We start from the raw sequence: 55,609 nt of genomic DNA, 5'->3' as shown, positions 1-55,609 counted from the left end.
GATGGCCATCCATTATAACAGCGAGGGATCAAGGGCAGCCAGTGAGGAAACCTTAAAAGCTGTCCAAGCAGCGGGAGCGGAAGGGTTTTTGTTTCAGTCGGACCTGACCCAAGTAGGGAACATTACCAAGTTTTTTGATGCCGCCATCGACACCTACGGTGGAGTGGATGTGGCCATAAATACGGTTGGGATGGTCCTGAAAAAACCTTTTGTGGATACTACGGAAGCCGAATACGACCAAATGTCGGACATCAACTCCAAAGTGGCCTACTTCTTTATTCAGGAGGCGGGCAAAAAGCTGAACGACAATGGTAAGATCTGTACTATCGTCACCTCCCTATTGGCGGCATATACGGGACTGTATTCTACTTACGAGGGAATGAAGGCCCCTGTGGAGCATTTCACCAGGGCAGCTTCCAAAGAGTTTGGGAACAGGGGGATTTCCGTAACCGCGGTTGCTCCCGGACCGATGGATACCCCATTTTTCTATGGACAGGAATCGGATGATGCAGTGGCTTACCACAAATCTGCTTCGGCCTTGGGCGGGTTGACCGACATCAAGGACATTGCTCCTCTAGTTGAATTTTTAGTGACAGATGGATGGTGGATCACAGGCCAGACCATTTTTGCCAATGGAGGTTATACCACACGTTAACAATTCAATAACAGGTCCAATCGTTCAAACACATTCGGTTGGACCTTAATTTATTTCTTATGCTTACAAAAATCATTAGTGGGGTTTTGGTAGCGGTCATCCTCTTCATGGGAGTGAAACAAGGCTTGGCCATGATCACAGGAAAACCCGAAATGTTGGAAATGTTCGATAAGTTGGGGCTCCAAAAGGCTACGGTAATGGTCTTGGGTATCATAACCCTATTGGGCACGGTACTCATTGCCCTGCCAAAAACCTTCCTATGGGGCAATTTTATAATGGCAACGACCATTTTGATGATTCTCTGTCTTCAGTTGTCACATAACAATTTAAAAGGGGCCGCTATGGAGGTTCCCTTCCTTTTGCTCAACCTGATCGTGATATATCTAAGGCATCCTTTGGACAATTGATGGGATGGAAATTATGGGCAATATGTGTCCTTGACAAAAATTTAGTGTCCAACCACTACATACATTTTTGAAACAGAAAAACAGAATTTATGGATCTGAGCAGTATCACCAACAAAACAGTAAAAGGGGCCATTGAGGCGCTCCAAGAAAAAAATGCCGAGAAGTGGCTGGGTTATTTTACGGCCGACGCCAAATTGACCGATGATGGTGCCCCGCGCGATTTTCTGAACTTTTCCAAAAATGCAGTGGGCAGCGAATGGTTCACCGAATTGTACCGTGTGGAAAATGAAGGAAAAGATATTTATGGACATTTGACCACCAAGCAATGGGGAGATTTTGATGTATTTTTTAAATTTAGTCTCAACGACGAGGGAAAAGTTTACCGTTTGGACATAGGTCAGGCGCGTTGAACACTCTCCGAATGGTTGCAGTACAAGGGCTATGGCGTCTTTTTTAGGTGATGTAGGCCATTTTATCCTACGGTACAAGTAGGAGTCAGAACCGTTCCATTGTATCACAAAAACCCAAAAAGCGATATGCATACAGGAAGCCATTACCGAATCAAGGAATTTTTACTGTGGACCCGAAGGAATATTATCTGGTTGTTGGTGTTGTCCATTGTTCCAACGGTCCTATACGAAGTTTTTGATCTGAAATGGTTGGCGATCCCGTGGCTGCCCGTGGCCCTTGTGGGCACAGCCGCCGCATTCATAGCGGGGTTCAAGAATACCCAGACGTACAACCGTTTATGGGAGGCCCGTATGATCTGGGGTGCCATTGTGAACGATAGCCGTACTTGGGGCATCATGGCCAAAGATTTTGTCATTGACCCAGCTGGGAAGGAGGGGGAACTGTATGCTGTCCACAAAAGGCTCATATACAGGCATATTGCATGGTTGACGGCCCTTAGGTTCCAATTGCGCCAACCCAGACCTTGGGAGAACTTGACGAAGGCCTACGCCAAGGAATACCGAAAGAATTATAGTGTGCCCGAATGGGAAACCAAGTTGGACGAACAATTGCGGCCCTATCTGTCCGGTGAGGAAATGGAGTATATCCTCAAAAAGAAGAACAGGGCCACACAGCTTCTTTCTCTCCAATCAGCAGAACTGAGGGAGCTAAGACGGAAAGGACTGGTGGACGCCTATCCTTATGTAGCCATGGAATCGGTACTCAAAGATTTCTTCACCCATCAGGGCAAGGCAGAGCGCATCAAGAATTTTCCATATCCGCGCCAGTTTGCCAGTATCAATATGTTCTTTATCGTACTGTTCTCCATTTTGGTCCCTTTTGGCATGTTGGATGAGTTTGCAAAAGTTGGTATCTACGGGGTTTGGCTCACCATTCCCTTCAGTGTGGTCGTGGGGTGGGTGTTCACCTCCTTGGAACAGGTCGGGGAAAGTACCGAAAACCCTTTTGAAGGTGGTGCCAATGATATTCCCATGGCCGCATTGTCACGTACCATAGAGATCGATCTAAGGGAAATGCTCGAAGAAACGGAACTTCCCCCAGCAGTAGAGCCAGTGAACAACATTTTGATGTAAGCATATCCCCATAAAAACAACAAATACAAGGGGTCAAACAGATTTCTGCATAAAAAATTTGGGCTTTGGCTGCTATCGGAAACAACTTGGGAGTAACTTTGTGGATAGCCAAACGAACAACCAAACAAATGTACCTTCAACTAGAACCACTCTTTGAGCAATCCACAGATTGTCTTTGCATTGCCGATTATGATGGATATTTTGTAAAAACCAACCCTGCCTTTGTGGAACTTTTGGGGTATTCCGAAGAGGAATTGGGCTCCAAACCGATTTCCGAGTTCATTTATGAAGAAGACAGGAAACTCACCGCAGGGCACAGGGCAAAATTGAAACAGAATGTGCCCTTGGTCAATTTTGAGAACAGATATGTGTGCAAGAATGGGGAACTGGTATGGTTGCACTGGACATCCATCCCTGTGGAAGAAGAAAAACTGATCTATGCCATAGCCAAGGACGTCACCCGCAAAAAGGAACTGGAGAGTGAGCGAATTTCGCGCCTGAGCCAGCTTTCGGAAGTAAATGAGAAGCTCAAGCGGTTGAACTACACTACCTCCCATGACCTCAGGTCTCCCTTGAACAATCTCATATCCATGGTAGATTTGATCGACCCATCCAAAATAGAAGATACGGAGACATTGGAGATCCTCAGTTATATAAGACTGTCCGCGGAAGGATTAAAGACCTCCTTGAACTCCTTGGTGGAAAACAACATCTTGGCCGAGAAGAAAGAAATGGTTGGGTTTTATGCGACTCTACTGAAAGTGCAAAAAACCATTGGAACATTGATCCAGAATGCAGGGGCTAAGTTTGAGGTGGATTTTTCCGCATTGGAAGGGGTGGAGTTCATCCCTTCATATATGGAAAGTGTTTTTCTCAACCTGATCACCAATTCCATCAAGTATGCACGTCCGGGTGTCCCTCCTGTCATTTCCATCAGATCTGTTTGGGAAGATAGCGGGCAAACATTGATCTATTCGGATAATGGCATGGGTTTCGACATGGATAAGGTTGGACATTTGGTCTTCAGCTTGGACCAGAAATTCCACGGAAACAAAGATAGTAAGGGAGTAGGCCTATACTTGGTACATAGCCACATCACTTATCTAGGGGGAAGCATCTCTGTGGAAAGCATAGTCAATGAAGGAACCACTTTTACGATCAAGTTTGAACCTAAAATGCTCTTGGTTGCCCAGGGCTAGATACCGGGCTTCAGGACGGCATATCATTCCACAAGATCGAACTCTAGAAGAAGACAGGCCGAGGCCTGAACAAGGACAACCTATAATTTTTTTCATATTTTTTTTCCGAGCAATTACTTTTATTCTAATTTTAGCTCGATTTGAAAAAATCTTATTGCTATGGATAACCTCAAACGTGTAATAGTCGATTATAAGAAGTTGACCCCAGAAGTACTCAAGCTTTTGGTGGAAAAATATCCGGATGGGTACGGGGACAACGACGTCATCAATTTTAGGAATCTTAAGGGAGAGTTGATAGAGGCCGTTGAAGTATCGACTGAAGATACCAAATACCTGGTCAAGATAAGCTCTAAACTGGAACGCAGTATGGCCAATTTTGACGATGAGGATGAGGATGATGGACTGGATACCGACGATTTGGGCAAACTTCCAGGGGACGAGGATGACTTTTCGGATTCCGATTCGGACGACGACAGCGACGACAATGATAACGACGATGTCGAGGATTCCGAGGATATGGATGATGATGAAGAGGAATAAACTTCGCCTATTTCTTCAAATTGTTTAGCATTTCAAAGGTAGTTTGGTCCAAGTTGAACTTGGGTTCCCAGCCCCATTGCTCCTTGGCAGCGGAATCATCGATGCTGCTTGGCCAAGAATCAGCGATTTGTTGCCTGAAATCGGGTGCATAACTGATCGTGAAATCGGGGATGTGATTTTGGATGCTTTCCGCAATCTCCTCAGGGGTAAAACTCATGCCAGCCAAATTGTAGGATGACCGTACCTTGATCTTTTCCGATGGACTTTCCATCAAATCGATGGTAGCCCTAATGGCATCGTCCATGTACATCATGGGGAGTTTGGTGCCTTTGGCCAAGAAGCTTTCGTATTGCCCTTTTTTGAGCGCTTCGTGATAGATTTCCACCGCATAGTCCGTGGTGCCTCCCCCAGGCATGGTCTTCCAACTGATGAGCCCTGGGTAACGGACACTCCGCACATCCACCCCATATTTTTTGAAATAGTACTCGCACCAGCGTTCCCCGGACTGTTTGCTGATCCCATATACCGTGCTGGGTTCCATAATGGTGCTTTGGGCGGTGTCTTCCTTGGGCGTGTTCGGTCCAAAGACAGCAATGCTCGAAGGCCAGAAAATCTTGGAGATCTTACCTTCCTTGGCCAAATTGAGCACATTGAACAGCGAGCTCATGTTCAGGTTCCAGGCACGCATCGGGAATTTTTCGGCAGTGGCGCTCAGCATGGCCGCCATCAAATAGACCTCATCGATCTCATAGTGCATCACCACATCCTCGATGGCAGCATAGTTGGTGGCATCCAAAAGTTCAAATGGGCCAGAGCCCATCAAGGCATCACCACCCTCCCGGATATCACTGGCGATTACCTTTTCATTGCCATATTTTTCCCGGAGCTCCATAGTGAGTTCCGTGCCTATTTGGCCACATGCGCCGATGATGAGAATGGGTCTGTGCATTAAAAATGAAGTTAATTCCGATTCGCCGCAAAGATACCCTTTATTAAAATTTGTACATTCGCCTATGCAAAAATTGTTAGGCATATTACTTCTTTTTTCAGTTTTGTTGGGCTGCAAAAAAACTGAGCCTGCTTCGGCGGAAACTACCGGGGAGGAACTTGCGTTCAATTACCAAAAACTGCCCCAGAAGACCGTCATCAACGAAAAGGCGACCGCTATTGTGGAAACATGGGAGGAATTCAAAGCCCTGAACACCAGCATGGACGTGCTGTACAAGGCCACCAACAATGAAGATCTATCCCTTGCCATAGATGACCTCATCGAAAAGGAGAAGGCCATGGAAGCGGGACAGTACCCAGAACTCTTTGACACCTTTCAAGTAAAGAGCAGGCAGATGGTGTTGCGCACCTATCTCTACAAGACAAAAGCGGCTATCCTTGAAAAACAGCCCACTACCGAACCCGCCGTTCAAATGTTGGATGCTTACAATGCCATGCGCAAACAGTTGAACGTAATCATAAGCAGTCAATTTGACGTAAAACTGATATTGGATGAAGAATAAGGTCTTATACTGTTGCTTTATGGTCGTGACATTGATGCTCAATGCCCAGATGACCGAAAAACAAAAAATAGATGAGGTTTTGGATAGTTGGCACCTGGCCGCTGCCAATGCCGATTTTGAGGCCTATTTCGGAAAAATGACCAAGGAAGGTGTCTTCATCGGCACGGATGCCATGGAAAATTGGCAAAATGCAGATTTCAGGGCATTCTCCAAACCTTATTTTGATAGGGGAAAGGCCTGGAACTTCACCGCGGTGCAACGAAATATCTACTTGGACGAGACCAAGAGCTTTGCTGGGTTCGATGAATTGTTGGACACCCAGATGAAGATCTGTCGTGGTTCCGGGGTACTCCAAAAAGAAAATGGGCAATGGAAGATTGCCCATTATGTACTTTCCATAGCCGTTCCCAATGAAGATGTGGACCAACTGGTCCAGATCAAGGAAAAACGGGATGACGAATTGCTCTTGGAGCTCAAAAAGAACCAGTAGCCCCTAGTTTTCTTCCGTGGCAGCCTTTTCCTTTCGGGATAACAGGGCTTGCTTGCTCAGACTGGCCAAATTAAAGTTCGGCGCAATCTTCAAAGCCTCGTCAAACGAAACTATGGCCGCATCGATACTATCTTTATCCACATTGAAGTCCGCCAACCCCTTCAGATGGTAAAAAGCGGCTTTCAACGGTACCTCATAAGGCTGTTGACGCTCGTAAAAGGCATATTGCATCTCATCGGTGGCATTGGCTATACCATATTCGATATTGGTAAGAGCCCCACTGATGTCCCCGGTCTGTATTTTAAGGTCCGCCAACTCATAGGCAACATAGGGGGAAGGATTCCGGCTAAACAATGCCTCAAAATGTTCCAAGGCCCTTTTGGGTTGGTTCAGTGCCTTTAGTGAAACAGCTTTGATCTGGATGGCAAGTTCGGAATCGTCTGCATTTTTCTCGATCCCGATGGTGTTCAGGGCCTGAATGTGCTGGCCATCGTTCATATACACAAATGCGAGGGTGTCCCTTCTTTCTTTGGATGGGGAAAGCACGTTCATGTGGGTCAGTGCCCCAATGACACCATTCACATCGCCCTGAAGGCGCATTTCCTGATAGAAAGCTTTGTAATGTTCCAAAAGTTCATTCTTGGTCTGCGAGGTGCCGGCAAAGCCTACGAGCAAGAGGAGCAGCAATACGGTCTTTTTCATTCATTATCACTTTAGTGCGCCAAAACTAAAAAAATAATCGGTACTATCCTGTTAAGAATGCCATAAGTAATAGGGGACTATGACACAATCGAAGTTTTGAAAATGGGATGGCCTTGGTCAAAATACATACTGCCCACCGCTTTTCCCTTTTTTTCTGAAGTTTCACCCTGATAGGCAGGTGGGGGAATACCTCTTTTTTTTGCTTCGGAACTATAATATTCCCTTTTGGTGGGATGCAGTGGATATACTCCGTTAAAAGTTTTGCCCCATAGTTCTTCATCTATGATCTTGCTTATGATGCGGATGCAATCATCTTGATGGATCAGGTTCACAGGATCGTTCCCATTGGAAAGGTTTTCCCTACCCGATAGCATGGTCACAGGGTGCCTTTTGGGGCCGATGAGCCCTCCAAACCGTAGGAGAGTGGTCTGTACGGAACCAGCATTTTTCAAAAGTTCCTCACTGGCCAAGAGTTGCCTGCCCGATTCTGTTGTGGGACTTGGAAAGGTTTCTTCCGTCACCTCCCCCTCGATATCGCCATAAACCGCGGTGCTACTGATGAACAGTATCTTGCTGACAGTACTTTTTTCGATTTTATTCATCAACAGTTTCATCTTTTCAAAAAAGCTTTCCGTATGGTTGCCCCGCAATCTGGGCGGTATGTTGATGATGAGAATATCGATAAGGGACAGAAACCCTTCGATGTCTCCATGGATCTCATCTGGAGACAATGAGATAAGGTAGGGTACAATTCCTTCTTTCCGCAATAGTTCCAACTTATCAGGACTGGTCGTGGTGCCATACACCTGATGGGAGTTTTTCACCAATTGTCTTGCCAAGGGCAATCCAAGCCAACCGCACCCCAAAACCCCTATTTTTTTACTCAAATCGTAAGGTTTTGATGGTCAATACGGCATCGTTCAGCACAAAGGGCATCGGGATACTGTTGCTGGGCCGTTTGGGAATACTGAACTCCCCATGGTTCAAAAGGTCGTTGGATGCTTCGTAAAAGGTGAGCTCCAAAATGGAATCTTTGGGGAAGCTCAACTCCAACTCGGTAAAATCGTTGTTGGAGACATAATGGGTGATCAATCGGTTGCCCCGGTTTTCCAGAAAATGGGAGGAAAGCGAAATTTGGTTCGCCTTGGCCGATTTCAGTTGGATGGGATTGGTATAGATGTCCAAGCGGTTCACGTTCCTTTTTGGGGTCACGCAGAGTTCCACCAGTCTGTCCTCGCCAATGATGGTATCCCGAATGGTCTCGATATAGGGAAGGGCAATGTCCTTTCTGGGTGCATCGGCAATATAGCTGAGTTTGGTCCTGTACTTGCTAAAAAGCGTTTCCGACTCCGGTTTTCTTTTGGTATCCCCCAGAAACTGACTGTTCCATCCGATGAGTTTTTGGTCATAAGTGGCCCAAATCGCGGAATCCTTTTCGGCATTGTACACATAGAGCAGGCTGCTGGGTTTTGGTCGTTTATCGTTGAAATCGGATTGGATATGACTTGTCACCCCAAAAGCGAAGAAGAGGAACAGGAACAGATAGGCCAAGCGCCCCATGCTCTTCAATTGTCCGAAAAAGGGCAGGATCAAGACGAACAGCAGCGTGGTGAGAACGGTAGAGGCCACCATCATTTTCAATCCTAGGCCCACAGGAAACATTTTGATGAACGGGGCATAGATGATCACGGCTGGCAGTGCCAAGAACACCAACAGGAAAGGGCTGGGTTCCTCTTGGTTGAGGGTCATCATAAAAGCGGCCAACATTCCGAACAAGGGAACAATGAAGAAACTCGCGCCTTGCAGATAAGCGGCCACCAATCCACAAACAATCAACCAAAGGATGAGGGGGGCGACCAAAAGATTGGGTGTGCCCGCTTTTCGGAATTTATGGTAGGTATAAAAGCATATAGCCAGTGATAGCGCCACATAGACCAAGATATAGGTGTAGCCATTATAGGTGAACCCATGGAGCATGTCCTTAAAACCGGGATACCACCAAGTGATCACACTCCAACAGAAATAACCGACAACTCCGTTCACAGCCAAAGTGATAAGTAGGGGCAAAAACCCTTTTAAGATTCCTCCGATATTTAATTTTTTCTTTTTGAACCCAAGGACGAGCAATACCACAAACGCCACGACTGCAAGAACGAACATGGGCCAGATCCATTCAAAGGGGTAGGAGACAAACTTAAAAAAGGGTAGGTTGAAATAGACCTTGTCGTCCAAACTCTTGAGGTTGCCCAGGTCGGCGTTGCTGAAATAGTGGAGAAGCGGCATCAAATAGCTGCCTTGGTGTGCCAAGGTATTCCTGTCCAACCGATCAGCCCTGTCCAAGGCTGTGTGGTAATCAAAATGATCGTCGATAAAGGCAAAATTGAAACCCTCAATGTCACCATCCTCCCGAAATACCGTAAGATCGGTATCGTTGGGCAACATTTTGTAAATACTATATACCAGTGAATTGGCTACAGGGTATTGGGGATTGGCCTTGGTGAATTCTTTGATCAACGTGCTATTGCCACGATTGGTCTCGATGAGCATATAGCTTGGGCCGCCACTGCCCCGTGCCTCAAAATTCAGGACAAGACCCACGTCTTTTGCCCAAGGATGCTTGTTCACGAAGAGATCCGCACCATTGAGGCCCAGCTCCTCGGCATCGGAAATCAGGATGATGATATCGTTTTTCGGGGTATTTCCCTCAGCCAAAAATGCCCTGATCCCTTCCAAAATGGTGGCGACACCACTTCCGGCATCACTTGCGCCCAAGGACGAATGCGGGCTACTGTCATAATGGGACAACAACAAAAGTGCCTTGCCATTGCCAGAGCCCTTAATCCTTGCCAAAATATTGGTCGCCTTGCTCAGATTGGCCCAGTCCCCTGCAGTATAGCCCTCTTGGATAGTAGTCTCCAAGCCCATCTTGTTCAATTCCGAAATGATATAGGCCCTCGTGCGCGCATGACCGGGAAATCCCACTGCATGGGGTTCTATGGATAGGCTCTTTACATGGGACAGTGCCCTGTCGTTGGAAAAGGAGTTGGGTGCCGAATCTGCATCCGGGTTATAATTGGGCATCAATGAGTGGAAGCTCCAATAGGCAGCTAGAAAAAGAAGAAGAAGGGCAAGGGTCCGGGAGAATTTCATGGCTTGATAATGTTGTTGCATAAAAATATGAAATTATGAAAGGTTCACATCTTTGGACGCGAAAAATTAGGTTATTCGCTAAAAAAAGCTATATTTAATGTTCAACTTCAAATTCTAACCACATGGCAATCAAAAGTTTTCAAGGAGTACGATCGAAGGAGGAATCCAAGAAGAAGTACAATGCCCCAATTTTGGTGGAGGACTATATGACCAAAAAATTGATCACCTTTTCTCCCGACCAGTCCATTTTGGAAGTGATGGAGACTTTTGCCAAATTCCATATCTCCGGTGGGCCCGTGGTGGACAACAGTGGTTTTTTGGTAGGGATCATCTCGGAAGCGGACTGTATGAAGCAGATTTCCGAGAGCAGGTATTTCAACCAGCCCATCCTCGACAAGAGTGTGGAGCGCTTCATGACCAAAAATGTGGAGACCATTCCGCACGATATGAGCATTTTTGATGCGGCCGGTGTTTTTGACAGGCACAACAGGCGCAGGCTGCCCGTCATGAAAAATGACATCCTTGTGGGCCAGATCAGTCGAAAGGATATTGTGGTCGCGGCCCTCAAACTGACCGCCCATAGTTGGAAATAAACTGTTCCAAGAATCAGGATTTTAACAAGTATGGATTTGGTTCTCGATACTTTTTCACAAGTGAAAAAACGCGAACTGACATTTTCCGTTCACTCTCTTTTAACGATCATGTAATAATCGTTGTCCAAGGGCAAATACCCCATGTCATACACAAAATAGTAGGTGCTGCCCTTTTTGGTGGTATATAGATTGGTGATGAGCTCAAAGTCGAAGCCCTTGTCCAGCAAGCGCATTTTGGTGGTCTTGGCCTTTCCCTCCTTCAAGGGAAAACTGCCCAATATGCGGTAGTTCTTGCGTAGCTTGTTGTTGATGTTTCGCAGCAGGTTCTTGCTGTCCCGGTTCAGGCGGTTGTTGTAGGCATTGCGGCAGTGGTCCGAGCAGTACTTTTGGTCTATGCGTCCAAGAAGCTTTGTGCCACATTCCAAGCATTCTCTTTGGGTCATTGGATAAGATTAGGTGACCACAATATCATACTTTTTCAGCAAACCGATCAATCCTTCTTTACTGAACTTGCACTTTTTCAATGTGTTGATGGATGGATCTATGTCAAAACCAATGGCTGTTGAAAGGTCGGCCCCTTCCAGATTGGTGGAGTGGAACAGGGTATTTTCCATGGTGCAGCCAGCAAAAGTAGATCGGGAAAGGTCTGCCCCGGCAAAGTCCGTCTGGGTCAAAGTGCAATCGATAAAACAGGTTTCCTTCAACGAAAGTTCAGTGAAAGAGGCCAGCATCAGGTTGCAGCCTTCAAACCGGACCGACATCAATAAATCGTTGCAGTCCTCAAAGCGGAGTCCCACCAACTTGCAACCCTTAAAAAAGGTTTCCTTGAAAATGGTGTGCTTTATATTGGCATTGGTAAGATCACATTCCTCAAAAGTGCATTCCATGAAATTTTGGTTGTCCAAAAAGGCATCGGAGAACCGGCATCCCCTAAAAGTACAGTTTTCATATTCACCCTTGCCTAGCGGAACGGTGGAGAAATCCTGTTTTTCAAACAGTTGATCAAAAATAAAAGGCTTTTCCATGGTTGGATGGTCTATTTCACCCTTTTGTAGGCAAAAAGGACCTCTTCAGCACTGTCTTCTTCTTCGATGAGCACGGTCACGTTCATTTGATCGGGGCCTACCTTTTCCATGGTCAACCCTTCAAAACAGACTTTGTCCTTTTCAATCTTGACCAGCCTGAAGTCCACGGTTTGGTCCTTTTCTTCCCAACCACGCAGCGTACCGTCAAAATGCTTCAGCTGTAGGATCAGGGTGTGGTCCAATTTTTGGATGTGGCCCACTTCATAAAAGGAAATTTCGTTGTCCTTCGCCAATTTGAACACGAACATCATGGAGCCCCCGAGTGGGGGACTCCAGATTTCTTCTGCTATTCCACCAAAAGCCTCACCCTGCCAATGACCCGTTATCCAGGCTACGTCATGTAAAGATGCAGCGGGAGATGCCTGCCCTTTGGGCAATTGCATGGTCTGCTGTGCCGAAGCTAGGGCAACGCAGCAAAAAAAGAGGGTCAATGTCAGTTTCATCTGTTAGGTTTTTGGGGTTTGGTGAATGAATATCAATTGGTGAGGGCAAACTTTACGCTCACTAGGGTCTCTACCCGTATCTTTTCAAAATCGATGTCCAACGGCTGGGCACCACCCATATCGGCGGAAACGGCTTTCATTTCCATCATTGGGGCCTGGTTGTATCTGGGGTAATAGGGTTGAGAGTTGTCCACAATGTGAAGTGCGGCACCCAACTTCTGCCCAAGCGGTTTGGTCAGGGCATCGGCCTTTAATTTGGCCTTTTTGATGGCCCTGGTCTTCAGTTCCAGTTCCAGTTCGTCCATTTTGGAATATTCCGTTTTTTCCACATAGGCATTGGCAATGTCCAATTGCTCCAAAGCGACCATGACCTCACCGGCCTGCTTGCCCGAATAGACGACAAGCGAATATTCCTTGCTTTTCAAGACTTCTTTTTCGCGGAGAAAATATTTTTTGAAATTGCTGCTCATGTCCTTGATCACCAATTGCTCGTCCAAGTCTATCCCAAGGGCCTTTAGTCGTTGCGCCATTTTGTTCTCCTGCTCTTCAACGGAGACCTTTCCTTTGGAATCCTTTTCCTGGATGGTGATGTTGAGGTGGATCTTGTCCGGGGTCACCAAAGTGTCCACTTGGGCCGAAGTTTCCAGATAAGGGGTGTCCAAAAAGTTTTTGGATTGGGCAAAAATTGAAGTCGAAAGCAACAAGGCTGCCAAGGGTAAGATCATTTTTTTCATAGTAGAGATTTTTTGTTTAAAGGTAAATACTTCACCCCAATGAGCAAAACCTGTGCCGTTTTTAAACCGAATTGATGGGAAAATACATATGCCACTCCATTTATCTTGATTACATTGTGGGGATGAAATTTGTTCTGGCACCCGATAAATACAAAGGCTCCTTGACGGGAAGGGAATTCTGCGATACGGTGGAAAGTGGCCTCAAAAAAGTGTTTCCCGAAGCCAAAGTGGTCAAAACGCCCTTGGCCGATGGGGGCGACGGCACCATTAAGATTGTTGCCGATTATCTCGATGCATCTTCCGTGTCCGTGCGGGTGAAGGATCCCTTGTTCAGGGACATTGAGGCCCGTTATTTACTTTCCGGGGATGGGCTGACTGCCTATATCGAAATGTCCGAAGCTTCCGGGTACAAACTGCTCAGCAAGGGCGAAATGAACTGCATGCACACCACCTCTCTTGGCACAGGGGAACTAATTTTGGATGCCTTGGAGAAAGGCGCACGCAAAATTGTCCTGGGCATTGGGGGGAGCGCTACGAACGATGGGGGTATGGGCATGGCTCAGGCATTGGGGCACACTTTTTTGGACAAGAACGGCAAGGCGTTGGAGCCTGTGGGAAAAAATCTCGTCCATGTGGATCAAATACTACGTAAAAATGTGCACCCCAATTTGTCACAGGCGGTTATCCAAGTGGCCTGCGATGTGAACAATCCCTTCCATGGCGAAAATGGGGCGGCGAAGGTATATGGCGCCCAAAAGGGGGCTTCCGCTGCAGAAATTGGGTTTTTGGACCAAGGGTTGGCCCATTTTGCCCAAGTGCTCCACAGTGTTTTCGGGGTGGATGTGCAAAAGATTCCAGGAGCCGGTGCGGCCGGTGGAGTTGGAGGTGGTGCCGTCGTCTTTTTGAATGCCGATTTGGTATCGGGGGTAGATCTGGTGATGCAGATGGCCCATTTTGAGGAAGTGTTGGCAGATGCGGACTGGGTGATTACTGGGGAAGGCCAATTGGACGGACAGACTTTTTCGGGCAAGACCATCAACGGGGTGATCCGTGCCGCGCAGCAAAAAGATATTCCCGTGGCCGCTTTTTGCGGATCGGTGAACCTTTCCATTGAAGAGATGCAACAGATGGGACTGGCCTATGCGGTCTCCATCCTGAATGAAGTAGGAAACTTGGACGAGGCCAAAACAAAAAGTAGCCGGAATCTGGAATTGGCGAGCTACAACTTTGCCCATCTTTTGAAAATAAGCAAAGCTTGAACCTAAAAAAGTCTATTTTGATGCGCCTTGCTTCATCCTGAATTCCAAGGAAGTCTTTACCGTTCGCCATTCATTGTCCAAGATGGAAAAAACAACGGTATCCCTTAGATTTCCGTTTGCATCAACCTTGTGGTTTCTCAAGATGCCATCTTGTTTTGCGCCCAAACGCAAAATGGCATTTCGGGACGGGTGGTTGTGGAAGTTGGTCCGAAATTCCACGGCAATGCACTTTAAGGTCTCAAAGGCATGTTTCAGCAATAAATATTTGCATTCGGTATTGAGTCCGGTGCGCTGTACGCGTTTGGCATACCAGGTGTGGCCGATTTCCAGCCGTTTGTTCGCGGCGTCCACATTCATGTACCGAGTGGTCCCCACTACGGCATTGGTCCTTTTGTCCACGATGGTAAAGGGGAGCGATTTGCCTTCCCCCAACTCGAGCAAGGCGGTGTTGATGTAGGCATCCGTAGTGGCAGGGGTGGGGACAGAGGTGTACCACAGTTCCCAAAGGTTGCCATCGGATGCGGCAAATGCAAGGTCCACTTTGTGGGATTTTTCCAAAGGAACGAGCTTCACCAGCTCTCCTTCCAGCACAACGGGATGTAACCAAGGCTCCATAAGTTGGGTTTTTGCCCCAAATATAGGCGTTAATCGGTCGAAAATGGCAAACAAAAAGGCCGGGAGTTTATCCCCGACCCTCTTGTCAATCAAAAAAACAAAATTAGAAATCACCCGATTTCCTTGAATTCCTCCACAGTGAAGAAGTCTTGGTCCTTGTTGTCAATAAAGTAAATGCCTTCCTTGACAAAGTATTTCATGGTACGGTCTTTCACCTTTACGGCAAATCCTTTATCAGTGGCGACCACGGAGAAATCATCGGTGACCGACCTTCTGTATTTCAGCACCATGTAGTGCTCGTATTCCTTGTCGTTGTTGGAATCCACTGCGATGAGTTTGGTCACCAACGCAGGTTTGGAATCGCGATTACGACTTTCTGTTTTTTGGTCGCTTTTGTCAAAAGCCATGGGGTAGTTTCTGTGCTCCATGACCTTGATGTTATAGGCCTTTTCCACCCCGTTCTCTTCCACGGAGAAGGTTTTGTGGATCGTGGCGTTCATCAGCCCTGGGTTAGTGCTTTGGCCATAACTATTGATGCCGACCAGCAAAAGCATTGGTATGTATAGAAGTGTTGTGAGTGTTTTCATGGGTATATTTTTTATAGTTTTCGAATCTTTTTTGGGATGTTCGTTGCCTATTTGAGGTATGAGGTGAACATCCAGTTCCTCTTTTCCAGATGGGTGAGAAAATCGGTCAAGATCTGTTCCGTGACCACATCGCCACTGTCCAAAGCGGCATTCACGCCATCCAGCATGTTGTTGTGCAGGGTTTCGTAGTCCTTTAGTACCTCCCTTACCATCTCAATGGCGGTAAGTTCCTTGGTGGGCTCTTTGATCTGGGAGAGTTCCAAGGTCTTTTTCAGGGGAAACTTCGTCTTTACCCCAAAAGCGCGGATACGTTCGGCCACGATGTCTATGTTTTCCTTGGCGGTGTTGTATTCGTTTTCGAACTCCTCGTGCAGTTCAAAAAATTCCGGCCCCTCAATGTTCCAGTGAAAGTTTCGCATCTTGTTGTAGAACACTTGGTAATTGGCCAAAAGGGTGTTCAGGGTCACCACGATCTCTGCGGTTTCCAGATACGTGAACCCTAATTTTTTAAACGTCTTGTTTTTACTGCTTACAGTTTCCATTTTGTTTTAATTTTTGATTTGACAATAATTCCGTGCGCAGAAGTGTACGGTCCAAAGGACCGATTCGCTGTGCACTGGTTTTTCTTGGGAGATGGGAAGAAAACTTCCCATTAGGATTTTGGGTCAGTGTATTGACCTAGAACACAGATTTCTTGAAGTGGTTTCTTATGCAATCCATACTATCAATATACAGATATATATCAGAAAATCAAGTATTTAACAGGATTTAACACTTCTCAGGAAGGGCGTTCCTCATGAATTTTCCGCATTCTGGACAATGAACCCCTTGCAGAGGGAGAGGTACATATCAGGGGAGATATCGGTCACATATTCCTTCTCGGCATTGAAGACTTTTTGGGGTTCCCGGTTCATGGAGTCGTGCTCTTGGATATAGATGACGTCCAGTTTGTCGTACATCCGTTTTCCGAGACTGAACCTTCTTACCACAGTATATTTATTGATGCTGCGAATGGGCATACGGTTGTTGTTTGGGTCACTTGGTAGGACACCGAAAAGGGGGTGGGGGTCACATTATGGGCACCTATATACAATATGGGACAAACTAAAATTCAAGAAAAATGAATACATTTAGTCAAGTGAAGAAAAGAGACGAACTTGAATACAATAAGTGGGTTGACCACTTGAACAATACGAAGGAAAGAACCAATTATTCCATTCGCAGGATGGATTTGCTTATAATCTCCATATCTGGGGCAGGTATCTATATAATATTTGAAACCATAAGGGAGTTAAAAGCATATAAAATCAATGTTGAGCACGAAAATCTCCTATTAATTTCCGGGATTTGCTTTTTAGTGGCAATCACATCTAATTTCATATCACAGGTCACAGGGTATCATGCAAACAATAATGAAGAATGCTATACGCAGTTAGAGCTTAGAAAAATTGAAAAAAGGGATTTCGATGAGTGTGAAAAGAATCGATATAATGGCAAGGTGAATAAATATAATAAGTGGACCGATGCACTTAATTTATCATCAATTATCTTAATGTTCTTAGGGCTTGGTTTGTTAACGGCTTTTAATTACTATCTTTTTTAGGTCTTGATCCTGTTCTAGCTCCTTTTGTAGCATCATTTTTCTTGTGGCTTCCACCTTTGATATGTCCTTTTCCATCACTCTTTTTGGAACTGGAACCTGTACTTCCTTTTTTATCTTGTTTAGCCATGTTGTTGGAAAATTTTACACAATTTAATAATAATCCCTTTTGGCAACATATTTGGCACCCATATTGTATATAGGTGCCACATTCTGGGCATCCCTTCTTGCTTCCAATCATTTACATCTGTTTACAAACGAAAGCAAACAATTCAATACCGATTGGCGCATTTTTCTGCTCCTAAGTTTGCCTCGTCGGACAATGAAGTTCGATGGTATTGACTGTTTAACGCTTAAATCACATCAAAATGAATTCACTGAAAAACAAAGTACAGTTGATTGGACACTTGGGCAGCGACCCGGAAATCATCACCCTAGAGAATGGGGGCAAATTGGCCAAGTTTTCCCTGGCCACCAACGAGACCTATAAAAATGCGGAGGGCGAAAAGGTGACGGACACCCAATGGCACAACATCGTGGCCTGGGGCAAAATGGCGGAGATTGCCGAAAATTACCTCGCCAAGGGCAAGGAAATCATGGTGGAGGGCAAACTCATGTCCCGCTCCTACGAAACCAAGGAAGGCGAGAAGAGGTACATCACCGAGATCAAGTGCAACGAGCTCTTGATGTTGGGGAAATAATACGAACCACAACCAAAGAGTGAAGGGGCAATTTTGCCCCTTTTTACATGGTCCCAATTAGGGTAAAACCATTTTTGGTTGTTATAGAACTGAATCCCGACTTATCCCGTATATAAGATAAGGACACGGATCAAAACTTTCTACGCTATGAAACATATCGGATTTTTTATAACGCTTTTGGCCCTGACATTTTCAACCGCAATGTCCGCCCAAGAAAATGGAACGCAGAACACGGAACAGGACAAGGATTCCTATTACGAACAACGGGCCAGGGAAGATGCCGAATACGAACAGGCACTGGCGATGCGCAATGAAGAGGATGAAAAGGATTTTTGGAAAGATCAGGACCAATACGAGAAAGACCTCAGGAAGCGCGATAAAAAAGCCTACAAGGCCTATATGAAAGGAAAGAGGGACGCTTATGCAGAACACGCGACCCATTGCGACAACGAGTGCCATCACAGCGATCACTACCATCGTCAGGCCCAAATGTATTTTACCTATCACGAGTACCACTACCCCCGAAGGAGCACTGTTGTGCAGACCGGGGTCAGGGTGGCCACCCCAAGAGTTGGACTTAGTATCTTTTAGTTTGAATTAGTTGGTTAATAAAAAACGCCCCAATATATTGGGGCGTTTTTGTTTTAGGGTTTAATGGACTTAGTCCAAACCTCCTTTTCGTTCGGGTGAACGGGGAGTTGGCCATTCCAACTGTTCCCCTGTCCGGTTGCTGATGGGAAGTACCGCCTTTGTGCGCGAGGTTTTCTCTGGGTGCTCGCTGGCCATATACGCAAGGATGGCCGTAAGGATGGCGTTGTTCCTCACATCATCAAAAATAATCTTGTCATAGGTGTCACGGTTGGTATGCCAGGTGTAGTTCCAGTAAGACCAGTTCAGTGAACTCAAGCTAAACGCAGGGGCCCCTGCTGCTTGGAACGAGGCATAATCGGAACCGCCTCGTGCGGGTGTGCCCGGGAACGAAGTCTCTATTTCATCCGTGATTTCCTGTGGAACGGGGTTTAGCCATTTGCCCAAATAGTCATAGGCATCCAAGAATCCACCTCCTGAAATGCTCACTACCCTTCCAGTACCGTTATCTTGGTTGAAAAGCGCCTGTACACCGTCCACAATCTCGGGATGGTCTTCCACAAAGGCCCTGGAACCGTTGAGTCCCTGTTCCTCACTGCCCCAATGCCCCACCAAGATGGTGCGCTTGGGATTGGGATAGGCTTTTTTAAGGATGCGCATGGCCTCCATCATCACCAAAGTTCCTGTTCCGTTGTCGGTGGCACCCGTGCCTCCGTCCCAAGAATCAAAGTGGGCGGACAAAATCACATACTCGTCCGGTTTTTCGGAACCTTTGATCTCGGCAATCGTATTGAAAGTGGGCATGGCTCCGAGATCCTTGGACTCGGCCACAATGTGCAACTGTGGTTTTTGTCCGGATTCCACCAATCGGTAGAGCATGCCGTAATCTTCCAATTCCAGATCCAATGTGGGGATGGTCTTGGTGTAGGCACCAAAAATCTTGTTCACCCCAAAACCTTGTGACCAGTAGGAAGCGACAATGCCCGCAGCACCAGCTTCTTCTAACGTACCGGGCAAGGACCGGGTGTTATGGCCCATGTTCCGCATGTTCTCGTTCCAAGCCTTGGTCTGCTCTTCACGCTCTTCTTTCATGCGCGCAAAGGACTTTTCGGTGGCAAATTCCTCCCAGTTGTAATCGGGTCTGCCCGTGGGCTGCATCATGGACACCATGACCAGTTTTCCCTTCACATTGGGCAACCATCGTACAAATTCCATGGAATCCTTCACCATGGGCAATACCACCAACTCGGCAGTGATGCCTTTTTTGGGTGTGGCAGGGCTCCAGGCCAATTGTGTACCGCGAAGGCTCTGTACCCTGGGGGAGACCATATCGATATGCGAAATTCCGCGCTCCCAACCTTTCCATTCGCCCCATTGTTCGTTGCGGGCCGTAATTCCCCAACCGGCATATTTGGCGACAGCCCAATCGTGGGCCTTTTTCATTTGGGGCGTTCCCACCAAGCGGGGCCCGATACCATCCATAAGTTCGTGGCCAAGTGCCTCGAGCTGTGAGTTTTCATTGGCCTCTTTGATGATGGCCTGGACAACGGGATCTTGTTCCTGGGCCAAAAGGAATAGGCTGTTGGCCAGCAGCAATGCAATGAGTAGCGTTATTTTTCGTATCATAGTTGATTTAATTTGTCCTAAAAATAGCACAATAAAAACAAGTTTGGAAATACGAACGGCAAGCTAAAGGGACAAATGGGGAAAAATGGCTAGGCCACCTTTTTCAGAAGGTCGAAGCAAGGGCATTTGGAGCAACGCTTGCTTTCTTTTTTCTTGTATTTCTCACAGCATTTTGACTTTAGATTGCTATGGGAGGACAATTCTTTCAGCAATGCCTTTTTGAGTTTCTTTTTTTCCTTCTTTTTTCCCATGTTGCATATAGAGAAGGCAAAACTAATTATTTTAATTCAATCTAAATAAGAAATTAACACTTAAGTGTTAAGGGTGAATCAGAAGTGAAGGGAGACCCCCATGGTATTGGGTCCAAATGAAAGGTTCCAACTCACTTGTTTCGGATTGTCGTTGTACTTCTCGTCATATTTCGAATCCAAATATCGGTCAATGGATTCCACAATGAATATGCTCAGCACCGTACTGAATGCCACATCGGAGACCCAATGGAAATCATCCATCACCCGCACAAAACCGGGCACCAGACCGATGGCATAAATACCACCCTTTACCCAGGGGTTCTTGAACTGTTTGGCAATGGCATAGGCGTTGCTGAAGGCCAACATGGCATGTCCTGAAGGGAAGGAATCGTAATCATAGATGCGATCCAGATGCAGGGGGTCGAAGGTATCGGAACTCTCCCCGCTTTTGGGTCTGGCCCTACCAATGATGCGTTTGCTCACTTGCTGAAGAAACCCGCCCGCGGTAGCTGATGAAATCAACAAGACCCCGGTCCGCCTCAACTTCTCATTCTTGGTGAACAGTCCCGCCAAATAAACCCCGCCAGTCAGCATGTAGTTGTTCTCAGGACTGCCGTATTCGTGTCCGTAGTCCATCACCACATCGGGAATATCTTGCCTGAAACCGTTTTTCCAGTCGTTCAGTTCATCATCCACGGTAAATAGGAGCAGGGTGCCCGCGGTCAAATAACCAAAGTTGGCCCAATCGTTCCCTTTCCAGTGTACCGGACGGGAATAGGCATAACCCACACCCCCGAACATGTTGCCCACATCGTAGGTGAAATGGTTCCACATATTCTTTTCTTTTACATCTTCTTGGCCAAAAACAGGACAAATCAGTAGGGATACAAATAGGAGAACAGCTGCTTTCATGAGGTTAAATAAAAGGAACAGTCGGTAAAATTACGCATAAATATCCTGCGCCAAACGAAATGTGTTGGCATGGGCCTCCACAATGGTTTTGATATCGGGCGAATACCCACCTCCCATGCTGCATTGAACTGGGATGTTGGCGTCGTGACAGGTTTGGAGCACAAAACAGTCCCGTTCCCGGCAACCTTCCAACGTCATGGCCAAGGTACCCAGTTTGTCGGAAGCCAACACATCCACCCCACAGAGGTAAAAGATGAAATCCGGGCGCACCTTTTCCAGCAGTTCCGGTAAGGTGTTCTTTAAAATGGACAGATACTCTTGGTCAGTAGTATCCTTTTCCAGAGCGATATCCAAATCGGAAGTTTCCTTTTTAAACGGATAATTGCCCTTCCCATGCATGGAAAAGGTAAAAACAGAACGGTCAGTCTGAAAAATCTCCGCAGTCCCGTTACCTTGGTGCACATCCAGATCCACGATCAAGATGTTGTTGGCCAGATGGTTGTCCAAAAGATAACGGGCACCGATGGCCTGGTCGTTCAGCATGCAAAAAGCTTCCCCGCGATTGGAGTAGGCGTGGTGGGTCCCTCCCGCAATGTTCATGGCGATACCGTGTTCCAGAGCAAACTCACACCCTTTGATGGTACCGTCGGCTATGATCCGTTCCCGAGTGACCAATGCATCGCTCAATGGAAAACCGATTTTCCGGACCGCACTTTTGGAAAGTTCCAATCCCATCAAATCCCGAAAATAGATTTCATCGTGCGCAGCCAAAATGTGTTTGTCATCAGGAATGGAGGGTTCAAAGAAATTTTCTTCGGAGCAAGTGCCTTCATGGAGCAATTGCTGGGGCAGCAGCTCATACTTGATCATGGGGAAACGATGCCCTTCTGGTAACGGATGTCTGTAGATGGGGTGATAGGCAATTTTGAGCATTTCAAAAATCCTTATTTGTGCAGGGCCAACTGTATCCGTTTTCGGGGCACATCCACATCCAACACCTTCACGATCACTTGTTGGTGAAGGCTCACATGTTCGTTGACATCCTTTACAAAGGTATCGGACAGATTGGAAATATGGATAAGGCCACTTTCCTTGATCCCAATATCCACAAAACATCCAAAGTTGGTGATGTTGTTCACGATGCCGGGCAGCAATTGCCCTTGCCGAAGGTCTGTGATTTCCCGGATATTCTGGTCAAACGTGAACACCTTGGCTTTTTCCCTCAGGTCCAGACCCGGTTTTTCCAATTCTTTTACAATATCCTCCAAAGTGGGCATCCCGATGGTTTCCGTGCAATAGGATTTCAGGTCGATGCGCTGTAAGGCCGCTTTGTTCCCAACGATTTCCTCAAGCGGGATTTTTTGGTCCTTGGCCATTTTGGCCACCAATTGGTAACTTTCTGGGTGTACCGAGGAATCGTCCAAAGGATTGTCCCCATTTTTGATGCGCAAAAAGCCGGCACTCTGTTCAAAGGCCTTGCCACCCAAACGGGCCACTTTTTTGATCTCTTCCCGGTTCTTGAAAGCCCCATTTTCATTGCGATGGGCCACAATGTTTTCGGCGAGTTTGGGTCCGATGCCCGAAACATAACTGAGCAGGGGAACACTGGCCGTGTTGATGTTGACGCCCACCGCATTCACACAACTTTCCACCACGGTGTCCAAAGACGTTTTCAATTGGGTTTGGTCCACATCGTGCTGGTATTGTCCCACCCCGATGGATTTTGCATCGATCTTCACCAGTTCGGCCAACGGATCGGCCAATCGGCGACCAATGGAAACCGCGCCACGGACTGTGACATCGTAATTGGGAAACTCGTCGCGGGCAATCTTGGAAGCCGAATAGATGGAGGCCCCTGCTTCGCTCACCACAAAAACTTCTAGGGGCTTTTTAAAGGGAATGCGTTTGATCAATTGCTCGGTTTCGCGCGATGCAGTCCCGTTGCCTATGGCAATCGCCTCAATTTTATAGGCATCCACCAAGGAGCTTATTTTTTTGATGGCCCCGTTTCTGTCGTTCTGTGGGGCGTGGGGATAAATGGTTTCGTTGTGCTTCAGATCACCCTGCTCATCCAAACAGACCACTTTACATCCTGTTCGGAACCCAGGGTCGATGGCCAAAATGCGTTTTTCGCCCAAGGGTGCACCCAGGAGCAACTGCTTTAGGTTTTTGGAGAACACCTGAATGGCGGCCAAATCCGCTTTTTCTTTGGCAGTTTTTAAAAGCTCATTGGATAGGGAAGGGAACAACAACCTTTTATAGGCATCGGCGATGGCCATTTGGATGTGTTCGGTACAGGCATTGTTGGATTTGATCAAACGGCGTTCCATATTCTGAAGGGCACGTTCCTCGTCAATTTCGATTTTCACCCGGATGAATCCTTCCTTTTCTGCCCTCATGATGGCCAAAAAACGGTGCGAAGGGCAGCGGTCCAACGGTTCGGTCCAATCAAAATAATCCTGGAATTTTTGGGCCTTCTCATCGTCTTTTTTGGTCTTGATCACTTGGGTGGTGATGATGGCATGTCGCTCCAATTGGTTGCGCAGTTGATTTCGGATATCGGTGCGCTCGTTGATCCATTCAGCGATAATGTGGCGGGCGCCTTCCAAGGCTTCATCCTCATTTTGGACTTCCTTGTTGAGGTATTTGGAGGCAATGAACTCGATTTCATCCGCGTTTTGCGCCATGATGATCTTCGCCAAGGGTTCCAGACCATTTTTACGAGCGGTCTCCGCTTTGGTCTTTTTGCTCTTCTTGAAAGGCAAATACAGGTCTTCCAAGCTGGTCAGGTCCATGCAGCTCAAAAATTTGGCCTTGAGGTCCGAGGTGAGGGCTCCCTGTTCTTCCACGGCCTTGATGATGGCCGCCTTTCTTTTTTCAAGGGCCTCGAACTGGGTTTTGTACTGCACAATGGCGCCGATCTGGACTTCATCCAAATTCCCAGTGCGTTCCTTTCGGTATCGGGAAATAAAGGGAATGGTACAATCCTCGTTCAAAAGGGCCACGGTATTCTCCACACTTTTTTCCGATAAATGAGTGTGTTGAACGATATAGGGAATGAGTTGCATTTTCTTTTTTTGTAAAGTAGGTTTTTTTAAAAGGTAAGAGTATATTGATCAAGTCATTTTACTCTCAATACCATCAATTTCAATTCAAACTTTAGAATTTGAAAAGGGTGTATTGATTGAGTTTTTTGTTATAAACTCCCCAGATATAGGAATCATTCAACTTAAAAACAGTTTCCGCGTCCTTTTTGGGAAACGTATCAGCGGATTCTGTAATAATATCAAATACATTTTTGGGGATATCACCTGATTTATGGTTAAAATCCTGATCAAACAAACATTCAATACGTGTTGCCTTTGTGGAATTGTAGCTTCCATAGGCATAAAAAGTTGGGTTGAAAGTAACAGTAAATCCAACAATGGCCCCCATCGGCATTCCAAAACCAGGCATCATCATAGGAGCGCCCCCTCTTACCATTTCTTTCTTGGAGCCCATGGTAATGACATAGTCATTGTTTGACTTTACAACAGCGACGCCAATATCTTCTTTACTGAGTCTTCTCAGAAATTTGCTGCTCTTTTCCATCTCCCTATAATCTTTGTATGTGCCACCTTCTTGAATTATTGGGGTGTTTTTGAAAATGATCTCTTCATCTTTTTTTACTTGGAGGTTCTTCAGTTCTTTACCAGTTTCGAGGGATTTTATTGAAAAGACCATTTCTTCATCGGATGAGGAGATAAGATAAATCTTATCGTCCAAAATGAAGGAATTGGAATTGACCATTGGGGCCGAAATGGAGGGTTTTTCAATAGTGGAAAGTGTGTAGTTCAATTCTTCAGTGGAAACATCAATGATATAAGTGAGCGTTTGAGTGTCAATGGTCAATTTAAACCCATGCTTTTCAGGATACATCTTCAAAATTTCGCTAGTGGTCTCAATGGAATTAGGGGAATGGGAATCAATCTTGTCAATTTTAAATGAATTGAAATTTCCAAATCTTGTTTCTGAACCTCCCGTAGCCATAATTGTATAAAGATGTTGGACAGCTCCCTGATTATCATAAAATGACTCTTTCGACAAGTCCAAAGACTGCTTCGTATACTCACTACCTTCTTCAAAGACATAAAAATTCAGAATACTGGATTCCTTGTTTATGGTCACCAGATGAAATTTGGAGGCATCACTATAACCTCCTACGTAAACCTCATTTTTGAGTTTGAAATCATAAAGGGTTTCTTCTGTGGACTTATTTTCAAAATTGAAGAGAATACTTCCAAAAGTTTTATCCTTCCTATCTTTTAAGAATAAGCGGATTTCTTTTCCATTCACAGAATAGCCTATAATTTGCTCGTATTTTTTTGCGAGACCCTCTGAAGCAAATTCACCAATCAAATCAAGTGCAGCGGAATATAAAAATCCATAGATATTATTGTCATCGTCCAAGAAAATCGCAAAATTTCCAGTTGCTTCATCTACAACAGGAAATGCAGTGTGTACTTTTCTGGTTCCCTCTTTGAAATTGTTGTTTATTTCAAGAAATTTTTCTTGCGATATGATGATCTGCGATAGTAAAAGGATAAAAAGTAAGATTGGTCTTTTCATGGTTTGTATGATTGGTTAGTTTATACTTGTTCCATTCCCGACCCCATCCTCATCTGGATTCATAAAAACGAGTTTGCCCTCTTGGTTTTCGGTCATCAAGATCATGCCCTCGCTTTCCACACCACGTAGTTTTCGAGGGGCCAAGTTTACGAGAACGGTCACTTTTTTACCGATGATTTCTTCGGGCTGAAAGCTTTCGGCAATTCCGGAAACAATGGTTCGGGTATCGAGACCAGTATCGATTTTCAATACCAAGAGTTTGTCGGCCTTTGGCATTTTTTCCGCTTCCAAAATGGTGCCTACCCGCATGTCCAATTTCGCAAAATCGTCGTAGGCAATGGTCTCTTTTTGAGGTGTGATTTCTTTTTTCATGGATTCTGTGCTAGCCGTAGTCGAAGCATTGGATTTTTTGGTTGCTTCCAGTTTGTCCAATTGTTTTTGGATTTCCTCATCCTCGATTTTTCGGAAGAGCAGTTCACTTGGATTGAGTTGATGTCCGGCTGGAAGTAAGATATCTTCAGAGGCAATGTTGTCCCAATTGGTCTCGACTGCGCTCGACCTGACATTTAGAATTCCCTTCAATTTTTCCGACGTAAATGGCAAGAAAGGCTCACTTAAAACCGCCAATCCCGTGGCAATCTGAAGCGCCACGTACATAATGGTGTTTACCCGCTCCTCATCCGTTTTGATGAGTTTCCAAGGCTCTTCGTCGGCCAAATATTTATTGCCCAATCGTGCCAGGTTCATCAATTCCTGACTGCCTTCACGGAAACGGTAACGCTCCAAGGAGTTGGACAGGATTTCAGGAAAACCTTTCAGGGCCTCCAAAGTCTCTTTGTCCACTTCTGAAAAAGCACCGGGGGTGGGGACCACTCCGTTGTAATATTTTTGGGTGAGCACGGCAACCCGGTTCACGAAATTGCCAAAAATGGCCACCAGTTCGTTGTTGTTGCGTGCCTGGAAATCCTTCCAAGTAAAATCGTTGTCCTTGGTCTCAGGCGCATTGGCGGTCAAGGCATAGCGGAGCACATCCTGCATGTCTGGGAATTCTTCCAAATACTCGTGCAACCAAACGGCCCAATTCTTTGAGGTGGACAGCTTGTTGCCCTCCAAATTCAAAAACTCGTTGGCGGGCACGTTTTCGGGCAAAATGAAATCACCGTGGGCCTTCAGCATGCTGGGGAACACAATGCAGTGGAACACAATGTTGTCCTTGCCGATAAAGTGCACCAATTTGGTGCTTTGGTCCATCCAGTAGGGTTTCCAGTCCTTGCCTTCCCGTTCGGCCCATTCCTTGGTGGACGAAATATACCCAATGGGTGCATCGAACCACACATAAAGTACCTTCCCTTCACCGCCTTTCACGGGTACCGGGATGCCCCAATCGAGGTCACGGGTCACGGCACGGGGTTTTAGACCATCATCAATCCACGATTTGCACTGGCCATACACATTGGGTTTCCAATCGGCCTTGTGGCCCACCAAAATCCATTCCTTTAAAAATTCCTCATACCTGTCCAAAGGCAAAAACCAGTGTTTTGTGGTTTTCAGAATGGGAACTGCACCGGTTATGGTCGACTTTGGATTGATGAGATCGGTGGCATTCAGGGAAGAGCCGCAGCGCTCACATTGGTCACCGTAGGCCTCTTCGTTACCACATTTGGGGCAGGTACCGATTACAAATCGGTCCGCGAGGAATTGTTTGGCCTCATCGTCGTACAATTGTTCGGTCTCCTCTTCTATAAAGTCGCCCTGATCGTACATTTTTTGGAAAAAATCGGAAGCCGTTTTATGATGAACTTCAGCAGAGGTCCTGGAATAGTTGTCAAAGGAAATCCCAAAATCCGCGAAGGACTTTTTGATGATCCCGTGGTATTTGTCAATGATTTCCTTGGGGGTAACGCCCTCCTTCTTGGCCTTCATCGGGATGGCCACCCCATGTTCGTCGCTACCGCAAATGAACGCCACATCGCTGCCCTTGAGCCTTAAATAACGTGAATAGATGTCCGCGGGAACATAAACGCCGGCCAAATGCCCAATGTGAATGGGGCCGTTGGTGTATGGGAGTGCCGCTGTGATGGTATATCTTGATGGAGACGTGCTTTGAGCCATGAAAAAATCAAATTAGGCCCCAAAAATACTGATTTTAACGGGATCGGTCATAAAAAAGGAAACCCCCGAAGATGCGACCCAATTTGGGGTGTGGGGTACATCATCGAGGGAATCCCGAAATAAATGATATGGTTAGGTTTCTTAGGAAATCATAACTGATTTACTCATTTTTTTACCTCCGACCGAAATCCTATAAATATATTTTCCTGTGGAAAGGCTGTCCCGCATGCGTTCACGGATGTTGATCTCCATGGGGCCTTCCGGCATGATTTGATTCAAAAGTGTGCCGACCCGTTGTCCCAAAATATTGAACAGCTCGATATCCACATGTGCCGAAACGGGCATTTCCAAATGGATATGGGGCGCGCTGGAATTTGGGTAGTAGGGCGAGTGTACAATGCCGTCCAAAATGTCCGGGCTTGGATTGTTCGGATCTTGTCCGGGAGGGGTCTCCGGCAAGATGGGCGGATCGTTGTCCATGGCAATGTCCTCCAAGGTCTCCCCACTACAGTTAAAGCCGAGGTCTATGGCCCGGTATGGATGACCTAAAAGGTGCTGTTCCACGGAAGCCCTGGGCACACAGAGCCATTCGGCCAAAACGGTGCCGTAAAGGTCCCTAAAATCCATGGTGTACTCCAGATTGCCCCTATTGTTCGGTTCGTCAAGGGAGGGGTGTTCGCCCACAAAGGCACTTCCGCTCAATCCCGATCCGAAGAACAGGGTTGGGGCGGCCTTGCCGTGATCGGTACCGTTGGATCCGTTTTCAAAGATCCTACGGCCAAATTCGGAAAAAGTCATGCTCAATACCTTGTCGTCCTGTTGGGTGAAGGCGATATCCTCGTAAAAATTGTTGATGGCAATGGACAGATTGGACATCAATCGCTCGTGGACCAAAGGCTGGTTGCCATGGGTATCGAATCCGCCCATGGAGATCATATAGACCTTGGTTCCCAAATTTCCTTTGATCAATCGAGCCAAAAGGGCCAATTGTCTGGCAAAGCCATTGTCCTGATATTCCACTTGGTTCTGCCCGCGCATGTATGCCTCATGGATTGTCCCTGCATATTCGTAGGTGGTATTGGCCACCCCTCGAAGGAAGCGGAGCTGGTCACCATACATACAGTTGTCAAAAGGAGTTTCAGCATCAACATCATAAAAAAGTCCCGTCTGTGCAATCTGTTCCAACTGGTCCACATTGTTGGTCACAAAGGCATAGTTGGTTTCCTCACCTTGGAAGACCAAGTTGGCCAAGTTCCCGATTTGGATAGCTGCAGGGGCCGGAGGTGGAGTGATGAGGTAATCAGGGTAGAGTTCTTCAAAATGCCTGCCCATCCAACCTGTGTTTTCACCGGAAAATCCAGTGGTGGTGAGGTCGGTGTTGGCAAAAATGTCAGATCCCGTAAAGTGGGAAAGGCTTTGGTTCTGATAGCCTACGCCATGCACTGCTTTGAACTGCCCATCGCCCCAAAGGGATTCCAGGGCACTCATATAGGTGGGCACGCCAAAATCGTCGGTAAGTTTCAGCACCTTGCTCTCAGGGATATAGATATTGGGCCTGGCATTGGCATAAGTGTCATATTGTTGGATGGGAATCACGGTGCTGAGACCGTCATTTCCACCTGATAATCTAATCAATATCAGAATATTGTCCGTTTCAGCTGCTGCAATGGCCGCTGTCAATGGTGATGGGGCGGAGGCCGAGATCAAGTGGCTGCCGAGGAACATGGAACCCGAACCGGCTATACCTAGAGCCTGTATGAACGAGCGTCTGCTCCATTTGGTATGCTCCAGATCATGGCCGTCATGTTCAAGACCTTTGTATGGAGATGTATCGTGGGTATGGTGGGTATCGCACATGGGTGTTGGGGTTATTTAAGTTGAAATTCAGGCTCTCTGGATAAATGTCGCAACAGAATATATATCTGTGTGGGAGATTCTTCGGCAAATTGAAGCATCCATTGTCCTGTCCCTCCCGGATAATAATCAGGGGAATAATAATCCTCAGGGACATCGTCAATCTTGAAGGCATCCATGGCTCTATCAAAATCAGCATCCGTCAAAAGGCCCTTTGGGGTAAACTTATTCACCAAAGCCCTCACTACGATTTCGGGATTACTTGTGTTACTGTCCGCAGGTCCTACGGCATCCATGGCCAAATTTCTGAACTGTTCCGGGTCGTTTTGAAAGAAACGCTCCAAAAATACTTCGGTGGTCAACCAACGACCGATCATAAAATTGGTGTTGATCCATTGTCGGTCACGTTGCCAGCCTTCCACTTCCGGTGGATTGAAGAGTTCTTGACCAATCAGCGATGCAGAATCGATCATGTTCAACACCGTGGTGTCGTCATAGGAGAAACTGGTTTCTTTCAACAGGTTGAAATACAGGTCAAAAGGACTCTTTATGATGACACCAATGGCGGTTTCATCAAAAAAATGTTGGCTTTTTAAAAGTTGGCGGATCACCGGGGCTATTTCAAAACCGCTGGAGATAAAGGTCTGTGCCATCCCATCGATGATCTGTGGGGCAATGCCATTGCCTTCCTCGTCCGTTGAATCCGGGTGCACAAAAAACTCATACAGTTTCTTGCAGATGAACCAAGCCGTTTCATTGGCCCTTTCATTGAAAAGGATATTGATCACATCATCATAACCCCAATTCCCGGTCTGCCCAAAGATGGTCTTGTTGTCGGTGTTGAATTCGGCAGGGTCAAAAGTGACCTGGGTACAGCCTTCTTCGCCTCTTTCGGTATATCCCGAAAGTGCTTTGGCCGTCTCGATTATATCCTGCTCGGTATAATTGTTCCCTTCGCCCATGGTAAAAAGTTCATAGAGCTCACGGGCATAGTTTTCATTGGGGTTGTTTCCCCGGTTTCTGGCACCGTCCAAATAATACAGCATGGCACTGGTAAGGCCCACCTCACTGGTCAGTGTCTTGAAATTGCCCAACGCATTTCGCTGGAGGCAATTGATGTAATAGTATAGGAACTGGTTACAATTATAGACTTCCAATTGGGTCACGAAGTGGTTGCTCCAGAAAAAGCTCATCCGGTCCAACAGGTTGTTGTACAAAAGGGCATTCCCATAAGAGGTGGAATATTCCCTTAGCTGTGTCCTGCGCATCTGTCCGGCCTGCTCGTCGTCGGCAGGATAATTGGCATCGGTCCAATCCGCCCATTCGGGTGGAGGGATCAACGTAGCGGCGATGGCCTGGTCCACAAGATTGTCCACGAGGGAAATGGCTGATTGCCCGATTCCGGCATTTACGGTCTGCACGGAAGCGCTGAAACCGAGCCTGCGGTACAAATGGGCTACGCGAACCTCATCCAATGGGGTATTATAGGGCGCCAAAGTTGAGGTATTGCAATTGACGAAGTACTCCATAGCAATGTTTGGGGTTATTTTAGTACATAGTTCGGGGTCAACTATATGTTTATGCTAATGTTGGGTGTGGTTCAATTGAGCCGACAAATTACAATGATAACGCTAGTTTGTCCTTGAACTACCAATTTTTTCGATGAACTGCACACTTTTTTTTGATATTTTTCCAGCCATATGGAATCTAGCAGTGATTTTGGAAATTTGGGGGAGCAGAAAGCCGAGGAATTTCTGCATGGAAAAGGGTATACCATCCTTGAGCGGAATTACCGATACCTTAAGGGAGAGATAGACATCATTGCAAGAGCAGGGGATACCTTGGCCATTGTGGAGGTAAAGTCAAGAAACAAGGGCTTTTTGGAGGATATTGCGGATACAGTCAACGCTAAAAAAGTAAAACTTTTGATCATGGCGGCCGACCACTACGTACAGGAAAATGACCTCGATGTGGAGGTCAGGTTCGACGTGATTACGGTGATCAAAGCAGGCAACGAGTTCCACTTGGAGCATCTCGAAAATGCATTTTATCATTTTTAACCATTTGTTTGTTTTGTAACAATATGTTATTTTTGTTCAAAACCAGCCTTAGAAATGAAAACTATATCCGCCGTAGTTGAGCACTACATCAAGAAAAAACCGTTTTTGCAAACCGCATTGGCACAGGGTATTATCAACCTTACATCGCTTTCAAGACAAATAAAGCCCGAAATTGCCGACGAACTGGGCAAGGATGTAAAGGATGGTGCCATAGTGATGGCGCTCAAGCGGCTTTCTGATGACCTGGAGTTCAGGGCCACCCACAAAATTGTAAAGGTGCTGAAGAACATCGGTGAGATCACCGTGCGGTCCAACCTCTCCGACTATACCTTTTTGGCCTCGGACACCATCTTGCAACAGCAGGCCAAATTGCTCGAGGAGGTGAACGTGAACCAGGATGTGTTCTACACCTCTTCCCGCGGAGTGAACGAGATCAACATCGTGATCAGCAACATCATGGACAAAGTGGTAGAAAAGTATTTCAAGCACGAACGCTGTACCCAAAAGGCGGAGGGTCTGTCGTCCATCACCGTAAAGCTGCCCGCCGAGAACGTCTCCGTGCCCGGCATCTATTACTTTATCTTCCAGCGCTTGGCATGGGAGGGAATCGTGCTCTACGAGGTGATTTCCACGACCAATGAATTTACCATTGTTGTGAACGATGAGCAAGTGGATGTGGCCTTCAAGACCATCAAAGATCTTAAATTGCTATAAAAGAAGCACTCTTTTCTGTGGTCTAAACTAAAATGCGGACTCTTTCGTTTTAGAAGGAGACACTTTTCAGTAGAATGACCAAAAAAAGGATTCTTTACGGTTTTTTGGCCCTTTTTGCGCTCTATCTGTGCTATTTGGCCTATATTTTTCTGCTCTCCCCCAAGACCAATCTACAATCCATCTACCTGATTCCCAAGGATGCTGTTTTCATTGTGGAATCGGAACAGCCCGTGGAGAGCTGGAAAAAGGTGAGCGAGAGCGATGCTTGGCACCACTTGGTGAAGAACGATTACTTTGCGGATTTGACCGAGAACATCCAAAAAGTGGACACGGTCTTTAACAATAACCACAAATTGTTCGAGTTTTTTGATGGCCGTTCGCTGTTCATCTCCGTCCACATGATCTCGCCCAAGGATTATGGTATTTTTTATGTGCTCGACCTGAAGCGCATCGCAAAGCTGCAACTGCTGAAGACCTACCTGAACACCTTGCTGAATGATGATTATGTGATGAGCAAGCGCATGTACCACAACCATGAAATCTTGGAGGTGCACGATCGCGAGAGCAAGGAAACCATGTACCTGGCTTTTATCAAGAACCAATTGGTAGCCTCTTACACGCATACTTTGGTGGAAGCCTCCATAGACCAATATCAAGAACCGGTGTTGGGCAGGAACCTCAATTTTATTGAGGTCAACCAAAAGGTGGGGCATGAGGACCTGTTTCGGATGTATGTCCAGTACCATTATTTTGATGACTATGTAAAACGGTTTACCGACACCCCATCGGATTGGGTGCGACGGGTGAGTGAGAATTTTTTGTTTTCCGGCTTTTACTTCGACTTGGATAAAAACAGTACCCTTACGGCGAATGGGTTCACCAACATCAGCGGGACCAACGAGTACTATTTGGAGGCCCTTCAAAAGTCGGGAACTGCCGAACGTACCATACCCACCATTGTGCCCAAACGTACCGCGCTTTACATCAGCTATGGGTTCGATAGCTTTTCCGAGTTCTACAAAAATTTTGAAAAGGTACAGCAGAACGACCCCCAGCAGTTTGAAAGCTACCAGAATGGCATCGAAAAAGTGGAAAAATTCCTCAAGATCGATGTGAAGGAGAACTTTGTGAACTGGATCGATGATGAGATAGCTGTATTACAGATCCAGTCGCGAATTTCCAAAGGAAAAAATGATATGGCACTGGTGCTCAAGGCCAATGATGCAGAAAAGGCCAGGACAAATCTTGACTTTGTACTGGAGCAGATCCGAAGAAAGACGCCTGTCAAGTTCAAAGCTGTTGACTATAAGGGATATAAGATCAATTTTCTTTCCATCAAAGGTTTTTTCAAGATGTTGCTGGGCGGAAGGTTCGATGAGTTTGACAAGCCTTATTTTACACAGATCGATGAGTTTGTGATCTTCAGTGACAACCCCAACACGCTCAAAAGTATCATCGATGACGCTTTGGAAGGGGAGACCCTGGCCACTTCAAAGGAGTTCCGTGATTTTGATGAAAAGTTTGAATCGGAATCCACCGTGTTCGTGTACAGCAATGTGCCCCTGTTTTTTGACAATATGTATGCATTGGCCGATGCAGACACCAAACAAAAAATGCGTAAGAACAAGGATTTCATCATCTGCTTTCCCCAGTTTGGCCTGCAATTGACCCCCGAGGACGACCTGTTCGAAAGTAGGTTGGTGATCAATTATCAAGATGTGCAGGAGGTGAAAAAGAATGCACAGTTTGAAGAAAAGGTCCAAATTCCAAATTCCAAATCCCAAAGTGACGATCCGGTCGAAATCACGGATGCCGTTTTTGACCTAAGGCCCATTTATCCCACAGATCTCAATGCAGACACCTTTAGCGTAAAATTTGCCAATGGGACCATCAAGTTTGAGGTGGAATTGAAGGATGGACTCAAGCACGGACGCTATACCGAATACTATCCAAATGGCACTGAAAAAATGACGGGCCGTTTCCGAAAGGACCAGCAGGTGGGCACTTGGCGATATTACGACAAGCAGGGGAAACTGGTCATCAAAAAACGATTCTAGGACTTCAGTTCTTCCAAAAGATTGTTGAGGTCAAGCGGTCGGGTGTACATTTCCAACGAACCATCTTCTTTCTGTGGCCAATCCGCTTTGGGGCGGTCCCAGTAGAGTTCCACGCCGTTCCCATCGGGATCATCAAGGTACAGGGCCTCGGAAACGCCATGGTCGGCGGCACCCGTCAAGTCATATTTTGCTTCCAACAATCGGTTCAGGATGGTGGCCAAGTCTTTTCGTGTGGGGTATAAAATCGCTGTATGGAAAAGTCCGGTCGTGTTCTTGGGTGCTGGCGGACCATTTTTGCTGTACCAAGTGTTCAGCCCGATATGGTGATGGTAACCACCCGCCGAAATGAAGGCAGCTTGGTCGCCGTAGGTTGTGGTGACCTCAAAGCCCAACAACCCACAATAAAAATCAAGTGAGCGTTGCAAATCGGCAACCTTGAGATGCACATGGCCGATTTTGGTCTGGGGAGGAGCAATATATTCAGGAGTTTTGTCCATGGTTTGCATATTGAAATACAAAGGTAGTTATTGGAGCTGTTCCACAGACAATCGTTTATTTCAAGGAAGACCAAAAAGAGGCTTTTCCTATTTGTTATTTTTAGATTCAAGGAACTTTTCCATATCCAAATGGATGATACTCCACGAATGGCCATCTGGGTCTTCCATGGTTCTGATTTTCATAAAACCTTCATCACGAAGTGGAATGGGTTCATTTCCACCGGCATGAATGCCTTTTTCAACCATACGGTTCAGTACTTCCATGCTATCCACAGGCAATGTAAAGGAAGCGGTTATGTTGTTTTTAGGGTTTGCAATGGACTTGTTGCTCCCGGAATTAAAAAATGAAATGGATTGCAGCATCACATAAATAGTGTCTCCCCACTTCATGCATTTTTGGTTTTCACCCGTAAACAATGCATGTTCAGAAAATCCCAGTTCCCGATAAAAAGTTTGGGATGCACCAAGGTCCTTTATGGGTAGGTTTATAAAGATTTGCTTCATGTGTGTTCTACGCCAAGGAATGAAGACCAAACATATTTCCTTCGGTGTCGGTTGCAAGGGCTATAAAGCCATATTCCCCTATGGAAAATTTAGATTTGAACACTTTTCCCCCAGCTTTTTCAATTCTGGCTTCCTCAATACTGCAATCCCCACTGCCAAAATAGACCAAGGTGCTGTTGCCTCCGGCGGCAAAACCTTCCATTTTGCAGAGTGCGCCGCCAGCACCAAAATTGTTCATCTCGTTCGGAAAGAACTTCATGGCCAGTCCTTCTTCATTGGAGGGCATGGGAAGGTCATCAAATTTGATGTCGAGAACGGTTTCGTAGAACTTTTGTGCGCGGGCCATATCGTTCACATAAATTTCAAACCACACAACGGGATTGGGTTTTTTGTTTTCCATGTTTTAATGTTTTTGGTTTATTGTGTAAATTTTACTTCGGTAATTTGGACATATCCATGTGCAGCATTCCCCAACGGTGCCCATCCAGGTCGATAAACCCCATAACATACATCCAACCTTCCACTTCCGATGGTGCTGCATATACGGTTCCGCCAGCATTCTTGACGATTTTGGCAAATTCATCCACATATTCCTTGGTAGGAGCGTCAATGTTCAGATAAGCTTCGGTTCCTTTGGAAGTATCTGCAATGGGGTTTCCGGCGAAATGCGCAAAACGTTCTTCGGGAAAGAGCATCAAGACCGTTTTGGTTTCATCAAGATAAAAACCGGCGTATTCATCATTTTTAGGTTGATTTTCGGTCTCTTGAAAGCCGAGCTTATTGAAGAATTCCTTTGATTTTTTTACATCTTTTACAGGAAGATTGATCCAAAAGGTCTTTACTTTATTCGTCTTCATACTAGTCTACTTGATTTTTATTACATACGATTTCATTTCCTTGATCTTGGGGTTTTTAAACCCGCTTAAGGTATACACATCGCAAAAAGCATAATCGGCCGGATTCCCGTTTTTGTCCTGGGCCTTGATAATGCCATTCACCGCAGCAGTGTTTCCGTGGGTAATGATTTTATCGAGTTCCATGCCACATTCGGACTGCACCATGGACTCAATTTCTTTTTTGAATTCCTCCAAACCATGAACGGTTTTACCGCCAAACATGGTCCATTGTATATCCTGGGTCACGCTTTCAGCAATAAATTGGGTGTCTGCTTTGGCGAAAGCCTCATTGAATTTCTTCAAAAACTTGCCCTTTTCTGTCATGGTTATCAATTATTTACTGTTGTTCAAATATATAGGAGACAAAAAAGTATGGAGGTGCGTAAAAACGACAATCCTACGGGTCAATTCCGCCATATTGTTAATTCACACTGAATCAAGTGGTTTTTGAAACCTATTTTGAAGAGTAGCGATTTCTCAATCGTCACTTCCCGCCTCATCTCGAAATGACATTAATGTTTTGAGGTGCAGAAACAAAAGGATGTATAGAGACCACAAATTCTTATTGGATGTGGAGATTGTCCCCTTGAGTGGACTTTAGGGGTGTTAAAGGCCCCAAAACCTTCAACGCCTTTTCCACACTGGTGATCTTTTCAAAAACCAACAACAATCGCAATCCGCTACGAGTCTGTTTTTCCTTGAGGCGGGCCTGTTGGGAGTGGCTCTGCACGTACTGCAATACTTGGGTGAACACAGGGGTCTGGTAAAAATTGGATTGCTGGTCGGCAATAAAATAGCCCATGAACTTGCCCTGTTTCATCACCACTTTTTCAAGACCAATATGGGAGGCGACCCATTTGATGCGAACGGAATTCAACAAGTCCTGTGCCTGATTGGGCAATTCCCCAAATCGGTCCACCAAATCGGCCTCGAATTTCTGGAGTCCTTCTTCATCCTTCACCTCATTGAGTTGGGTGTACAGGTTCAACCGTTCCGTAATATTGTTGATGTAGTCATCGGGAAAGAGCAGTTCAAAATCGGTATCCAGTTGAATGTCCTTCACATAGACCTTCTCTTTGTGGCCCTCCACTTCTTCGTACAGTTCCTTGAACTCATTTTCCTTGAGTTCCTCAATGGCCTCCGTCAATATTTTTTGGTAGGTCTCAAACCCGATCTCGTTGATGAAACCACTCTGTTCACCACCCAACAAATCCCCTGCACCACGGATTTCAAGGTCTTTCATGGCAATGTTGAACCCACTTCCCAGTTCGGTGAACTGCTCCAAGGCCTCGATACGTTTTCGGGCATCGGGGGTCATCACTTCGTAAGGTGGGGTAATAAAAAAGCAGAACGCCTTTTTGTTGCTTCGTCCCACACGACCACGCATCTGGTGGAGATCGCTCAACCCAAAATTATTGGCATTGTTGATGAAAATGGTATTGGCATTGGTCACGTCCAGACCACTTTCCACAATGGTGGTTGAGACCAGTACGTCAAACTCCCCGTTCATAAAGGCCAACATCAAGGATTCCAATTTTTTGCCCTCCATCTGCCCATGTCCAATACCGATCTTGGCATCGGGCACCAAACGTTGGATCATTCCGGCAACTTCCTTGATGTTCTCTATTCGGTTATGGATAAAGAACACCTGTCCGCCCCGTTGGATCTCATAGGAAATCGCATCACGGATGATCTCTTCATTGAATCGAATGACCTGACTTTCGATGGGGTAGCGATTGGGTGGTGGCGTATTGATTACCGAAAGGTCGCGGGCCGCCATCAAACTGAACTGAAGCGTTCTTGGGATGGGTGTCGCGGTAAGGGTGAGCACATCCACATTTTCCTTGATGGACCTTAGTTTTTCCTTGACCGAAACCCCAAATTTTTGCTCCTCGTCCACAACCAACAACCCTAGATCCTTGAACTGCACATTTTTGTTCACCAGTTGGTGGGTGCCGATGATGATATCCACCTTTCCACTGGCCAAATTTTCTAAGGTTTCCCTTTTCTCCTTGGCCGTTCTAAAACGGTTCAGATAGTCAACAGTGACGGGCATATCTTTCAGTCGTTCCTTAAACGTGCGATTGTGTTGGAAGGCCAAAATGGTGGTGGGCACCAAAACGGCCACCTGTTTGCCATTGTCCACCGCTTTGAATGCCGCACGGACGGCCACTTCGGTCTTTCCAAAACCAACATCCCCACAAATGAGGCGGTCCATCGGGCGTTCGCTCTCCATGTCCTTTTTTACATCTTGGGTCGATTTTTCCTGATCGGGCGTATCCTCGTACAGAAAAGATGCCTCCAATTCATATTGCAAATAGCTGTCGGGGGCATATTGGAAGCCTTTTTCCAGACGTCGCTTCGCATATACCTGGATGAGATTGAAAGCGATCTGTTTGACGCGGCTCTTCGTCTTTTGTTTCAGGGTTTTCCATGCTGCAGAACCGAGTTTGTAGATTTTGGGGGGTGCGCCGTCCTTGCCGTTGTATTTCGATATTTTGTGGAGCGAGTGAATGCTGACGTACAGAATATCCCGATCACCATAAATGAGTTTGATGGCCTCCTGTTTTTTCCCCTCCACATCAATTTTTTGAAGCCCGCCAAACTTCCCAATGCCATGATCAATATGGGTCACGTAGTCCCCAATTTCCAGTTTGTTGAGTTCCTTGAGAGTGATGGCCTGTTTTTTGGCATAGCCATTTTTTAAATGGAACTTGTGATATCGCTCAAAAATCTGATGGTCCGTGTAGCAGGCCAGTTTTAGATCAGGGTCGATGAAACCTTGGTAGAGTGGAAATATCACTGTTTGATAGTGAACATTTTTGTCCACTTCCTGAAAAATATCATGAAAACGTTTGGCTTGTTGCTCGGTGGAACAGAAAATATAGTTGGTAAAACCTGCTTCGCGATTTTCATTGAGGTTTTCAATGAGCAGGTCGAATTTTTTGTTGAAAGAAGGTTGTGGCTTGGTGTTGAATTGGATGGTAAGGCTATTATGGGCTGTCTTCCCGAGCGCAGTCGAGGGAGAAGCTAGGGTAGAACTTTCTGTCTGCTTCTCGACTGCGCTCGAAGTGACAGAAGTTGATCCTATCTCCACCAATAAAAAATCCTCCAATTGTTCCCTCAGCAAAGCTGAATCTACAAAAAGTTCCTTGGGTTCGGCATGCTTGATTTCCTTGCTGAGTTTGGCAAAACTTTCTTCCGCTTTGGCAAAAAAGGAATCAATGCGGTCATAGATCAAGACTGGATTTTTGGCAAAGACCACCGTTTTGGGCGAAATGTATTTCAGAAAACTTTCGCGGCTTTCCTGTAAGAACTTGTTTTCCACATTGGGGATGATAGTGATTTTCTTCACCTTGTCCGTGGAGAGTTGGGTCTCCACATCAAAGGTTCGGATACTGTCCACTTCGTCCCCAAAAAACTCGATGCGATAGGGTTCATCATGGGAAAATGAAAAAACGTCCACAATACCGCCCCGCACCGAAAATTCCCCAGGTTCGGTGACAAAATCCACCCGTTTGAATTGGTATTCAAAAAGGACTTCGTTCAAAAAATCAAGGGAAAGGGTGTCCTCCAGTTTTATTTTGAGTGTGTTTTTGTCGAGTTCCTTTCGAGTGACCACTTTTTCAAAAAGCGCATCGGGATAAGTGACAATGACCGCCGGTTTTTTGCGGGAATTGATGCGGTTCAATACTTCCGCTCTCAGCAAAACATTGGCATTGTCGGTTTCCTCGATTTGATAGGGCCTCCGGTAACTTCCAGGGTAAAAAAGCACATCGTTCTCGCCAATCAGCTGCTCCAAATCGTTCAGGTGATAAGCGGCTTCCTCTTTGTCGTTGAGAATAAACAGAAAAGGAGCATCCGCCGACTTGAAAGCCTCTGAAACTGTAAAGGAAAGGGAAGAACCCACAAGTCCTTTGATGTTGATTTTTTGTGATACCGATGACTTCTCGACTGCGCTCGAAGTGACAGATTGGGCAATAGCATCCTGCAGTTTCCCGAGTTGGGGAGACTGTGCAAAAAGCTGGGAAATGGGGGTTTTGGTCAATCCAAAAACTTTGCGGCAAAGATAAAATGAACAATACTGCTACCAAAAAAATATTGGTCTCATTTACGGTAAAAGCTCTATGTAAAGTTCAAAAGCACCATCTTTGACGAATGTTTGATACTTCTCACCAAGAAATTCACTTTCATATGTGATGTTGAACGAACCCTTGACAAGCTTTTGACCATCCAATAGTTCCACGGAGTCAACGATTATTTGACCATCCAATATGGGGTTTTGGTAAGAATTATACGACAGGTTATATGTATAAGGGTCTTCAAAAAAGGCCAATACTAAATTACCCCAAGTTATATCATACACGCCAGGGTTGTCAATCAGGCTGTCCGTTTGAAATGAAATTTGATGTTTGGTATATAAAGGAACAGCACAATCAAACCCCGGTTCTGCTATTGTTGTGAAATAAGTGTGGGACTCTGCATATTCATAGGCGTAAATCTCTTCATATGAATCCGAGGATTCATATTCTACAATTGTCAACCCAGCGTGTGTGTTATTTTCGATGGTGGCCTTTACAAAAGATTCATTTCTTGTTTTTCCCGTGAACGATTCAATATTCTCAAGAGGCAAGTATTTTTCCAGATAGCGTGTGTAGGATTGCATGGGAATGACCAATGTGTCTCCAATAAAATTATAAATTGAATCCATTGATGGCATGCAATTCATGGTCTCTAAAAATTCGAACTTCCCCTCCTTTGCATATATTTTGTCTTTTCGATTTGCCCACAAATCAAGTTTTCCAGTAAGCAGGTTGTGTCTGTAATAAGTGACATAACCTAGTGAATCAATATTGAAGGCAAAGGTTGGGCTATAAACCTGTGTCCAATTCCCAACCAAAAGGGAATCGATTTTTTCTTCTTCCGGGATTTTTTCCTCATCTTCTTCCTCTTCCTGATTCTCTATTTCCTCTATCTCATCTTCGGCAGTGCTGGATTCACAGCTGACATTGAAGATGATTAAGGCAAAAAAAAGAAATCCATATAAAACGAGGGTTTTGTTAAAATGGAATGTTTTCATAAAACCAATAATACTGTTTTTTGTCGCTCTGGTCCAAAAATAATGGTTGAAAAGATGGGATTTTTCAGTAAAAACCCATTTGTTCTGATTTGCTCCTATACCTTCATCACTGCATTCTCCACAATGGCATAGACCTCATCATTTTTTGATGGGTTCATGGTATAGGTTCCGGTAAACTCCCCAAAAGCGGGCAAGATTATTTGGTTTTTACTTTTAAAAAAGCAAGGAAGTTTAAGCTTTTGTCGCCCAAATCCATACAATTTCACGGCAGGGTGGATGTGTCCGCAAAAAGTGAACAACCCTTCGCGTTCTTCAGGGTGATGGGTCAAGAGAAAATTATCGATGATGAGTTCTGGGAAGATTTCAACGTTGAGCTGCCTATATTTTTCCGGGGCGATGATGTCGTGGTTGCCCGACACCAAAATGATCTCTGCAGGGGTTTTGGCCACCCAATTTTCAAACAATTCCCACTCCTTGTTTAGCGAGGAATGGAAAAGGTCACCCAAAAAGCAGATTTGAAAGGGTTGAAAATCAGTTACGATCATATCTAGCAGCACAAAATTCTTATGGATGGCCTTTCGGGGCACCGCCGCACCGAATTTTCGAAAGTGGTTCACTTTTCCCAAATGTACATCGCTGATCAGCAACAACGATTTCTCTTTCCAAAAAAGGCCACCCAAAGGGTGAAGTTGGAACTCCTTGCCTTGTATGTGGATATCCAAGGTCATTTACAAGCGTAGTTTTGAGGGATCTTGCCTTGAATCCCAAACTAAATGGATCACAATTTCGGCTGTTCGTATTTCATAAAAAATCTTGAAATCGCCCTTAATGAGCACCCGAATGTTTTCCATGTCCGTTTTTAAACCAACAAGGGGGTATTTTGCCAATAGTTTGACACTCTCATAAATTTCCTTGTTGAGTTTTCTGCTATACGTATTGGAATGATTTCTTTGGCAGTAGAATTCAAGAATTTTGGTGAAGAGGTTGGTTGCTTTTGGAGTCCAGACTATTCTTTTAGCCATTCTTCATTTTTTTTGAAAACGGCATCATTGGAAATTATATGGTTCGATCTGTACTCCGAAATGCTCTCAGCTATAAAGTTTTGTTCAAATTTTGAAAGCTTGTACTCTTTTTTAAAATCGTGGGACGCGAGTATTTCCTTCAGAAGCAAAAGCGTTTCCTTGTCCTTTATTGACAGCAAATTTTTTATAATATCCGTCTGAAGCTCAGCAATGCCCATACACTCTTTTTGTGTAAAGTTAATCATTTGATGGATTTATCACTTCATCAAAAGTTTTGTCATCCGTTTGATGCGATCCGCCAATTTTTCATTGGACAATTTTTCCCGAAGTCTGTCCGTAATGATCGGAAAGGAAAACGGAGTGGCATTTTTGCATTGCTTCCAAACAATTTCCTGTTTAGCGATGCGTTCCAAGGCCAATCGTAAACGACCTTCTTCCAATTGGTGTTCAAAAGTTTCGGTATATGCCTGTTGATAGAGGAGGTTGTCGTCCTCAAAATCCTTGAACACATCGAATAACAATTCCGAACTGCTTTGCAGGTGCTTCATTTTCACTCCTTTTTCGGGATAGCCGGTAAACACCATGCCGCTGATAACCGCAATATCCCGAAATTTTCGTCGCGCCATTTCGTTGGAGTTCAAGCTTTTTTGAAGGTCGGAAAGCATATACTCCGCAGTAAATAAATTGTTGTCCAAAATCCCCTGAATATCAATGGGTTTGTCCGAAAGCAACTCAAAACCATAGTCATTAAAGGCGAGGGAGCAGGTAATGGGGGTCAACAAACTAATGCGATACGCCAGCAGACTGCTCATGCCCTCGTGGATGGAGCGCCCCTCAAAAGGATAGAAGATATGATGGTGGCCGTCGTTGGTCTCAAAAGTCTCAATTAGGAATTGGTCGGGGAGGGGGACGATACTTTCTTCCCGCTGCTTGGCAAACATGGGAGCCAAAGATTGAATTTCCTTGGATTGTTCCGAAAAAGGAACTTCGGCCGTGTACAATTCTTGCCGAAGCAACTCCGACATCTTTGCAGAAAAACTCAAACGCCCGCCCATCCAACTGGGCACTTTATTGGTGCGTTTGGAGGAATTCCGGACATGGGCCGCCATGCCTTTTATCCGAATGAATTCCAAATTTCGGCCTGCAAAGGTAAAGACATCCCCCGGACTCAATTTTGAAATAAAATACTCCTCGATGGAACCGATGTATCCTCCCTTTTGGTACCGAACATGAATGGTGGCATCGCCCACAATGGTCCCGATCTGGAATCGGTGCCGCATGGCAACAGCGCGACTATTGACCTTAAATTTTCCATCCTCCTCTACCTCCACTTTTTTGTACTCGTCGTAACTTTTCAGGCTTTGGCTGCCCATCACCAAAAAATTGAGAAGCCACCGCCATTGTTCATCGCTTATGGCCTGGTAACAAAAGGTTTGTTTGATTTCTGGATAGATTTCATCGGGATAAAACCCATCGGAAACCGCCAAAGTGGTCAAGTATTGAATGAGTACATCAAAACTGTTGAGGTAGGGGATGCGGTCCTCAACGGCACTGTTCAGAACCGCTTTTTGCATGGCCGAAGCCTCAATGAGTTCCATGGCATGCGTGGGCAAAAAGTAAATGACACTTTCTTTTCCGGGACGATGTCCGCTTCGCCCGGCACGTTGCAAAAATCGGGCAACACCTTTGGGCCCACCAATCTGTACCACGGTCTCCACAGGAGCAAAATCCACCCCCAGATCGAGACTGGAGGTGCATACCACCGCTTTCAAACTTTCATTGCGGATGGCCTGCTCCACCCAAAGGCGGGTTTCCTTGTTGATGCTACCATGGTGCATGGCGATTTCCCCGGCAAACTCTGGATATTTTTCCAATATTTTTTGGAACCAGATTTCGCACTGGCTTCGCGTATTGGTAAAAAGTAAAGTGGTTTTGCTGTTGTTGATGATTGGCACTACATCATCCAACAAATGCAAGCCCAAATGTCCCCGCCACGGAAAGGTTTCCATTTCCTTGGGGATAATGCTCTTGACCGTGATTTTTTTGTTGATCTCAGCTTTGATCAAAACAGAGTTTTCCAGTTCTTTGGAGGTTGGCCCCAATAAAACTTCCCTAGCCTGTTCCAGATTGCCAATGGTGGCCGAGATGCCCCAAATCCGGAGATTTTTGCATACGGATTTCAATCGGGATAGGCCCAATTCCATCTGCACACCACGTTTGGTGCCCAAAAGTTCGTGCCATTCGTCCACCACAATGGCGGAGCAATCCTTAAAAAGTTTCGGGTAGTCTTTGGAGGAAAGCAACAATTGCAGACTTTCCGGGGTGGTGATCAAAAGGTCGGGCATGGTGGTTTTCTGTCTTGATCGTTCCTTGGTCGAAGTATCCCCAGTCCGAATGCCCACGGTCATCTGGGTCTCCAAATCTTGCGTAATCCGCTCTGCGGATTGTTTGATTTCTTGGGAAAGGGCCCGAAGCGGGGTTATCCAAATGGCCTTCAACCCTTTCTTGTGTTTGGTTTTGTAATCTGGATGGTTTTTGATGTAATTCAACACAATGGGAAACCAAAGGGCATAGGTCTTCCCACTTCCGGTCGGGGCATTCAACAAGCCGTGCTTCCCTTCCATAAAAGCGGCCCAAGTCTGCTTTTGGAACGGAAAAGGCTTCCAACTTTGTTGCTGGAACCAGTTTTCGGCAATATGGAACAGTTCAGGTTCTTTCAGGGGATGGGTGTTCACACGTTGTACTTGGATTGAAAATTACGAATTTCTTTTGTGGCGATTTACCCTCCTTTTTTGCGATAAGATTTATATTTGTGCCACAAAATTTGAGATATGCCCATTTTAGACCTTTACGAGCACGGAGACCATAGAAGGAACTTGGCCCATTTTGCCACTTTGGCCAGTTTGGCTGCCATTGATGGAGAAATCAACTCCGAAGAGCGGGCGATACTGCAAAAATTTGCCTTCAAGCTAGACATTACCGAGGAGGAGTTCAAGGAGGTCATGAAGAAAGAGAACAAATACCCTATAGAAACTCCACATAGTGGGGAGAAAAGGTATCAGCGACTGTTCGATTTTTTCCAGATTATCTTTTCAGACCACGATATTGACGAGGAGGAGCGTAGGATGGTCGAAAAATACGCCATTGGCCTTGGGTTCTCACCCAAAAAGGCGGCGCACATCATTGATAAATCCATCGCCATTTTCATGGGTAAGATTGCCTTTGAGGACTACCACGAAATCGTAAAGAGGGAAGACTAGGCCTTTGACATAAACTCCTCGGCCTTTTCCACCATTTTTTTGCTTCCACAGAAAAAGGGAATCCTTTCATGGAGCTCTGTGGGCTGAACGTCCAGAATACGTCTGAACCCATCGCTTGCCTTTCCGTTGGCCTGCTCCGCCAAAAAGGCCATGGGATTGCATTCGTATAATAAACGAAGCTTCCCATTCTGCACCTTGCTGCTCTTGGGGTACATGTAGATGCCCCCCTTGATCATGTTGCGGTGAAAATCGGACACTAACGATCCGATATACCTGGACGTGTAGGGACGATCTCCTTCCTCCATTTGACAATATTTGATGTAATCCTTCACCCCTTGTGGAAAATGGATATAATTCCCCTCGTTCACGGAATAGATCTTGCCTGTTTCTGGAAACTGCATATTGGGGTGGGACAGATAAAAAGTTCCCAGGGCAGGGTTCAGCGTAAAGCCGTTTACTCCGTGGCCAGTGGTATAGACCAGCATGGTGGAGGTTCCATAAATGATATAGCCCGCTGCGATCTGGTTTTTTCCAGGCTGAAGAAAATCCTCAAGGGTCACAGGGGTACCTACCGGGGTAACTCTCCGGTAAATGGAAAAAATGGTGCCAACGGAAACGTTCACATCAATGTTCGAGGAGCCATCCAAAGGATCGATGAGCACCACATATTTGTTTTGGTGCTGTTTGTCAAAACTGTTGATGCTGATAAAATCATCCTCTTCCTCTGAGGCTATCCCACATACAATTTCCCGGTTCTTTAGGGTCTGGATGAACTTTTCATTGGCCAGGACGTCCAATTTTTGTTGGTTCTCGCCTTGAATATTGGTGTCCCCGGCCGCACCGATGATGTCCACAAGACCAGCCTTGTTCACTTCATGGTTCACCACTTTGGCGGCCAATCGGATGCCATTCAGCAAGCGGGAAAGTTCCCCAGAGGTGTATCGAAATGAATTTTGGTTGGCGATGATGAACTCGCCCAAGGTGCGGTGTTGTTTTTCAAACATGGAAGGTTGTTTTATTTGGGGACAAATATCGTGCATTTTGTGAAACTACAACGATTTCGCTACTGTCAATTTTTGTAATTTTATAACTTTGAGTTTTATTTGTAACAATTATGGAATACGCTATCAGAGATGCCAGACCCGACGACATGGAGCAAGTATTGGCCCTTGTTCAGGAATTGGCCGATTTTGAAAAGGAACCCGATGCCGTTGAAATCACCAAGGAGGATTTGGTGAAAGATGGTTTTGGGGAAACCAAGTTGTTCCATTGTTTTGTGGCGGAGACAGATGGGGACATTGCCGGAATAGCCTTGGTATATCCCAGATATTCCACTTGGAAGGGCCCTGCCATCCATTTGGAAGATCTGATCGTTTCCAAAAAAATGAGGGGCAGCGGCCTGGGAACTGCTTTGTTGGACGAGGTGGTGCGGTATGGCCATGGCCTTGGTGTGAAGCGGATATGCTGGGAGGTCCTGGACTGGAACGAGCCAGCCATTGCTTTTTATGAGAAAAAAGGGGCCAATGTGCTACGGGATTGGGATGTGGTGCAATTGGACGAGAACGGAATCAAAAAATATATGGAAAGTCTGAACTGATCTTTTCTAAAAACAATATACGGTAGATGAGAGTTTTTAAGTTTGGGGGTGCCTCGGTGAAGGATGCCGAGGGGGTACAGAATGTGGTGAATGTGTTGAAAGAGGTAGGCTACCAAGATACTCTCGTGGTCATCTCGGCCATGGGAAAGACCACCAATGCCATGGAAAAAGTAGTGGAGGCCTATTTTAATGACAAGAACGGACTGCCTTCGGCCATTCAGGAAGTGATCGATTATCACCATGGGATTTTGTCCGATCTGTTTCAAAACCCCAAACACCCCATTTACGATAAGGTGAAAGTGCTTTTCGAAGAAGTGAAGGGTTTTTTGGCCTGGAACAAGTCGCCCAAATACGGTTTTGTATATGATCAAGTGGTGGGATATGGTGAACTGTTCTCCACTACCATCATGAGTGCTTACTTGAACGAGGTGGGCCTTTCCAATACCTGGTTGGATGTACGGAACTTGATCAAAACGGACAATAACTATCGGGATGCCCAGATCAATTGGGAGCGGACCCAAACTGAGGTGTCGGCCAGAGTGGATATGTCCAAATTGAACATCACGCAGGGCTTTCTGGGCAGTGACGACAACAACTTTACCACCACCTTGGGCAGGGAGGGATCGGATTATACCGCCGCCATTTTGGCCTATTGCCTCAATGCAGAATCCGTGACCATTTGGAAGGATGTCCCCGGCGTTCTGAATGCTGACCCTAGGAACTTTCAGGAGACCACACTGTTGGACCTGATTTCCTATCGAGAGGCCATAGAACTGGCTTTTTACGGAGCTTCGGTGATCCATCCCAAAACATTGCAGCCCTTGCAGCGAAAGGAAATTCCCCTTCATGTGAAATCGTTCATCAATCCAAAAGATAAGGGCACCACGGTGGGCAAAGGGGTCGGGATCGTACCCAAGGTTCCCTGTTTTATCGTAAAAAAGAACCAAGTGCTGCTGAAACTTTCCACGTTGGACTTTTCCTTCATCGTTGAGGACAGCATCAGTGAAATATTCAAATTGTTCCATGATCATAGGTTGAAGGTGGACCTTATCCAGAATTCCGCCATCAGCTTTTCAGTTTGTCTGGACAACAAGTTCAACGGCCTTAACCCCATGCTGGAAGAATTGAAACGAAAGTTCAAGGTCGTCTGCCACGAAGATGTATCGCTCTATACCATCCGCCATTTTGATGACGATGCGGTGAAATCCCTACAGAACGGAAAATCCGTACTCGTGGAGCAACGGGGCAAGGAAACGGTACAACTTGTTGTAAAATAAGCACTTCCGTACACATCCGAGGCCTAAAAGGACAATGGCCGTAATTTTCTATCTTTACCCCTACCTAAATTCAAGAATGCATGGGGTTGGTTACTGCAAAAGAAGTGGCAAAGGTGGTCCATCTGGACAAATATGGTTTTTTGGGGACTTTTGTGGGATGGCTTTTGATGGTTGCCACCAAGATCACGACCATAAATCGGTTCTATAACAAAAACAAGGAGCTTCCCGGGCCAGAGTTCTTGGATGCTATTCTGGAGCATTACGAAATCGATTTTGAAATCCCCGAAGAGGACTTGAAAAGGCTTCCGAAGTCGGGTCCATATATCACCATAAGCAACCATCCCTTGGGGGGTATTGATGGGGTATTGCTTCTCAAACTGATGCTGAACGAGCGTCCTGATTTCAAGATCATCGCCAATTTTCTATTGCATAGGATAGAGCCTTTGCGGCCCTACATCATGCCAGTGAACCCTTTTGAGAGCCACAAGGATGCCAAGAGCAGTATCATGGGTTTCAAAAGCGCGCTCAACCATTTGCGGGAAGGCCATCCATTGGGGATTTTTCCGGCAGGGGAGGTGTCCACTTATAAAGATGGAAAATTAGTGGTGGACAGACCTTGGGAGGAAGCGGCCATCAAACTGATCCGAAAGGCGGAAGTGCCCGTAGTGCCTATCTATTTTCATGCAAGGAACAGTCGCCTTTTTTACGCACTTTCCAAAATGAACGATGTATTCCGAACGGCCAAACTGCCATCGGAGCTGACCTCCCAGCGGATGCGACCCATAAAAGTACGTATCGGCCAACCCATTTCGGTAGCCACCCAGAACGAGGAAGAAACCTTGGAATCCTTCACCGAACTGCTCAGAAAAAAGACCTATCTGTTGGCCAATGCCTTTGAAAAGGAACGCTTGATCGACAAGGTCCCGACCTCTTTGAAAATCCCGAAACCACCCCAAAAAATTGCTACGCCCATCAACTCGAAGGTGCTTGCCGAAGAAATAGAACGATTGCGGGAAAAGGATTGCCGTGTGCTCCAGAGCAAAAATTATGAGGTGTTCTTGGCCAAGCAAGAGGATATGCCCTTTTGCCTGAATGAAATTGGGAGGCAACGCGAAGTGACCTTCAGGGAAGTGGGTGAGGGGACCAACAATGCCATAGACCTGGACAAGTTCGACTCCTATTACCACCACCTTTTTCTTTGGGATGATGACGAAAAGGCCTTGGTTGGGGCCTACCGCATGGGACTGGGGTCCGAAATATTTGAGAAATACGGGATAGATGGCTTTTATCTCCAAGATCTTTTTCGATTTGAACCCGAACTATACGACATGATGGCCAAGTCCATAGAAATGGGAAGGGCCTATATCATCAAGGAATACCAACAAAAACCCATGCCCTTGTTTTTGCTGTGGAAGGGGATCGTGCATACCACATTGAGGCACCCGGAGCATAAATATTTGATAGGTGGGGTGAGCATCAGCAACCAGTTTTCCAATTTTTCAAAATCCCTGATGATTGAGTTCATGAAGTCCAACTACTGGGATCCTTATGTGGCCCAATACATCCGTCCCAAAAAAGAGTTCAAGGTAAAGCTCAAGGATGCCGATAAGGAGTTTGTGTTCGATGAGACCCAGGCGGACCTCAATAAGTTCGATAAATTGATCAGCGAGGTGGAACCAGGGAACTTACGATTGCCGGTATTGATCAAAAAGTACATCAAGCAGAATGCCAGAGTGGTGGCCTTCAATGTAGACCCGCTGTTCAACAATTCGGTGGATGGGCTTATGTACATCAAGATTGCCGATCTGCCCGAAAGCACCGTGAAGCCGGTCATGGAGGAGTTCCAGGCCGAACTGGAACGAAAAATGGCAGAGGGCAACGGCCCAACTGCCATTAACTAAACATATACTTAGCTGGGTTTAGTTTGCCAATTCGTCCTTTACAAAAGCGTAGCAGAATTCCTTTATGCTGTTTCTGGCTTGGGTAAAGGCATTATGAATGTCTTCTTCGGAACCTTTGGTTTTGGAGGGGTCAAAAAAGTTTTGGTGTATCCTCTGTGCATTTTTGGAAGGGATATACGGGCAATGTTCCTTGGCATGGTCGCACACCGTAATGATATAGTCCCAATCAATGCCCTGATATTCATCCACATGGTTGGAGGTATGGTGGGAAATATCAATGCCATCTTCCTTCATGATGGACACGGCCCCAGGGTTCAGGCCATGGGTCTCTATCCCGGCACTATAGATTTTGGCCAGATTGTCCTGAAAATGGTTCAGGTAGCCATGGGCCATTTGGCTTCTGCAAGAATTTCCTGTACAAAGTACCAATACGTTTTTCATGTTTTTTTTGGTGTTATTGATCCAATCCTACTGATGTGCTCCTTTTTTCAAACAACAGATTATCTTTCCATTCCCCATTGATCTTGCCGATTTTCTCCCTTTTACCAATATATCTAAACCCCACTTTTTCATGCAGTTTGATGCTGGCAAGGTTTTCTGGAAAAATTCCGGACTGAATGGTCCAAAATCCTGCTTTTTCACTTTCTTCAATCAAGCGTTCCATCAGCAATCGGCCTATTCCATTGCCCCTGCTTTGGGCGGAAATATAGATGCTGACCTCGCCGACACCGCCATACACGCAACGGCTGGACACCGGCGAGAGGGCTGCCCATCCCAAAAGGACACCGTTCTCCTCGGCAACCAATCTGGAATGCGTGGTATGGGTACTGTCCCATTGTGCATAATCAGGCGCACTGGTCTCAAATGTGGCGAATCCGGTAGCTATTCCTTCGGAATAGATGTTGGAAACCTGCTCCCAATCGGAAACGATCATGTTTCGAACTATCATCTCCCTTTATATTAACAACAACCTGATCCAGGGGTACAGCACGCTTTTTCCTCAGCAAGGTCTTCGGCAACAACGCCACAGGTCTCCTTGGCCTTGCAATCTGTTTTTTCAACGGATAACTTCAAGATGAGTGTTTTGTTGTCCAAGGTATAATCGTCCACAAAGAGCTGTGCGGTATGGAACTCAGGATTACCATATTCAAATTTGATCTCAGCATCTTGGACCATGGGTTTGATACGGTCCACCTTGTTCAGGATGCCCAATGCCTTATAGGCAGACATGAACCCGGTTTTGTCCTTCTCCTTTGGACTTTCCCAAAGCTGGACAATGGTCTCTTTCCAAAAATCGGTATTGGCACCACAGTCAACAGTGTCAATGGTGATGTTTTTCACTTCGGTGATGTGGTAGTTGGCCCCAACGAACTGTTCCGGTGCATATTCAAAGAGCAAACTCTTGTCTTGGTGTTGTTTTAAAAGGGATAGGAATTCAGATGTTTTCATGGTCAACAGCAATTACGGTTAATATTGGAAAAGAACAGATGGAAGGATTGTTGTAGTTCGTCCCAACGTTCTTGGTTGATACAGTAACAAAGGTTTTTCCCTTCAAAGGTGCCCCGAAGGAGGCCTATTTTCTTGATTTCGTTCAAATGTTGCGATATGGTGGGCTGCGAAAGACCTATCACGTCCACAAGGTCGTTGCAGATGCAATTGTCCTGTTTGCTGATATACTCCAAGATGGCGATCCTGGCAGGATGGGCCATGACCTTCGCGATTTTGGCCAGCTCATTGTGGGCTGTGGAAAAAATATGTGTTTTGGAGGCGCCCATGAAATGTCTATGAATAAAAATTTAATATTGCAATATTACGATGATATATTGAAATAAAAAAGCCGAACGAATAATTATCCGGCTTTTTGTTCTAATAAATTATAGACTTTTGAACCAATTTTGGAAATGCTCACCCACCAAAAACACAGGTTTTTGATTTCCGTTGATGGCACCGATCAAACTGATGACCCATAGAATGAAGGGAAAAATCCAAGCAATCAAATTCACCACAGGAATGATTCCCAGAACCAACCCTAGTAAGAAAATACCAAGAATTTGTCTGATGTAGAAAGAACCAATCTCGGTTTTATTGCTACTGTTCATAATAATGGCAATGATCCATCCGATCAATGTCAAGTGGGCAATGATGGCCACTGTTTTCCCGCTATCAGGATTTTGGGGATCAAAGGTTTGCTTTACATCCTCTTGGAATTCTTTGGCAGCTTCTTCTGCTTTGTCTCCTAAGTCTTTTTTTTCTTCGGACATTGTTTTAATGTGTTGGTTAAACAGAATCTAAATGTAGGAAATAAATCAATATCTAGAGGAATGCTTTATCAACAGGCTCCCAAAGTTCCAGTTTGTTGCCCTCGGGGTCCATGATCCATCCAAATTTCCCATAATCATATTCTTCAATTTCCCCGATTACTTGAACCCCTTCTTTTTTGAGCACTTCCAACAGCTCCACAAGGTTTTCCACCCGAAAGTTCATCATGAACTGCTTTTCGCTGGGCTTGAAATACGACGTTTTTTCATCCATGGGGCTCCATTGGGTCATACAATCATTGCCTTCTTTGTCCTTCCACCAAAAGGAACAGCCATATTGGTCCGTGTTGAGGCCCAAATGGGTCTTGTACCATTCCTTGATGTTGTCCGGGTCCTTGGTCTTGAAGAAAAACCCGCCCAATCCTGTCACTCTGTTTTTCATGATTTCTTGATGTTTTGTTCATAAATCTTGATCCATTCCTGCGGGGTCATCTTTTGGCACAGTTCCCCAATGAGTTTATAGGGAATGTTCTGGATGTTCTTGAAACGGATGCAGCTTTTGCCCATGTCCAGTTTGGTGCTCACATGTTTGGGATATTCGCCCACAAACCAATCGTGTATTTCTTTATCGGCATAAATGGCCGAATGGTACAGCGCCACAAAATTTTTCTGTGAGGCAATGTTGGCAAAGGGGAGGGGAGACTTTGGGTCGCAATGGTAACCGTCTGGATAAAGGGAGTGGGGCACCACATATCCGATCATTCCATAATTGATGCATTCCTCAAAACCATTGGGGAGGTTGGTTTTTACGGTCTCACGCAATTTGGAAATGGCCTCTTTGCGCTCTTCGGGCACTTTGCTGATATATTCTTCCGGAGTTTTGACGTTTATGGTCATGGGCAAATTTTTAGGTTTTGCCGCCCTCCAAAATAAGAATGTTGGATTTTGGCTGCTTAAATTTAGCAAAATTTGGCCTTGACCTTGTCCACAATGGTCTGTGCCAGCTTTTCCTTGCTTTCCACGGTCCAGCCTGCCACGTGAGGGGTCAATAATACGTTTTTCGCCTTTCTGAGATATTTGAAGGCCTTGGGTTTTTGGACGAACATGTTCTCAAAGGACTTTTTCTCATATTCCAACACATCCAGGCCAGCGCCCAACACCTTTCCAGATTTTAATGCCGTGACGAGGTCCTCCGTCACCACACATTTGCCCCGGGCGGTGTTCAACAGCCAAAAAGGTTTGTGGAAGGCGTTGATGAACTCGGAATTCACCATATCTTGGGTAAGTTCCGTTTGGGGCACGTGGAGGCTCACCACATCGGATTTTTGTTGGAACTCCATGATCCCTACTTGACGGGCATTGTCGTCGTCCACGCCGCCCACAATGTCATAACAGATGACTTCCACATCGAAACCCCTCAGTTTTTTGGCAAATGCTTTACCCATGTTCCCATAACCGATGATCCCCACGGTCTTTCCATCCAGCTCCACACCACGGTTGCCCTCACGGTCCCATTTGCCCTTTTTTACTTCGCGATTGGCCTTGCACATCTTGTTCATCAGGGAAAGCAGCATGCCCAAAGCATGTTCGCCAACGGCGTTGCGGTTACCCTCGGGCGCGGAGGCTAAGAAAATGCCCCTGTGTTTGGCATAGCGGACATCAATGTTTTCCAATCCGGCCCCGACCCTGCCAATGAACTTCAGGTTGGTCGCCTTTTCCAAAAATTGCTGGTCCAGCGTGAAGCGGCTCCTGATGATCACCCCATCGTACAAGCGGATCTTTTTTTCCACTTCTTCTTTGGTCGAGGTATAGTCTTCGTGGTTTTCAAATCCTAATTGGGCAAATTGCTCCATGAGCAATGGATGGTTGGTGTCAACGTGGAGAATTTTCATGGGGTCAAAGATACGATTCCTATATTTTTGGATAGTGGGTCTGGGTCTTTTCGTGCTGGACATTGCCGGTATGCGAAGTGGATAGTCTTTCAAAGAGCAGCACATGCACCTCTTCCCCGTTCTTGGTCATCGGGTTGTGTTCCACTCCTTTGGGGACCACAATGATCTCACCTTCGCGAACTACTTCGGTCCTGTCCCTGAACTGCATATAGAGGGTTCCTTTGATTACTTGGAACAGTTCATCCTCGTTTTCATGGGCATGCCAGACAAATTCGCCCTGTAGTTTGGCAAGTAGTACCTGCATATCGTCCACAACGGCTATTTGATGTGGGTGCCATTGCTTCGTGAATTCGGCATGCTTTTGTTTTAGGTTGATGGGTTTCATGTGAAGAATTTTAAATTCCCAAAATCAATTTGGCAATCGAGAAATAGATCAAGATTCCAAAAATATCGTTGCTCGTAGTGATAAATGGCCCCGTGGCAATGGCGGGGTCAATGCCTCGCTTGTCCAAGAACACAGGGATAAAGGTCCCGATGAGGGCCGCAATGATGATGACCAGTATAACGGCAATCCCAATGGTGATGGAAACCATATAGGGCGTGCCGAACAAAAAGTGACTGACCAATAACACGACCGCAGCAATGGCAATGCCGTTGATGAGCCCAATGGCAAATTCTTTCAAAAGGCGTTTCATGACCTCACCTTTCACGGTGTCATTGGCCAATCCCTGCACCATGATGGCCGAAGATTGGACCCCAACGTTCCCTGCCGTTGCCTGGATCAGGGGCACGAAAATGAGCAATATGGGAAAGTTTCCCATCAAAGGC

63 protein-coding genes and 1 pseudogene (2 of these 64 only partly in view) are annotated in these 55,609 nt (G+C 45.9%); 20 read left to right on the top strand and 44 right to left on the bottom strand.

Annotation, left to right across the window (positions count from 1 at the left end; genetic code table 11):
• The 6 genes from FOT42_RS05630 to FOT42_RS05605 form a co-directional block, all read left to right on the top strand.
• On the top strand, positions 1-655 hold the 3' portion of the coding sequence (locus FOT42_RS05630) for an SDR family oxidoreductase (protein ID WP_151889601.1). 101 nt of this gene lie to the left of the window's left edge; 655 of the gene's 756 nt are visible here — the last part of the coding sequence; its start codon lies off the left edge, out of view; it ends in the stop codon at positions 653-655.
• Between the two features lie 59 nt (positions 656-714).
• Positions 715-1,062, top strand: coding sequence for a DoxX family protein (locus tag FOT42_RS05625; protein ID WP_151889600.1), 348 nt, complete (start codon positions 715-717; stop codon positions 1,060-1,062).
• Between the two features lie 89 nt (positions 1,063-1,151).
• Positions 1,152-1,472 (top strand): hypothetical protein, encoded by a 321-nt coding sequence (locus FOT42_RS05620; protein ID WP_151889599.1) that lies wholly within the window; start codon positions 1,152-1,154, stop codon positions 1,470-1,472.
• Between the two features lie 126 nt (positions 1,473-1,598).
• Positions 1,599-2,606, top strand: coding sequence for a bestrophin family protein (locus tag FOT42_RS05615; RefSeq protein ID WP_151889598.1), 1,008 nt, complete (start codon positions 1,599-1,601; stop codon positions 2,604-2,606).
• Positions 2,607-2,734: 128 nt separating this feature from the next.
• On the top strand, positions 2,735-3,805 hold the full coding sequence (locus FOT42_RS05610; protein ID WP_151889597.1) for a PAS domain-containing sensor histidine kinase: 1,071 nt from the start codon (positions 2,735-2,737) through the stop codon (positions 3,803-3,805).
• Between the two features lie 159 nt (positions 3,806-3,964).
• The gene (locus tag FOT42_RS05605) at positions 3,965-4,345 is read left to right on the top strand and encodes a hypothetical protein (protein ID WP_151889596.1); all 381 of its coding nucleotides are present in this window, start codon (positions 3,965-3,967) and stop codon (positions 4,343-4,345) included.
• Between the two features lie 7 nt (positions 4,346-4,352).
• Here FOT42_RS05605 and FOT42_RS05600 read toward each other — a convergent pair whose 3' ends face one another.
• Positions 4,353-5,294: an NAD-dependent epimerase/dehydratase family protein gene (locus FOT42_RS05600; protein WP_151889595.1), complete on the bottom strand. Its 942-nt coding sequence runs from the start codon at positions 5,292-5,294 to the stop codon at positions 4,353-4,355.
• A 64-nt stretch (positions 5,295-5,358) separates the two neighbouring features.
• Here FOT42_RS05600 and FOT42_RS05595 point away from each other — a divergent pair, with 64 nt between their 5' ends.
• Together FOT42_RS05595 and FOT42_RS05590 are read left to right on the top strand one after the other, a co-directional pair.
• Positions 5,359-5,856, top strand: coding sequence for a hypothetical protein (locus FOT42_RS05595; protein ID WP_151889594.1), 498 nt, complete (start codon positions 5,359-5,361; stop codon positions 5,854-5,856).
• Complete coding sequence (locus tag FOT42_RS05590) at positions 5,846-6,346, top strand: nuclear transport factor 2 family protein (protein ID WP_151889593.1); 501 nt, start codon at positions 5,846-5,848, stop codon at positions 6,344-6,346. Before FOT42_RS05595 ends, FOT42_RS05590 begins: the two co-directional genes overlap by 11 nt.
• A 3-nt stretch (positions 6,347-6,349) precedes the next feature.
• Here the strand turns inward: FOT42_RS05590 and FOT42_RS05585 are convergent, their stop codons facing one another.
• From FOT42_RS05585 to FOT42_RS05575, 3 genes are all read right to left on the bottom strand, one after another.
• Positions 6,350-7,048, bottom strand: coding sequence for a hypothetical protein (locus FOT42_RS05585; RefSeq protein WP_151889592.1), 699 nt, complete (start codon positions 7,046-7,048; stop codon positions 6,350-6,352).
• A gap of 77 nt (positions 7,049-7,125) precedes the next feature.
• The gene (locus tag FOT42_RS05580; protein WP_151889591.1) at positions 7,126-7,935 is read right to left on the bottom strand and encodes an SDR family oxidoreductase; all 810 of its coding nucleotides are present in this window, start codon (positions 7,933-7,935) and stop codon (positions 7,126-7,128) included.
• Positions 7,928-10,219: a M28 family peptidase gene (locus FOT42_RS05575; RefSeq protein ID WP_417937876.1), complete on the bottom strand. Its 2,292-nt coding sequence runs from the start codon at positions 10,217-10,219 to the stop codon at positions 7,928-7,930. Before FOT42_RS05575 ends, FOT42_RS05580 begins: the two co-directional genes overlap by 8 nt.
• Positions 10,220-10,320: 101 nt before the next feature.
• Between FOT42_RS05575 and FOT42_RS05570 the strand changes: the two genes are divergently transcribed.
• Positions 10,321-10,791: a CBS domain-containing protein gene (locus tag FOT42_RS05570; protein WP_151889590.1), complete on the top strand. Its 471-nt coding sequence runs from the start codon at positions 10,321-10,323 to the stop codon at positions 10,789-10,791.
• An 89-nt stretch (positions 10,792-10,880) separates the two neighbouring features.
• Here the strand turns inward: FOT42_RS05570 and FOT42_RS05565 are convergent, their stop codons facing one another.
• The 4 genes from FOT42_RS05565 to FOT42_RS05550 are packed head-to-tail and all read right to left on the bottom strand — an operon-like array spanning position 10,881 to position 13,053.
• Positions 10,881-11,234, bottom strand: coding sequence for a hypothetical protein (locus FOT42_RS05565; RefSeq protein ID WP_151889589.1), 354 nt, complete (start codon positions 11,232-11,234; stop codon positions 10,881-10,883).
• A gap of 9 nt (positions 11,235-11,243) precedes the next feature.
• Positions 11,244-11,816, bottom strand: a complete 573-nt coding sequence (locus FOT42_RS05560; protein WP_151889588.1) for a pentapeptide repeat-containing protein — start codon at positions 11,814-11,816, stop codon at positions 11,244-11,246.
• Between the two features lie 11 nt (positions 11,817-11,827).
• A complete protein-coding gene (locus tag FOT42_RS05555; RefSeq protein WP_151889587.1) occupies positions 11,828-12,319 on the bottom strand; it encodes a DUF6265 family protein in 492 nt (163 codons plus the stop codon).
• Positions 12,320-12,351: 32 nt separating this feature from the next.
• Positions 12,352-13,053, bottom strand: coding sequence for an SIMPL domain-containing protein (locus FOT42_RS05550; protein ID WP_151889586.1), 702 nt, complete (start codon positions 13,051-13,053; stop codon positions 12,352-12,354).
• 74 nt (positions 13,054-13,127) lie between these two features.
• On the opposite strand from FOT42_RS05550, the gene FOT42_RS05545 reads away from it, so the two are divergent.
• Positions 13,128-14,312 carry a glycerate kinase gene (locus tag FOT42_RS05545; protein ID WP_313788415.1) on the top strand — a complete coding sequence of 395 codons (1,185 nt, stop codon included), beginning with the start codon at positions 13,128-13,130 and terminating at the stop codon, positions 14,310-14,312.
• A 12-nt stretch (positions 14,313-14,324) separates the two neighbouring features.
• Here the strand turns inward: FOT42_RS05545 and FOT42_RS05540 are convergent, their stop codons facing one another.
• The 4 genes from FOT42_RS05540 to FOT42_RS05525 all read right to left on the bottom strand — a co-directional run bounded on the left by FOT42_RS05540 (position 14,325) and on the right by FOT42_RS05525 (position 16,533).
• Positions 14,325-14,927, bottom strand: coding sequence for a GNAT family N-acetyltransferase (locus tag FOT42_RS05540; RefSeq protein ID WP_151889585.1), 603 nt, complete (start codon positions 14,925-14,927; stop codon positions 14,325-14,327).
• 110 nt (positions 14,928-15,037) lie between these two features.
• Positions 15,038-15,514 carry a hypothetical protein gene (locus FOT42_RS05535; protein WP_151889584.1) on the bottom strand — a complete coding sequence of 159 codons (477 nt, stop codon included), beginning with the start codon at positions 15,512-15,514 and terminating at the stop codon, positions 15,038-15,040.
• 47 nt (positions 15,515-15,561) lie between these two features.
• Positions 15,562-16,056, bottom strand: coding sequence for a Dps family protein (locus FOT42_RS05530; protein ID WP_151889583.1), 495 nt, complete (start codon positions 16,054-16,056; stop codon positions 15,562-15,564).
• A 252-nt stretch (positions 16,057-16,308) separates the two neighbouring features.
• On the bottom strand, positions 16,309-16,533 hold the full coding sequence (locus tag FOT42_RS05525) for a hypothetical protein (RefSeq protein ID WP_151889582.1): 225 nt from the start codon (positions 16,531-16,533) through the stop codon (positions 16,309-16,311).
• 101 nt (positions 16,534-16,634) lie between these two features.
• Between FOT42_RS05525 and FOT42_RS05520 the strand changes: the two genes are divergently transcribed.
• The gene (locus FOT42_RS05520) at positions 16,635-17,117 is read left to right on the top strand and encodes a hypothetical protein (protein WP_151889581.1); all 483 of its coding nucleotides are present in this window, start codon (positions 16,635-16,637) and stop codon (positions 17,115-17,117) included.
• On the opposite strand, the gene FOT42_RS18025 is transcribed toward FOT42_RS05520, so the two are convergent.
• Positions 17,098-17,244, bottom strand: a complete 147-nt coding sequence (locus FOT42_RS18025) for a hypothetical protein (RefSeq protein WP_192938327.1) — start codon at positions 17,242-17,244, stop codon at positions 17,098-17,100. The two genes, FOT42_RS05520 and FOT42_RS18025, sit on opposite strands and share 20 nt — an antisense overlap.
• A 238-nt stretch (positions 17,245-17,482) precedes the next feature.
• Here FOT42_RS18025 and FOT42_RS05515 point away from each other — a divergent pair, with 238 nt between their 5' ends.
• Both FOT42_RS05515 and FOT42_RS05510 read left to right on the top strand, forming a co-directional pair.
• Complete coding sequence (locus FOT42_RS05515) at positions 17,483-17,815, top strand: single-stranded DNA-binding protein (RefSeq protein ID WP_108424018.1); 333 nt, start codon at positions 17,483-17,485, stop codon at positions 17,813-17,815.
• A 147-nt stretch (positions 17,816-17,962) separates the two neighbouring features.
• On the top strand, positions 17,963-18,406 hold the full coding sequence (locus FOT42_RS05510) for a hypothetical protein (RefSeq protein WP_151889580.1): 444 nt from the start codon (positions 17,963-17,965) through the stop codon (positions 18,404-18,406).
• Positions 18,407-18,475: 69 nt separating this feature from the next.
• On the opposite strand, the gene FOT42_RS05505 is transcribed toward FOT42_RS05510, so the two are convergent.
• The 8 genes from FOT42_RS05505 to FOT42_RS05470 form a co-directional block, all read right to left on the bottom strand.
• Positions 18,476-20,029: a M20/M25/M40 family metallo-hydrolase gene (locus tag FOT42_RS05505; protein WP_151889579.1), complete on the bottom strand. Its 1,554-nt coding sequence runs from the start codon at positions 20,027-20,029 to the stop codon at positions 18,476-18,478.
• 329 nt (positions 20,030-20,358) lie between these two features.
• Positions 20,359-21,192 carry a phosphatase PAP2 family protein gene (locus FOT42_RS05500; protein WP_151889578.1) on the bottom strand — a complete coding sequence of 278 codons (834 nt, stop codon included), beginning with the start codon at positions 21,190-21,192 and terminating at the stop codon, positions 20,359-20,361.
• 30 nt (positions 21,193-21,222) lie between these two features.
• The gene (locus FOT42_RS05495; protein WP_151889577.1) at positions 21,223-22,125 is read right to left on the bottom strand and encodes a histone deacetylase family protein; all 903 of its coding nucleotides are present in this window, start codon (positions 22,123-22,125) and stop codon (positions 21,223-21,225) included.
• A gap of 11 nt (positions 22,126-22,136) precedes the next feature.
• Positions 22,137-24,260 carry a Tex family protein gene (locus tag FOT42_RS05490; protein WP_151889576.1) on the bottom strand — a complete coding sequence of 708 codons (2,124 nt, stop codon included), beginning with the start codon at positions 24,258-24,260 and terminating at the stop codon, positions 22,137-22,139.
• A 91-nt stretch (positions 24,261-24,351) separates the two neighbouring features.
• Positions 24,352-25,800: a hypothetical protein gene (locus FOT42_RS05485; protein ID WP_151889575.1), complete on the bottom strand. Its 1,449-nt coding sequence runs from the start codon at positions 25,798-25,800 to the stop codon at positions 24,352-24,354.
• Between the two features lie 15 nt (positions 25,801-25,815).
• Positions 25,816-27,912: a methionine--tRNA ligase gene (metG, locus tag FOT42_RS05480; RefSeq protein ID WP_151889574.1), complete on the bottom strand. Its 2,097-nt coding sequence runs from the start codon at positions 27,910-27,912 to the stop codon at positions 25,816-25,818.
• Positions 27,913-28,053: 141 nt separating this feature from the next.
• The gene (locus FOT42_RS05475; protein WP_151889573.1) at positions 28,054-29,769 is read right to left on the bottom strand and encodes a DUF1501 domain-containing protein; all 1,716 of its coding nucleotides are present in this window, start codon (positions 29,767-29,769) and stop codon (positions 28,054-28,056) included.
• Between the two features lie 11 nt (positions 29,770-29,780).
• A complete protein-coding gene (locus tag FOT42_RS05470; RefSeq protein WP_151889572.1) occupies positions 29,781-31,295 on the bottom strand; it encodes a DUF1800 domain-containing protein in 1,515 nt (504 codons plus the stop codon).
• 171 nt (positions 31,296-31,466) lie between these two features.
• Between FOT42_RS05470 and FOT42_RS05465 the strand changes: the two genes are divergently transcribed.
• The 3 genes from FOT42_RS05465 (at position 31,467) to FOT42_RS05455 (ending at position 34,597) form a co-directional block, all read left to right on the top strand.
• Positions 31,467-31,826 carry a YraN family protein gene (locus FOT42_RS05465; protein WP_151889571.1) on the top strand — a complete coding sequence of 120 codons (360 nt, stop codon included), beginning with the start codon at positions 31,467-31,469 and terminating at the stop codon, positions 31,824-31,826.
• Between the two features lie 54 nt (positions 31,827-31,880).
• A complete protein-coding gene (locus FOT42_RS05460; protein WP_151889570.1) occupies positions 31,881-32,540 on the top strand; it encodes an aspartate kinase in 660 nt (219 codons plus the stop codon).
• A 74-nt stretch (positions 32,541-32,614) separates the two neighbouring features.
• On the top strand, positions 32,615-34,597 hold the full coding sequence (locus FOT42_RS05455) for a DUF3352 domain-containing protein (protein ID WP_151889569.1): 1,983 nt from the start codon (positions 32,615-32,617) through the stop codon (positions 34,595-34,597).
• On the opposite strand, the gene FOT42_RS05450 is transcribed toward FOT42_RS05455, so the two are convergent.
• From FOT42_RS05450 to FOT42_RS05400, 12 genes and pseudogenes are all read right to left on the bottom strand, one after another.
• On the bottom strand, positions 34,594-35,094 hold the full coding sequence (locus FOT42_RS05450; RefSeq protein WP_151889568.1) for a VOC family protein: 501 nt from the start codon (positions 35,092-35,094) through the stop codon (positions 34,594-34,596). The genes FOT42_RS05455 and FOT42_RS05450 overlap by 4 nt on opposite strands.
• A gap of 87 nt (positions 35,095-35,181) precedes the next feature.
• Positions 35,182-35,484: a VOC family protein gene (locus tag FOT42_RS05445; protein WP_226789809.1), complete on the bottom strand. Its 303-nt coding sequence runs from the start codon at positions 35,482-35,484 to the stop codon at positions 35,182-35,184.
• Between the two features lie 42 nt (positions 35,485-35,526).
• Positions 35,527-35,598 (bottom strand): annotated as a pseudogene (locus FOT42_RS18480) (glyoxalase/bleomycin resistance/extradiol dioxygenase family protein); the annotation flags it as partial.
• A 7-nt stretch (positions 35,599-35,605) separates the two neighbouring features.
• Positions 35,606-35,998 carry a VOC family protein gene (locus tag FOT42_RS05440; RefSeq protein WP_151889566.1) on the bottom strand — a complete coding sequence of 131 codons (393 nt, stop codon included), beginning with the start codon at positions 35,996-35,998 and terminating at the stop codon, positions 35,606-35,608.
• Between the two features lie 31 nt (positions 35,999-36,029).
• Positions 36,030-36,455: a VOC family protein gene (locus tag FOT42_RS05435; protein ID WP_151889565.1), complete on the bottom strand. Its 426-nt coding sequence runs from the start codon at positions 36,453-36,455 to the stop codon at positions 36,030-36,032.
• Positions 36,456-36,461: 6 nt separating this feature from the next.
• Positions 36,462-36,818: a nuclear transport factor 2 family protein gene (locus FOT42_RS05430; RefSeq protein ID WP_151889564.1), complete on the bottom strand. Its 357-nt coding sequence runs from the start codon at positions 36,816-36,818 to the stop codon at positions 36,462-36,464.
• 238 nt (positions 36,819-37,056) lie between these two features.
• The gene (mfd, locus tag FOT42_RS05425; protein WP_151889563.1) at positions 37,057-40,542 is read right to left on the bottom strand and encodes a transcription-repair coupling factor; all 3,486 of its coding nucleotides are present in this window, start codon (positions 40,540-40,542) and stop codon (positions 37,057-37,059) included.
• A gap of 63 nt (positions 40,543-40,605) precedes the next feature.
• Complete coding sequence (locus FOT42_RS05420) at positions 40,606-41,574, bottom strand: hypothetical protein (RefSeq protein WP_151889562.1); 969 nt, start codon at positions 41,572-41,574, stop codon at positions 40,606-40,608.
• Positions 41,575-41,669: 95 nt separating this feature from the next.
• The gene (gene pdeM / locus FOT42_RS05415) at positions 41,670-42,302 is read right to left on the bottom strand and encodes a ligase-associated DNA damage response endonuclease PdeM (RefSeq protein ID WP_151889561.1); all 633 of its coding nucleotides are present in this window, start codon (positions 42,300-42,302) and stop codon (positions 41,670-41,672) included.
• Entirely contained in the window at positions 42,303-42,596 is a 294-nt protein-coding gene (locus FOT42_RS05410) for a type II toxin-antitoxin system RelE/ParE family toxin (protein WP_151889560.1), read from the bottom strand. It lies immediately after the preceding gene.
• The gene (locus FOT42_RS05405; protein ID WP_151889559.1) at positions 42,581-42,841 is read right to left on the bottom strand and encodes a hypothetical protein; all 261 of its coding nucleotides are present in this window, start codon (positions 42,839-42,841) and stop codon (positions 42,581-42,583) included. The genes FOT42_RS05410 and FOT42_RS05405 overlap by 16 nt, the downstream gene beginning before the upstream one ends.
• A gap of 12 nt (positions 42,842-42,853) precedes the next feature.
• The gene (locus FOT42_RS05400) at positions 42,854-45,316 is read right to left on the bottom strand and encodes a ligase-associated DNA damage response DEXH box helicase (protein ID WP_151889719.1); all 2,463 of its coding nucleotides are present in this window, start codon (positions 45,314-45,316) and stop codon (positions 42,854-42,856) included.
• Between the two features lie 111 nt (positions 45,317-45,427).
• On the opposite strand from FOT42_RS05400, the gene FOT42_RS05395 reads away from it, so the two are divergent.
• Entirely contained in the window at positions 45,428-45,856 is a 429-nt protein-coding gene (locus FOT42_RS05395) for a TerB family tellurite resistance protein (RefSeq protein ID WP_151889558.1), read from the top strand.
• On the opposite strand, the gene fbp is transcribed toward FOT42_RS05395, so the two are convergent.
• Entirely contained in the window at positions 45,853-46,860 is a 1,008-nt protein-coding gene (gene fbp, locus FOT42_RS05390; RefSeq protein WP_151889557.1) for a class 1 fructose-bisphosphatase, read from the bottom strand. The genes FOT42_RS05395 and fbp overlap by 4 nt on opposite strands.
• Positions 46,861-46,970: 110 nt before the next feature.
• Here fbp and FOT42_RS05385 point away from each other — a divergent pair, with 110 nt between their 5' ends.
• The 3 genes from FOT42_RS05385 (at position 46,971) to FOT42_RS05375 (ending at position 50,631) form a co-directional block, all read left to right on the top strand.
• Positions 46,971-47,453 (top strand): GNAT family N-acetyltransferase, encoded by a 483-nt coding sequence (locus tag FOT42_RS05385; protein WP_151889556.1) that lies wholly within the window; start codon positions 46,971-46,973, stop codon positions 47,451-47,453.
• A gap of 26 nt (positions 47,454-47,479) precedes the next feature.
• Positions 47,480-48,730: an aspartate kinase gene (locus FOT42_RS05380; protein ID WP_151889555.1), complete on the top strand. Its 1,251-nt coding sequence runs from the start codon at positions 47,480-47,482 to the stop codon at positions 48,728-48,730.
• Between the two features lie 80 nt (positions 48,731-48,810).
• A complete protein-coding gene (locus tag FOT42_RS05375; RefSeq protein WP_151889554.1) occupies positions 48,811-50,631 on the top strand; it encodes a GNAT family N-acyltransferase in 1,821 nt (606 codons plus the stop codon).
• A gap of 18 nt (positions 50,632-50,649) precedes the next feature.
• On the opposite strand, the gene FOT42_RS05370 is transcribed toward FOT42_RS05375, so the two are convergent.
• The 10 genes from FOT42_RS05370 to mgtE all read right to left on the bottom strand — a co-directional run.
• On the bottom strand, positions 50,650-51,072 hold the full coding sequence (locus FOT42_RS05370; protein ID WP_151889553.1) for an arsenate reductase ArsC: 423 nt from the start codon (positions 51,070-51,072) through the stop codon (positions 50,650-50,652).
• A gap of 13 nt (positions 51,073-51,085) precedes the next feature.
• The gene (locus tag FOT42_RS05365) at positions 51,086-51,580 is read right to left on the bottom strand and encodes a GNAT family N-acetyltransferase (RefSeq protein WP_151889552.1); all 495 of its coding nucleotides are present in this window, start codon (positions 51,578-51,580) and stop codon (positions 51,086-51,088) included.
• An 11-nt stretch (positions 51,581-51,591) separates the two neighbouring features.
• Entirely contained in the window at positions 51,592-52,080 is a 489-nt protein-coding gene (locus FOT42_RS05360) for a DUF6428 family protein (RefSeq protein WP_151889551.1), read from the bottom strand.
• 2 nt (positions 52,081-52,082) lie between these two features.
• A complete protein-coding gene (locus tag FOT42_RS05355) occupies positions 52,083-52,406 on the bottom strand; it encodes an ArsR/SmtB family transcription factor (protein ID WP_151889550.1) in 324 nt (107 codons plus the stop codon).
• A 99-nt stretch (positions 52,407-52,505) separates the two neighbouring features.
• Positions 52,506-52,892 (bottom strand): YtxH domain-containing protein, encoded by a 387-nt coding sequence (locus FOT42_RS05350; protein WP_151889549.1) that lies wholly within the window; start codon positions 52,890-52,892, stop codon positions 52,506-52,508.
• A 52-nt stretch (positions 52,893-52,944) separates the two neighbouring features.
• Positions 52,945-53,331, bottom strand: a complete 387-nt coding sequence (locus FOT42_RS05345) for a VOC family protein (protein ID WP_151889548.1) — start codon at positions 53,329-53,331, stop codon at positions 52,945-52,947.
• Positions 53,328-53,786, bottom strand: coding sequence for a DUF1801 domain-containing protein (locus tag FOT42_RS05340; protein WP_151889547.1), 459 nt, complete (start codon positions 53,784-53,786; stop codon positions 53,328-53,330). Before FOT42_RS05340 ends, FOT42_RS05345 begins: the two co-directional genes overlap by 4 nt.
• A 62-nt stretch (positions 53,787-53,848) precedes the next feature.
• A complete protein-coding gene (locus FOT42_RS05335) occupies positions 53,849-54,781 on the bottom strand; it encodes a 2-hydroxyacid dehydrogenase (protein ID WP_151889546.1) in 933 nt (310 codons plus the stop codon).
• Positions 54,782-54,800: 19 nt separating this feature from the next.
• Positions 54,801-55,166 carry a cupin domain-containing protein gene (locus FOT42_RS05330; protein ID WP_151889545.1) on the bottom strand — a complete coding sequence of 122 codons (366 nt, stop codon included), beginning with the start codon at positions 55,164-55,166 and terminating at the stop codon, positions 54,801-54,803.
• A 10-nt stretch (positions 55,167-55,176) separates the two neighbouring features.
• Positions 55,177-55,609: the final stretch of a magnesium transporter gene (gene mgtE, locus FOT42_RS05325; protein ID WP_151889544.1), read on the bottom strand. Its footprint extends 923 nt past the window's final position; 433 of the gene's 1,356 nt are visible here — the last part of the coding sequence; its start codon lies off the right edge, out of view; its stop codon occupies positions 55,177-55,179.

This window comes from Flagellimonas hadalis (assembly GCF_007785775.2).
Classification (GTDB): Bacteria; Bacteroidota; Bacteroidia; order Flavobacteriales; family Flavobacteriaceae; genus Flagellimonas; species Flagellimonas hadalis.
The sequence above is the reverse complement of the archived record's forward strand: the minus strand, read 5'-3'. Positions and strand labels throughout refer to the sequence as shown.

Coding starts and splice junctions, on each gene's coding strand:
- FOT42_RS05625 (WP_151889600.1), top strand. CDS start 715: ATGCTTACAAAAATCATTAGTGGGGTTTTGGTAGCGGTCATCCTCTTC.
- FOT42_RS05620 (WP_151889599.1), top strand. CDS start 1,152: ATGGATCTGAGCAGTATCACCAACAAAACAGTAAAAGGGGCCATTGAG.
- FOT42_RS05615 (WP_151889598.1), top strand. CDS start 1,599: ATGCATACAGGAAGCCATTACCGAATCAAGGAATTTTTACTGTGGACC.
- FOT42_RS05610 (WP_151889597.1), top strand. CDS start 2,735: ATGTACCTTCAACTAGAACCACTCTTTGAGCAATCCACAGATTGTCTT.
- FOT42_RS05605 (WP_151889596.1), top strand. CDS start 3,965: ATGGATAACCTCAAACGTGTAATAGTCGATTATAAGAAGTTGACCCCA.
- FOT42_RS05600 (WP_151889595.1), bottom strand. CDS start 5,294: ATGCACAGACCCATTCTCATCATCGGCGCATGTGGCCAAATAGGCACG.
- FOT42_RS05595 (WP_151889594.1), top strand. CDS start 5,359: ATGCAAAAATTGTTAGGCATATTACTTCTTTTTTCAGTTTTGTTGGGC.
- FOT42_RS05590 (WP_151889593.1), top strand. CDS start 5,846: ATGAAGAATAAGGTCTTATACTGTTGCTTTATGGTCGTGACATTGATG.
- FOT42_RS05585 (WP_151889592.1), bottom strand. CDS start 7,048: ATGAAAAAGACCGTATTGCTGCTCCTCTTGCTCGTAGGCTTTGCCGGC.
- FOT42_RS05575 (WP_417937876.1), bottom strand. CDS start 10,219: ATGCAACAACATTATCAAGCCATGAAATTCTCCCGGACCCTTGCCCTT.
- FOT42_RS05570 (WP_151889590.1), top strand. CDS start 10,321: ATGGCAATCAAAAGTTTTCAAGGAGTACGATCGAAGGAGGAATCCAAG.
- FOT42_RS05565 (WP_151889589.1), bottom strand. CDS start 11,234: ATGACCCAAAGAGAATGCTTGGAATGTGGCACAAAGCTTCTTGGACGC.
- FOT42_RS05560 (WP_151889588.1), bottom strand. CDS start 11,816: ATGGAAAAGCCTTTTATTTTTGATCAACTGTTTGAAAAACAGGATTTC.
- FOT42_RS05555 (WP_151889587.1), bottom strand. CDS start 12,319: ATGAAACTGACATTGACCCTCTTTTTTTGCTGCGTTGCCCTAGCTTCG.
- FOT42_RS05550 (WP_151889586.1), bottom strand. CDS start 13,053: ATGAAAAAAATGATCTTACCCTTGGCAGCCTTGTTGCTTTCGACTTCA.
- FOT42_RS05545 (WP_313788415.1), top strand. CDS start 13,128: ATGGGAAAATACATATGCCACTCCATTTATCTTGATTACATTGTGGGG.
- FOT42_RS05540 (WP_151889585.1), bottom strand. CDS start 14,927: ATGGAGCCTTGGTTACATCCCGTTGTGCTGGAAGGAGAGCTGGTGAAG.
- FOT42_RS05535 (WP_151889584.1), bottom strand. CDS start 15,514: ATGAAAACACTCACAACACTTCTATACATACCAATGCTTTTGCTGGTC.
- FOT42_RS05530 (WP_151889583.1), bottom strand. CDS start 16,056: ATGGAAACTGTAAGCAGTAAAAACAAGACGTTTAAAAAATTAGGGTTC.
- FOT42_RS05525 (WP_151889582.1), bottom strand. CDS start 16,533: ATGCCCATTCGCAGCATCAATAAATATACTGTGGTAAGAAGGTTCAGT.
- FOT42_RS05520 (WP_151889581.1), top strand. CDS start 16,635: ATGAATACATTTAGTCAAGTGAAGAAAAGAGACGAACTTGAATACAAT.
- FOT42_RS18025 (WP_192938327.1), bottom strand. CDS start 17,244: ATGGCTAAACAAGATAAAAAAGGAAGTACAGGTTCCAGTTCCAAAAAG.
- FOT42_RS05515 (WP_108424018.1), top strand. CDS start 17,483: ATGAATTCACTGAAAAACAAAGTACAGTTGATTGGACACTTGGGCAGC.
- FOT42_RS05510 (WP_151889580.1), top strand. CDS start 17,963: ATGAAACATATCGGATTTTTTATAACGCTTTTGGCCCTGACATTTTCA.
- FOT42_RS05505 (WP_151889579.1), bottom strand. CDS start 20,029: ATGATACGAAAAATAACGCTACTCATTGCATTGCTGCTGGCCAACAGC.
- FOT42_RS05500 (WP_151889578.1), bottom strand. CDS start 21,192: ATGAAAGCAGCTGTTCTCCTATTTGTATCCCTACTGATTTGTCCTGTT.
- FOT42_RS05495 (WP_151889577.1), bottom strand. CDS start 22,125: ATGCTCAAAATTGCCTATCACCCCATCTACAGACATCCGTTACCAGAA.
- FOT42_RS05490 (WP_151889576.1), bottom strand. CDS start 24,260: ATGCAACTCATTCCCTATATCGTTCAACACACTCATTTATCGGAAAAA.
- FOT42_RS05485 (WP_151889575.1), bottom strand. CDS start 25,800: ATGAAAAGACCAATCTTACTTTTTATCCTTTTACTATCGCAGATCATC.
- metG (WP_151889574.1), bottom strand. CDS start 27,912: ATGGCTCAAAGCACGTCTCCATCAAGATATACCATCACAGCGGCACTC.
- FOT42_RS05475 (WP_151889573.1), bottom strand. CDS start 29,769: ATGTGCGATACCCACCATACCCACGATACATCTCCATACAAAGGTCTT.
- FOT42_RS05470 (WP_151889572.1), bottom strand. CDS start 31,295: ATGGAGTACTTCGTCAATTGCAATACCTCAACTTTGGCGCCCTATAAT.
- FOT42_RS05465 (WP_151889571.1), top strand. CDS start 31,467: ATGGAATCTAGCAGTGATTTTGGAAATTTGGGGGAGCAGAAAGCCGAG.
- FOT42_RS05460 (WP_151889570.1), top strand. CDS start 31,881: ATGAAAACTATATCCGCCGTAGTTGAGCACTACATCAAGAAAAAACCG.
- FOT42_RS05455 (WP_151889569.1), top strand. CDS start 32,615: ATGACCAAAAAAAGGATTCTTTACGGTTTTTTGGCCCTTTTTGCGCTC.
- FOT42_RS05450 (WP_151889568.1), bottom strand. CDS start 35,094: ATGGACAAAACTCCTGAATATATTGCTCCTCCCCAGACCAAAATCGGC.
- FOT42_RS05445 (WP_226789809.1), bottom strand. CDS start 35,484: ATGAAGTGGGGAGACACTATTTATGTGATGCTGCAATCCATTTCATTT.
- FOT42_RS05440 (WP_151889566.1), bottom strand. CDS start 35,998: ATGGAAAACAAAAAACCCAATCCCGTTGTGTGGTTTGAAATTTATGTG.
- FOT42_RS05435 (WP_151889565.1), bottom strand. CDS start 36,455: ATGAAGACGAATAAAGTAAAGACCTTTTGGATCAATCTTCCTGTAAAA.
- FOT42_RS05430 (WP_151889564.1), bottom strand. CDS start 36,818: ATGACAGAAAAGGGCAAGTTTTTGAAGAAATTCAATGAGGCTTTCGCC.
- FOT42_RS05420 (WP_151889562.1), bottom strand. CDS start 41,574: ATGAAAACATTCCATTTTAACAAAACCCTCGTTTTATATGGATTTCTT.
- pdeM (WP_151889561.1), bottom strand. CDS start 42,302: ATGACCTTGGATATCCACATACAAGGCAAGGAGTTCCAACTTCACCCT.
- FOT42_RS05410 (WP_151889560.1), bottom strand. CDS start 42,596: ATGGCTAAAAGAATAGTCTGGACTCCAAAAGCAACCAACCTCTTCACC.
- FOT42_RS05405 (WP_151889559.1), bottom strand. CDS start 42,841: ATGATTAACTTTACACAAAAAGAGTGTATGGGCATTGCTGAGCTTCAG.
- FOT42_RS05395 (WP_151889558.1), top strand. CDS start 45,428: ATGCCCATTTTAGACCTTTACGAGCACGGAGACCATAGAAGGAACTTG.
- fbp (WP_151889557.1), bottom strand. CDS start 46,860: ATGTTTGAAAAACAACACCGCACCTTGGGCGAGTTCATCATCGCCAAC.
- FOT42_RS05385 (WP_151889556.1), top strand. CDS start 46,971: ATGGAATACGCTATCAGAGATGCCAGACCCGACGACATGGAGCAAGTA.
- FOT42_RS05380 (WP_151889555.1), top strand. CDS start 47,480: ATGAGAGTTTTTAAGTTTGGGGGTGCCTCGGTGAAGGATGCCGAGGGG.
- FOT42_RS05375 (WP_151889554.1), top strand. CDS start 48,811: ATGGGGTTGGTTACTGCAAAAGAAGTGGCAAAGGTGGTCCATCTGGAC.
- FOT42_RS05370 (WP_151889553.1), bottom strand. CDS start 51,072: ATGAAAAACGTATTGGTACTTTGTACAGGAAATTCTTGCAGAAGCCAA.
- FOT42_RS05365 (WP_151889552.1), bottom strand. CDS start 51,580: ATGATAGTTCGAAACATGATCGTTTCCGATTGGGAGCAGGTTTCCAAC.
- FOT42_RS05360 (WP_151889551.1), bottom strand. CDS start 52,080: ATGAAAACATCTGAATTCCTATCCCTTTTAAAACAACACCAAGACAAG.
- FOT42_RS05355 (WP_151889550.1), bottom strand. CDS start 52,406: ATGGGCGCCTCCAAAACACATATTTTTTCCACAGCCCACAATGAGCTG.
- FOT42_RS05350 (WP_151889549.1), bottom strand. CDS start 52,892: ATGTCCGAAGAAAAAAAAGACTTAGGAGACAAAGCAGAAGAAGCTGCC.
- FOT42_RS05345 (WP_151889548.1), bottom strand. CDS start 53,331: ATGAAAAACAGAGTGACAGGATTGGGCGGGTTTTTCTTCAAGACCAAG.
- FOT42_RS05340 (WP_151889547.1), bottom strand. CDS start 53,786: ATGACCATAAACGTCAAAACTCCGGAAGAATATATCAGCAAAGTGCCC.
- FOT42_RS05335 (WP_151889546.1), bottom strand. CDS start 54,781: ATGAAAATTCTCCACGTTGACACCAACCATCCATTGCTCATGGAGCAA.
- FOT42_RS05330 (WP_151889545.1), bottom strand. CDS start 55,166: ATGAAACCCATCAACCTAAAACAAAAGCATGCCGAATTCACGAAGCAA.